This is a genomic window from Micromonospora sp. AP08, assembly GCF_008085935.1.
In the GTDB taxonomy this organism is placed as follows: domain Bacteria; phylum Actinomycetota; class Actinomycetes; order Mycobacteriales; family Micromonosporaceae; genus Micromonospora; species Micromonospora chersina.
The window spans coordinates 111062-167380 of sequence record NZ_VSEZ01000012.1 but is presented as its reverse complement, the minus strand read 5'-3'; the positions used below and the strand labels follow the sequence as shown (position 1 = coordinate 167380).

Here is a 56319-nt window from a genome sequence, read left to right as displayed (position 1 = left end):
AAGCCGGCGCCGGTGGCGTCCATGGCGGAGAGGATGAAGTTCGTGGTGCCGTTGACGATGCCGGTGACCCGGTTGATCCGGTCCCCGTGCAGCGACTCGCGCAGCGGGCGCAGCAGCGGGATGGCACCGGCGACGCTGGCCTCGTAGTAGAGGTCCGCCCCGCCCTCGGCGGCCGCGTCGTGCAGCGTCGCGCCGTCCTCGGCGAGCAGCGCCTTGTTGGCGGTGACCACGCTCTTGCCGGCGCGCAGGGCCTCGACCAGCCAGGTCCGGGCCGGCTCGATCCCGCCGACGACCTCCACCACGACGTCCACGTCGTCCCGCTTGATCAGGCCGAGCGGGTCGGTGGTGAACAGGGCGGGGTCGACCGGCAGGTCGCCGCGGTCGCGGCCGAGCCGGCGGACGGCGATGCCGGCGATCTCCAGCGGGGCGCCGATCCGGGCGGCGAGGTCGGCCGACTGCTCGTGCAGCAGGCGCACCACGTCGCTGCCGACCGTGCCGCAGCCGAGCAGCGCCAAGCGAACGGGTGAGGTCATCCGACATCCAATGCGAGCAGGTCGTCTTCGGTCTCCCGGCGGACGATCAGCCGCGCCCGACCGTCGCGGACGGCGACGACCGGGGGCCGCGGGACATGGTTGTAGTTGCTGGCCATGCTCCGGCAGTAGGCCCCGGTGCCGGGCACCGCGACAAGATCTCCGGGCTGCACGTCGGCGGGCAGGAATTCATCCTTCACCACGATGTCCCCGGACTCACAGTGCTTTCCCACCACGCGGGCGAGCATCGGCTCGGCGCCGGAGACCCGGTTGGCCACCGTCGCCGAGTAGGACGCGTCGTAGAGCGCGGTGCGGATGTTGTCGCTCATCCCGCCGTCCACGCTCACGTAGGTGCGGATGCCGTCCACGTCCTTGACCGTGCCCACCTCGTAGAGCGTGAACACGGCGGGACCGACGATGGCGCGGCCCGGCTCGATGGACAGGTGCGGCACGGCCAGGTTCTCCGCGGCGCACTCCCCGTCGACGATCTTGCGCAGCCGCTTGGCCAGCTCGTGCGGCGCGGCCGGGTCGTCCTGGGTGGTGTACGCGATGCCGAAGCCGCCGCCCAGGTCCAGCTCGGGCAGCTCGACGCCGCGCGCGTCGCGGATCTGCGCCTGGAGGGCCAGCACCCGGCGGGCGGAGACCTCGAAGCCGCTGGCGTCGAAGATCTGCGAGCCGATGTGCGAGTGCAGCCCGCGCAGCTCCAGCACGTCCTCGTCGAGGATCTTGAAGGCGGCCGCGGCGGCCGCCCCGCCGGCCAGGGAGAAGCCGAACTTCTGGTCCTCGTGCGCGGTGGCGATGAACTCGTGGGTGTGCGCCTCCACGCCGACGGTCACCCGGACCAGCACCTTGGGGCGTACGCCGCGCTCGCGGGCCAGCGCCGTGAGCCGGTCGATCTCGGCGAACGAGTCGACGATGATCCGGCCCACCCCGGCGTCCACGGCCCGGGTCAGCTCGGCCACGGACTTGTTGTTGCCGTGGAAGCCGATCCGCGCGGGCTCCATCCCGGCCGACAGCGCAGTGGCGAGCTCGCCCCCGGTGCAGACGTCGAGGAACAGGCCCTCCTCGGCGATCATCCGGACCACCGCCCGGCAGAGGAACGCCTTGCCCGCGTAGTAGACGTCGGCGTCGGGGAAGGCGTCGCGGAACTCGCGGGCGCGGGCGCGCAGGTCGTCCTCGTCCAGCACGTACACCGGGGTGCCGAACTCGGCGGCCAGGTCGCGGACGTCCAGGCCCGCGACCTGCAGCGCGCCGCCCGCGCCGCGCGCGACGTTGCGCGGCCACAGCTGCGGGACCAGGTCGTTGACGTCGACCGGGGTGCGCAGCCAGGCCGGCCCCCGGTTGCCGATGTCGCCGTGCAGGGCACCGGCCTCGTGCGCGCGCATTACATCCGCTCCGGGGCCGAGACGCCGAGCAGGCGCAGGCCGTTGGCGATGACCACCCGGGTGGCGTCGTTCAGCCAGAGCCGGGCCCGGTGCAGGTCGGTGACCTCCTCGTCGCCGCGCGGCAGGACCCGGCAGTTGTCGTAGAACCGGTGGTAGGACTGCGCCACCCGCTGCTCCAGGTAGCGGGCCACCCGGTGCGGCTCGCGCAGCTCGGCGGCGGTGGCGACCACGGCGGGGAACTCGGCGAGCGCCTTGATCAGCTCGTTCTCCTTCTCGTGGGCGAGCAGCTCGGGACGGAAGGCGGTGGCGTCGCCCCGGCTCAGCCCCACCTCGGCGGCGTTGCGGCTCACGCTGGCGGTCCGCGCACCGACGTACTGCACGTAGTAGACCGGGTTGTCGTTCTTCGCCCGGGTCCACAGCTCCACGTCGATGTCGATCGGCGAGTCGCTGGAGTAGCGGGCCAGCGCGTAGCGGGCGGCGTCCACGCCGATCGCGTCGACCAGGTCCTCCAGGGTGACCACGGTGCCGGCCCGCTTGCTCATCCGCACCGGGGCGCCGTCGCGGAGGAGGTTGACCAGCTGACCGATGAGGATCTCCAGGTTGCGGTCCGGGTCGTCGCCGAAGCACGCGGCCATGGCCTTCATCCGGCCGATGTAGCCGTGGTGGTCGGCGCCCAGCATGATCACCACGCGCTCGAAGCCGCGCTCGCGCTTGTCCAGGTAGTAGGCGCAGTCGGCGGCGAAGTAGGTCCACTCGCCGTTGGACTTGCGCAGCACCCGGTCCTTGTCGTCGCCGAAGTCGGTGGTGCGCAGCCAGGTGGCGCCCTCGGATTCGTAGACGTGTCCCTGCTCCCGCAGCCGGTCGAGCGCCTTGTCCAGCTCACCCCGGTCGTGCAGGTCCTTCTCGTTGAAGTAGGTGTCGAACTCCACGCCGAAGTCGCGCAGCGACGACTTGATCTCGGCGAACATCAGCTGCACGCCCTCGACCCGGAACACCTCCTGGGCCGCGGCCTCGTCGAGGTCGAGCACCTCGGGCCGGCGCTTGACCACCTCGGCCGCGATCTCCGCGATGTACGCGCCGCCGTAGCCGTCCTCCGGCGCCGGCTGGCCCTGGGCGGCGGCGAGCAGCGAGCGGGCGAACCGGTCGATCTGGGAGCCGGCGTCGTTGAAGTAGTACTCGGTGCCGACGTCGGCCCCGGTGGCGCGGAGCAGCCGGCTGAGCGCGTCACCGACGGCCGCCCACCGGACCCCGCCGATGTGCACCGGGCCGGTCGGGTTCGCCGAGACGAACTCCAGGTTGATCCGCTGGCCGGCGAGGGCGTCGCTGCGGCCGTACTCCGGGCCGGCCTCCACGATGACCCTGGCGAGCTGGCCGGCGGCGGCCGCGTCGAGCCGGATGTTGAGGAAGCCCGGGCCGGCGATCTCCACCGACTTGACCCCTGGCGCCCGGCCCAGCTGGTCGGCCAGGGCGGCGGCCAGCTCCCGCGGGGGCACCCCGACCTTCTTGCTGAGCTGCAGCGCCAGCGTCGAGGCGTAGTCGCCGTGCTCGGGGTTGCGGGGTCGCTCGACGGTGGTCTGCGCGGGCAGCGCGGAGCGATCCAGGCCCCGGTCTTCGAAGACGGCGTGGGCTGCGGCGAGGACGACCTCGGCGAGTTCTGCGGGAGTCACCGAACCATGTTATCGGGGGTAGACTCGGTCCCCGCGGCGGCGACCCAGCATGTGAAGCGGCCCCGCGGCTCCCCTGACCGACCGACCTGACGAGGCACGATGAGCATCAGCACCCCGGGCGGCCCGGAGCGCCGTCCGACCGTGGTCAGCACCGGCAAGAAGCCGGCCGCCGGCCGGCCCGCCGCTGCCGACAAGCCCGCCGGCGGCAAGGCCGGGGCCGGCAAGGGCACCGCCCGGCAGACCGGCGGCAAGGGCCGCAAGCCGGTCGCCCCGGTGAAGGTGAGCCAGGGTCGCGCGTGGGGTCCGATCGCCCTCTTCGTCGCGGTCGGCGTGCTGGCCGTCGGCATCATCGGTGTCGGGGCGTGGGCGGTTTACCAGGGCTCGCAGCCGTGGCAGAAGCGGGCCGACGCCATCAACGGCATCGTCGACTTCCGCAAGAAGGACAAGAACCTGGTCAAGGGCGGCAACCACCAGCCGGGCACGATCAAGTACGACGTGTCCCCGCCGGTCGCCGGCCCGCACAATCAGGCCTGGCAGAACTGCATGGGCGACGTCTACGACGCTCCGATCGCCAACGAGCACGCGGTGCACAGCCTGGAGCACGGCACCGTCTGGATCACCTACCGCCCGGACCTGCCCGCCGACCAGGTGGAGAAGCTCAAGGCCAAGGTGCAGGGCAAGGAGAAGCTCATGCTCAGCCCGTACGAGGGGCTGGACAAGCCGATCTCCCTCCAGGCGTGGGGCTTCCAGCTCAAGGTCGACAACGCCGACGACGGCCGGATCGACGAGTTCATCAAGACCCTGCGGGTGAACGCCTCCATCGAGGGCCCGACCGCCCTCTGCGACCAGGGCGTCACCGCCACCGGCACCACCCCGCGGGACAACCTCCAGAACAACATGCCCGAGCAGCCCACCCAGTGAGGACGCCGCGATGACCGCCGCCGTGACGACGGACACCGAGCACGACGAGGCCCCGGACACCGGTGACGGTGGCCGGGGGGCCGCGCGGCGCTTCGGCGCCCTGGCGCTGGCCGTCGCCGTCGTGGTCGGTCTCCTCCTCGGCTATGCGGGCGGCCTGCTCACCCCGACGCTCACCCGCCCGGGTGACAACTCGGCCGAGGCCGGCTTCGCCCGGGACATGACCAGCCACCACGCCCAGGCGGTGGCCATGGGGCTGTTGGCGTTCCGGCAGGGCCAGGACCCGGAGGTACGCCAGATCGGCGGCGACATCGCCACGGGGCAGCAGGGCGAGATCGGCACCATGCAGACCTGGCTGCGCTCCTGGAAGCTGGACCCGACCGGCGACCAGCCGCCGATGGCCTGGATGTCGGACGGGGCGGCGGTGAAGAACGGGCTGATGCCGGGCATGGCCACGCCGGAGGAGATGGCGAAGCTGAAGGCCGCCACCGGCCGCGAGTTCGACGTGATGTTCCTCCAGATGATGATCCGGCATCACGTCGGCGGGGTGCACATGATCGACGGGATCCTCGACCAGGGGCACGACGACGACGTGCTGGCGGTCGCCCAGGTCATGAAGAACACCCAGCAGAAGGACCTGACCAACCTCACGGCGGCGCTCAAGCGCCTGGGCGGCACCCTGTAACACCTGCTCGCCCGGAAGGGCCCGCGCCGTGCGCGACGCGGGCCCTTCCGCGTACCCGGATCCGGCTCGCGCCCGTTATGCCGCTTTATAACGGTTTGGGTTGTACAACCCATTGCGCTGCTTGGAGACTTTTCTCCCCACATATCGTGACCAGTTGCGATTCGGGCTCGTTGCGCAGGACGTGGGGGTTGCACTCAGAGACGCAGGGCGGTCGGTGACCAGCTGGTGCCGACGCCACACCATCGGCGGTGACGGGGCGGTGGCAGCCGTCCGTCGCGGACTGCGGCAGGGCGAGCCGGGAACGCTCAGCCGCGAACAGGAACTCGAACTGATCGACGTGCTGCGGGGCGTCCACCCCGACGAGTTCGGCCTGGACGAGGAGCTCTGGACGCGACAGAGCCTGACCACCCTCATCGAGCGCCAGTTCGAGCTGACCATGGACGCCGGCACGGTCGGGGCGTACCTGCGGGCCTGGGGGTTGGGTCCGCGGGAGCCCCGCGAGCGGGCCTGCGGGCTCTGCGTCGGCGCGGTCGAGCGATGGGTACGCAGCGAGTACCCGTCGATCACCCGGGCCGCCCAGGAGCACGCCGCGGACGTCTACTGGATCGGCCGGGTACGCCTGCGCGGCACCATGCCGGCGGCCGACGTGATCTCGGCGGTCTCGTCCCGGGGCCGGGTGCGCTTCATGATCACGACCCCCACGGTCGACCCGCCGCTCCCCCGCGACTTCGTGCTGCGGCTCAGCGGCGCCGAGGAGCGCACGGTGCACCTCATCGTCGACGGGTCCTGGCCGCGCAACGAGTGGCCCCGCCGACTGCCGCGCCGCATCGTCCTCCACCCGCTGCCCAGCTGCGGTCGACCCCTGGCCGCCGCCTGATCCGCGGACGATCGGCGCGCGGGGTGCCGATTCGGTGATCCGGGAAGGCGTTTGCTACTCTTCTCGGGTCGCTGAGCCCCCGTAGCTCAGGGGATAGAGCACCGCCCTCCGGAGGCGGGGGCGCAGGTTCGAATCCTGCCGGGGGCACAGACAGGAGGAAGCCCGGGCCAGTGGCCCGGGCTTTTTCGTGTGTCAGCCGGCCTCGCGGCGGGCCTTCGCGCGGCGCTTGCCCTCGTGCATGGCCTGCACCCGGGCCACCGGAATGGTCCGCCCCTCGGCCACCAGTTCCTCCGGCAGCCGCTGCGGCGCGGGCAGCGCCTCCGCCCACGGGTCCCGGTCGCCGAGCAGCGCCGGCACCGTCTTCACGGTGAAGTCGGCCGGGGTCGCCGCCTCGACGTCGGCCCAGCCGACCGGGTACGACACCGGCGTGCCGGGCCGGATCCGCGGGCTGTACGCGGCCACCACGGTCGCCCCGTACGCCCGGGTGGAGTCGACGAAGACCCGGCCGCCCCGGTCCTCCACGATGAAGGCCGTGGTGGCCAGCGCCGGGTCGAGCCGCTCGGCGCGGGCGGCCAGGGCCCGGGTCGCCGCGGCGGCCTCCTCGGCGGTGGTCGCCGGGTCGACCGGAACGATGACGTGCAGCCCCTTCGCCCCGCTGGTCTTCACCGCACCGGCCAGCCCGGCGTCGGTGAGCGCCTGCCGGACCAGCAGCGCGGTGCGAACCGCCATGCCGAACGAGTCGCCGACCGGCGGGTCCAGGTCGAGGACCAGGTGGGTGGGGTGCTCCGGGTCCCCGGCGTGGCCCAGCGTCGGGTGGTATTCCACCGCCCGCTGGTTGGCGAACCAGAGCAGCGTGCGCCGGTCGTCGCAGAGGGCGTACGAGATGCTGCGGTGCGAGGCCTCCGCCCAGACCGAGGTGCGGCGCACCCAGTCCGGCGTGTACTTCGGAAGGTTCTTCTGCATGAACGGGTCCTGGCCGGGCCGCACCCGGACCACCGACAGCGGCCGGTCCCGCAGCCCGGGCAGGATCCGCTGGTGGACCGCGTCGAGGTAGTCGACAAGGTCGCGTTTGGTGGCCCCGGCCCCGTCGAACAGCGGCTGGTCCAGGTTGGTCAGCGACACCCCGTCCCGGGTCTCGTCAGCGGCGCCCATCCGCCCATCCTGCCGTCCCGGCGGGCATCCGGCGACCCGACCCGGCGGCGCGGGTCAGGATCCGAACGGGTCGCCGCCGGCGCGGACGGTGGCGAGCAGCTCGGCGGCGCGGGCGCGGGCGGCCGCGTAGACGCCCGAGCCGTAGCTGATCCGGGCCACGCCGAGGGCGGCCAGCTCGGCCGGGGCCGGGGCGCCGGGCCGGGCCAGCACATTGACCGGAGCGTCCACCTCGGTGACGAACTCGCGGATCTGCGCCGGGTCGGCCAGCAGGATCGGGTAGATGCCGTCCGCACCGGCCGCCCGGTAGCGGTGGGCCCGGCGCACCGCCTCGGCGAGCCGCTCCTCGACCGGCCGGTACGCCCGCAGGTGCACGTCGACCCGGGCGTTGAGCACCAGGTCCACGCCGGCCGCGCGGGCCGCCGCCCGGATGCCGGCGAGCAGGTCGGCCTGCTCCTCGACGTCGTACAGCCTCGCGCTCCGCGGGTCGGAGTCCTCGATGTTGCACCCCACCGCCCCGGCCTCCAGCAGCCGCTCGACCAGCTCGGCCGGGCGCAGCCCGTACCCCCGTTCCAGGTCGGCGGTGACCGGGAGCGGCACGGCCGCGGCGATCCGGCCGACCGCCGCGAACATCTCGGCCGCCGGCGTGGCCTCGCCGTCGGCGTGGCCGAGCGCCTCGGCGACCGCGGCGCTGCTGGTGGCGACGGCCGGGAAGCCCGCCGCGACCACCGCCCGGGCGGATCCCGGGTCCCAGGCGTTCGGCAGGATCAGCGGGTCCCCGGGGCGGTGCAGCGCGCGCAGCGCGGCGGCCCGCCGGCTCAGCTCGGTCATGCGGCCAGTCTCGCCGCGCCGGCGGCCCGTCCGTAAGATCCAATTCCGTGCCGACGGACTGGGCCGATTTCGGCGTCGACCTGCACCTGGAGCTGGACGCCACCGGCGGCCGGCGGGCCGGGCTGGAGCGGGCGCTGCGGGACGCCATCCGCGCCGGGCGGCTCCCGCCGGCCACCCGGCTGCCGGCCACCCGCGCCCTCGCCGCCGAGCTGGGCCTGTCCCGGGGCACCGTGAGCGCCGCCTACGACCAGCTGGTCGCCGAGGGCTGGCTGGTCGCCCGGATCGGCGCGGGCACGGAGGTCAGCGGGCTGCGCCGGGCCGCACCGCCGCCGGCCGCGCCGCCGCCCGGGCCGCCGACCTTCCGGTACGACCTGCGCCCGGGCAGCCCCGACGTCGGGCTCTTCCCGGTCACCGCCTGGCTGCGGGCCACCCGGCGGGCGCTGGCCGTGGCCCCCGCCGAGGCGTACGGCTACGGCGACCCGCGCGGCCGCCCCGAGCTGCGCCGGGCGCTCGCCGGCTACCTGGGCCGGGCCCGGGGCGTGCTGGCGGACCCGGAACGGATCGTCGTCACCACCGGATACGTCCAGGCCCTGGTGCTGCTCACCGGCGTGCTCCGGGACGCCGGCACCCCGACGGTGGCCATGGAGGACCCCGGGCTGGCCTTCCACCGGGAGGTGGTCCGCCGGCACGGCGGCACCGTGCTGCCGCTGCCGGTCGACGGGCTCGGCGCGCGCACCGACCTGCTCGGCGCCGGGCCGCTGGCCCGGGTGGGGGCGGCCGTGGTGACCCCGGCGCACCAGTTCCCCAGCGGGGTGACCCTGCACCCCGCCCGCCGGCACGCGCTGGCGGAATGGGCCCGGGCCACCGGCGGTCTCGTGGTCGAGGACGACTACGACGGCGAGTTCCGCTACGACCGGCAGCCCGTCGGCGCGGTCCAGGGCACCGCCCCGGAGCAGGTCGCGTACGTGGGCACGGCGGCGAAGACGCTGGGGCCGGCGCTCCGCCTGGCCTGGCTGGTGCTGCCGGCCCGGCTGGTGGAGCCGGTGGTGGAGGCCAAGCGCCACCTCGACCTGCACACCGAGACGATCGGCCAGCTCGCCCTCGCCGAGCTGATCGACGGGCACGGCTACGACCGGCAGATCCGCACCGTCCGGCGCCGCTACCGGCAGCGGCGGGACCTGCTGCTGGACCGGCTGCGAGACCGGTCCCCCGTGGCCGGGGTGGCGGCCGGCCTGCACGCCACCGTCCATCTGCGACCCGGCGGCCCGACCGAGGCCGAGGTGCTGGCCGCGGCCGCCGCGCGCGGACTCGCCGTGGGCGGGCTGGCCCCGCACCGGCACCACCCGGCGGGCGGGCCTCCCGGCCTCGTGGTCGGTTACGCCCACCCGCCGGCGCACGCCTACCCGGCCGCCGTGGACCTGCTGGCCCGGGTGCTGCACGCCCTGGGCGCCTGACCGGGTGCGGGGGCGGCCTCCTCCCTGCTGGGCCGCGGGCTGGCTCCTCGCCGACTACGAACGTGATGACGTCAGCGACTCACCGACCCCGCCAACGCCCGTCCCGACCCCGGCCCGGCTCGTCCCGGCCCGGCTCGTCCCAGGGGCCCGGCCCCGGCCGATTCATTTACGACATCAAGTTCGTAGCGCGCGAAGGTCACCTGCCCCAACCGCGCGCCGACGCCGCAGAGGCCAACCCCGCGCCGGGAGTCAGCGCACGGGGCAGGCGTCCGGGACCGCGGGGGTGGGGAGCGACGCGGGGCGGCGGACGCGGCCGGTGAGGAGGGCCACCAGCAGGGCGGCGGCCACCAGCCCGGCGGCGACCGCGAAGGCGGACCGGTAACCGTGGGCGAGTGCGGCGACCTGGTCGGTGCCGGCGGCGCGCAGCGCGTCGGTGCGGCTCGCCGCCAGGGTGGCCAGCACGGCCAGCCCGAGCGCCCCACCGACCTGCTGGGTGGTGTTGGCCAGCCCGGAGGCGAGTCCGGCGTCGGCGGGCTCCGCGCCGGCCATGGCCAGGGTGGTGACCGCCGGGAGGGTGAGCCCGCCCGCGACGCCGAAGACCAGCAGCGCCGGCAGCACGTCGGCGGCGTACCGGGCGTCCACCGGGAGGCGGGCCAGCAGCAGGAATCCGGCCACGGCGAGCGCCAGCCCGCCGACCAGCACGGCGCGCGCCCCGAACCGGGCCACCAGCCGCCCGGCCAGCCCCAGCGAGACGGCCGCGATCGCCAGCGGGGTGGGCAGGAACGCGAAGCCGGTGGCGGCCGGGTCCAGCCCGAGAACGAGTTGCAGGTACAGGGCGAGCAGGAACTGGAAGCCGAAGTAGGCGGCCACCATGAGGAACTGGGTGGCGTTGGCGGCGACCAGACCGGGCGCGCGCAGGACCCGCGGCGGCAGCAGCGGGGTGGCGGCGCGCCGCTGCCGGGCGGCGAAACCGGCGAGCAGCGCCGCGGCGAGCGCGCCCGCGCCGAGGGTGCGCGGCGAGGTCCAGCCGTGCTCGCCGGCGCCCACGATGGCCAGCACGGCGGCCATCAGCCCGGCCGTGGCCAGCACCGCGCCCAGCAGGTCCAGCCCGGCCCGGAGCCCGGCGCCCCGGTCCGGCGCGATGAGGCGTACGGCGCCGGCCACGATGGCCGCCCCGATCGGCAGGTTGATGAGGAAGATCGACCGCCAGCCGGCGAGGTCGGTGAGGACTCCCCCGACCAGCAGCCCGAGCGAGGCGCCGGCCGCGCCGGTGAAGCTGAACACGGCGATGGCGCGGGCCCGCTCGGCCGGCTCGGGGAAGATCCGGACGATCATGCCGAGGCTCACCGCGGTGGTGAGCGCGCCTCCGACGCCCTGCGCGAACCGGGCGGCGACCAGGGTTCCCGGCCCGGCGGCCACCGCGCAGAGCAGCGAGGCGAGGGTGAACAGGGCGACCCCGGCCAGGAAGACCTGCCGCCGGCCGAGCAGGTCGCCGAGCCGCCCGGCCAGCAGGAGCAGCCCGCCGAAGGCGACCAGGTAGGCGTTCACCACCCAGGCCAGTCCGGCGGCCGGAAAGCCGAGGTCGGCCTGGACGGCGGGCAGCGCCACGGCGACGATGCTGCCGTCCAGGATGATCATCAGGCTGCCGGCGCAGAGCACGAGCAGCGCGGGCCAGCGGTTGGTCCCCGTCATCGGAATGCCTCCTTGGTGCACCGTTTGTTACTGAGGCCATCGTCTGTGACCATGAGGCGGAGCGGAAGGAGGCACTTTGATGTCCCAGGGGAACAGGTGTGTGTCCATCCAGGCCGACCAGGCGCGGGCCTGCACGGTGCGGGAGGCGCTGGACCGGGTCGGCGGGAAGTGGAGCATCGGCATCCTGATCGCCGCGTCCCAGGGCCCGATCCGCTTCACCGAACTGGAGCGCCAGGTGGAGGGGATCAGCCGCCGGATGCTCACGCTGACCCTGCGCAACCTGGAGCGGGACGGCCTGCTGCACCGGCAGGTCCACCCCACCGTGCCACCCCGGGTCGAGTACACGGCCACCCCGATGGCCCAGGAGCTCTACGAGTCGCTGGTGGCGCTCACCCGCTGGGCGGAACGGCACCGCGAGGGGATCAGCGCGGCGCGGGCCGCGTACGACCGGGAGCACGGGGCACCGGTCGGCTGACGCGGCTGTGGCGAAGGCCACGCAATCCGTCTGACCGATCGGTCAGGCGCTGACCGATCGGTCAGGCATGCTGGAGGGCATGGCCCGAGCGATACCCGAGACCCACGGCGAGATCCTCGCGGCGGCGGCCCGACGGTTCGCCGTCACCGGGTACAAGGGCACCTCGCTCCAGGACATCGCCCGTGCCGTGGGCTGCTCGAAGGCGACCGTGCTCTACCACTTCGCCAACAAGGAAGCTCTCCTCTCCGAGCTGATGGCGCCCGCCATCGCGGTGCTGGAGGCGCTCGACGCCCGGATCGCCGGCGCCACCGGCGCGGCCGCGCAGGAGATCGCCGGCGAGGGCTTCGTCGACCTGGCGGTGCGTTTCCGCCGGGAGATCGCGCTGCTCCGGGGCGAGTTCCCCGACCTGCTCCAGCAGCCCGCGTTCGCGCACATCCAGGAGATCTCCGAACGGCTCATCGCGGCGTTCGCCGGTCATTCCGACCGGCCCTCCGCGCGGATCGCCGCGCTCGTGGTGCTCGCCGGCATCGCCGAGACGTGCGGCGAGTTCATCGACATCCCCGACGACGAACTGCGGCCCGCCCTGCTGGCCGTGGTCCGGCGGGCCCTCGAACCCGTCACCTGATCCCGCTCCGACCCCGAGGACAAGGAAACCTGATGGCGACCCTGCTGTACCGGCTCGGCCGGGCATCGTTGCGCCGACGGCGGCTCGTGGCCGTCGTGTGGCTCGTCGTACTCGTCGGCCTCGGCCTCGCCGCGGCCACCCTGAAGGGCCCGACGGCGAGCAACTTCACGATGCCGGGCACCGAGTCCCAGAAGGCGCTCGACCTGCTCGCCGACCGGTTCCCGGCGGCCAGCGGCGCCACCGGCACCATCGCCGTGAAGGCGCCCCAGGCCGGCCAGCTCACCACGCCCGAGGGGCAGGCGATCGTCAAGCAGGTCACCCAGGAGGCGGCCAAGCTGCCCGGGGTGGTCGGCGCGGTCGACCCGTACCAGGCGCAGGCGCTCACCCCGGACGGCCGGTACGCGCTCATCCAGGTGCAGTTCCAGGGCCGGGCGGACGACGTGACCGACGAGCAGCGCGACGCGTACGAGAAGGTCGGCGCGCAGGCCGAGGCGCAGGGCTGGCAGATCGCCCCCGGCGGTGAGGTGCTCAACGCCGAGCCGGAGGTCGGCTCCACCGAGGCGCTCGGTGTCCTGGTCGCGGCGATCGTCCTGATCATCACCTTCGGCTCGCTGGTGGCGGCCGGCATGACCATGCTGAACGCCCTGATCGGTGTCGGCGTCGGCATGGCCGGCCTGTACGCGCTCAGCGGCGCGGTCGAACTGACCAGCACGGCGCCCATCCTGGCCCTGATGCTCGGCCTCGCGGTCGGCATCGACTACTCGCTCTTCATCACCTCCCGGCACCGGCAGAACCTGCTCGATGGCCTCTCCCCCGAGGAGGCGGTCGGCCGCGCGGTCGGCACCGCCGGCTCCGCCGTGGTCTTCGCCGGCGCCACCGTGGTGGTCGCGCTCGCGGGCCTGGCCGTGGTGGGCATCCCCTTCCTCACCGTGATGGGCCTGGCCGCCGCCGGCACCGTCACCGTGGCCGTGCTGGTCGCCATCACCCTGGCCCCGGCGCTGCTCGGGTTCGCCGGCCGGAAGGTGCTTCCGCGCAAGCTGCGCGACCGCAGGGCGGTCGAGGACCCGGGCACCGGCTCGGAGGACCGCTCCGGCTTCGGTTTCCGCTGGGCGCACTGGGTGACCCGATTCCGCATCCCGGTGATCCTGGTCGGCCTGCTCGGCCTCGGCCTGCTCGCGATCCCGGCCCAGCACATGCGGCTCGCGCTGCCGGACGCCGCCACCGCCGCCGAGGGGACCCCGGCCCGGGTCAGCAACGACCTGATCCGGGAGGGCTTCGGGCCCGGCTTCACCGGCCGGCTCGCGGTCGTGGTCACCGCCGACTCGCCGCAGGCCACCCAGGCCGCCGTGCCGCAGGTCGCCTCGCTGATCCAGAAGACCGAGGGGGTCGTCGCGGTGGCCCCGCCGCAGCTCGACCCGTCCGGCCGCACCGCGCTGCTCGGCGTCATCCCGGAGCAGGGGCCGACCGACGAGAAGACCGAGGAGCTGGTGCACGACATCCGCCGGCAGGTCGGCGGCATCCAGAACGCCGAGGTGATGCTCACCGGCGTCACCGCGATCGGCATCGACGTGTCCGAGAAGCTCTCCGACGCGCTCCCGGTCTACCTGCTGCTGGTGGTGGGCCTGTCGGTGCTGCTGCTGATGCTGGTGTTCCGGTCGATCCTGGTGCCGGTGAAGGCGGCGCTGGGCTTCCTGCTCACCGTGGCGGCCACCTTCGGCATCACGGTCGCCGTCTTCCAGCAGGGCCACCTCGCCGACCTGGTCGGGTTGGACACCCCCGGGCCGCTGGTCAGCTTCCTGCCGATCCTGCTCATCGGCATCCTGTTCGGCCTGGCCATGGACTACGAGGTCTTCCTGGTCTCCCGGATGCGCGAGGACTTCGTGCACGGCGACACGGCCCGGCAGGCGACGATCAACGGCATGGGCCACGGCGCCCGGGTGGTCACCGCCGCCGCGCTGATCATGATCTCGGTGTTCGGTGGCTTCGTCTTCCTGGACGACCCGGTCATCAAGTCGATGGGCTTCGCGCTCGCGATCGGCGTCGCCATCGACGCGTTCGTGGTCCGGATGACCATCGTCCCGGCGGTGATGTCGCTGCTGAACAACGCCGCCTGGTGGCTCCCGCGCTGGCTCGGCAGGGTCCTGCCCAACGTGGACGTCGAGGGCGAGGGCCTGCGCGCCCACCTCGCCGAGCGCGAGCCCGCCCAGGTGTGACCCGGGGGCCTGCCCGGCCGGTCAGACGCCGGCCGGGTAGGTCTCCATCTCGCCCGGTGTGGGCAGCGCCGGCAGCGGGTGCAGCGCGGTCGCCTCGTCGCACCAGACGAACGCGTCGTAGCGCTCGCCCAACCGGGTCGGCACGTAGTTGCCCCAGGACTCGAAGCTCGGGTCGTAGACCACCCCGATGGCCCGGTGGTCGGTCGCCTCGGTCACCCACTCCGGCTGGTCCTCGCCGCCGAAGACCAGCACCGCCCGTTCCGGCATCAGCTCGTGCAGCCGCCGCTCGACGGAGCCATCCCGGGCCGGCGGCACCACCATGGCCTCGGCCGGCGAACCCCAGCGCGGCGCGGCGACCACCGTGCCCCGATAGCTGCCGAAGCCGACCAGCACCACGGCGTCCCGGCCGTGCCGTTCCCGGCCGAGCTGGCCGATGTTCACCAGCCCGTCGGCCGCCATGTCGGTGGCCCGGGCGTCGCCCACGTGGGTGTTGTGCGCCCAGACGATGCCGCGCGCCCCGGGCCCGTAGCGGTCGAGCAGCCGGTCCAGCGTGTCGGCCATGTGGATGTCGCGGATGTTCCAGGACTCCGGGCCGCCGCCCACCATGGCCCGGTAGTAGCGCTCCGCGCCGGCCACCACCTCCGCGTTCTGCCAGGCCGAGAAGCGGTCCGAGCCGTCCGCGGCGGCCTGTTCCCGGGTACGCGCCAGCAGCCGGACCACCTCCTCCTCGCACCGGGCCGAGACGAAGCGGCTGGCCGTCCCGTAGTCCTCGACCCGCTTGCCGTACGGCTCGAAGCAGCGGTACGCCTCCTGCGCCGCCTCCAGCGAGGCCGGGTCCTCCTCGCCGAGATAGTCGAAGATGGCCTGCATCGACTCCCAGAGGCTGTAGACGTCCAGCCCGTGGAAGCCGGCCCGCTCCCCCTCGGGGCGTTCCAGGTTCCACGCCCGCAGCCAGCGGCAGAACCGGGCCACCTCGGCGTTGGCCCACATCCAGGTCGGCCAGCGCTCGAAGCGTTCCAGCGCGGTCTGCGGATCGGCCAGCCCGCCCGGCGCGCCCACCACCGAGCAGTTCACCCGGTCGCAGTCCGGCCAGTCCCCCTCCACCGCGACGAAGTCGAAGCCCTGTTCGGCGATGAGCCGCCGGGTCAGTTGCTCGCGCAGCCGGTAGTAGTCGTAGCTGCCGTGCGTCGCCTCGCCGATCATGACGATCCGCGCGTCCCGGACGCGTTCCAGCAGCGGGTCGAAGTCGCTCGGCGCGCCGAGCCGCTGTACCAGCATGCCAGCGGCTACCCGGGACCCGTCCGGGCAAACGGCCACGCCGGCGGGCATGGCGCCCGGCACAGCGGGTAGCCCGCCGGCATGACCGTCACCGGGGTGAAGTTGCAGGAGTTCCTGGCCGGGCTCGACTACCCGGTCTCCCGTGCGGACCTGGTCCGCTGGGGCCAGGAGAACGGCGTCAGCACCGAGATGCTCCAGATGCTCAAGGCGCTGCCGGCGGAGGAGTTCAACACCCCCGCCGAGCTGGGCGAGGCGCTCAACACCCTGGTCTGACCGCTTAGAGGTCGACGGTGCGCCGCTGGCTGCGGGCGGTCTCGGCGGCGTCCAGCACCGCCACCACCTCCCGGCCGAACCGCACGTCGCAGCGGTGGTCGCGGGTGCCCGCCTCGACCTCCTCCAGCAGCTGGTCGATGGCCGTGCCGAACGCCTGGAGCACGCTGCCGTCGCCGGGCGGGACGGTCTCGGTGCCGTTCTCGCCGAAGAAGACGAAGTCCCGCGTGACCGCCTCGGGCGGCGCGTCGAGGGTGAGCGAGAGCGTGCTGGTGGCGCCGCCGTCGTGGGTGAGCAGCAGGTGCACCAGGCCGCTCGGGCCGTCCATGGCGGCGACCCGGGTGACCCGGCCGAGCACCGGCAGGATCAGCGACAGCGCGTGCGGGCCGATGTCCCAGAGGGCGCCCCGGTCGCGCCGCCACTGCGAGCTCCCGTACGGGTTCCCGGGCTGGTAGATGGAGGCGAACATGGTCGCCCGGGCGTGCTGCCAGCCGCCGGCCGCCGCCGTCGAGGCGAGGAAACCGGTGACGTTCGGGTGGAACCGCTGGGTGAAGAAGACCACCGAGGCCACACCGGACGCCTGCGCGGCGGCGACCACCCGGTCGGCGTCCGCGAGGCTCAGCGCCAGCGGCTTGTCCAGCAGCAGGTGCCGCCCGGCGGTGGCGGCCCGGACGGCGATCTCGGCCTGCACGTCCGGCGGCAGCGCCACGGCGATCGCGTCGCAGGCCGCCAAGAGCTCGTCGGCGTCCTCGAAGACGGGTACGCCGTGCCGGGTGGCCAGCGTGGCCGCCTTCGCCGGGTCGCGCCCCCAGACGCCGGCCAGCTCGGCCCGCGGGTGCGCGTCGATGGCGGCGGCGTGCGTCTCCGCCGCCCAGTGACCCGTGCCGAACAAGCCGAACCGCACCACGGACCCCCTGCTGTCGTCCTCCGCCACGGCGTACGCCGGTGGCCGTGATCCACGCTAGTCGTCCGGCCCGGCCGGCGCGCCGCGACCCCGCGGGAGAGCCGGGCGGGGGTGGCTACTACGGCGGTTAGTAGGCTGTGCCGGTGAACTCGACTGCGCCGGGACGGCGTCGATGACCACCGCCGCGGCGGCCGGCTCGCCGGTGGACGGCATCCTCGCGACGGCCTCGATCGTGCTGTCGCTGCTGATCGCGGTCTGGGCCCTGGTGGCGGCGGTACGCCACCGGGCGCCGGACCGGCTCCAGTTCGTCGGCCTGGCCGTGCTGGAGGTGGCCCTGCTGGCGCTCACCGTGGTGGCGCTCGTCGCGCTCGGCGGCGGCGACCGGCCGGGCGAGCCGGGGGCGTTCTTCGGTTATCTGGTGACGCTGGTCTGCCTGCCGCCGCTGGCCTGGGTGCTGGCCCGGATGGAGCCGACCCGGTGGGGCTCGGCGATCGTCTGCGCGGTCTGCCTGGTCACCCCCGTGGTGGTGGTCCGCTTGCAGCAGACCTGGGAGGTCGTCGGTGGCTGAGCAGCGGGCGACGAACCGGGGTCCGGGCCGGCTGTTGATCGCGGTCTACATCCTCTTCGCCATCGCGGCGACCTCGCGGGCCGGGCTCCAGATCGCCACGAAGTTCGACGAGGCGCCGGTGGCGTACCTGCTCTCCGCGCTGGCCGCGCTGATCTACATCGTGGCGGCGGTCGGGCTGGCCCGCGCCGGGCACACCGGCCGCCGGGTCGCGCTGGCGTGCTGCTCGGTGGAGCTGGTCGGGGTGGTCGGCGTCGGCATCCTGAGCCTGGCCGACAAGGAGCTGTTCCCGGACGAGACGGTCTGGTCGGGCTTCGGCAGCGGCTACGGCTACATCCCGCTGGTGCTGCCGGTGCTCGGCCTGTTCTGGCTCTGGCGCACCCGGCACGACCCCGCCTGACGGGGCCGTGCCGGGCGCACGGGTCCGGGTCAGTCCTTGGGGCCGCCGGCGACGTAGATGACCTGGCCGGAGACGAAGGACGCACCCTCGCTGGCCAGGAACGAGATGGTGTGCGCGACGTCCTCCGGCCGGCCGGTGCGGCGCACCGGGATCTCCGCGGCGGCGTGCTGCTGGAGCGCCTCGAAGTCGACCTTCATGCGGGCCGCCGTGGCGGCGGTCATGTCGGTGACGATGAAGCCCGGCGCGACCGCGTTGACGGTCACCCCGAACGGGCCCAGCTCGATGGCGAGGGTCTTCGTGAAGCCCTGCATTCCGGCCTTGGCGGCCGAGTAGTTCGCCTGGCCCCGGTTGCCCAGCGCGGAGGTGCTGGAGAGGTTGACGATCCGGCCCCACTTCCGCTCGACCATGTGCTTCTGGGCGGCCTGGCTGAACAGGAACGCGCCGCGCAGGTGCACCCCCATGACCGTGTCCCAGTCGGCGTCGGTCATCTTGAACAGCAGGTTGTCGCGGAGCACGCCGGCGTTGTTGACCAGCACGGTCGGCGCGCCCAGCTCGGCGGCGACCCGCTCCACGGCGGCCTCCACCTGCGTCCGGTCGGACACGTCGGCGCCGACGCCGAGCGCCCGACCGCCGGCGGCGGCGATGGCGTCCACGGTTTCCTTGGTCGCCGACTCCTCGATGTCGACCACGGCGACGGCCATGCCGTCGGCGGCCAGCCGTCGGGCGGTGGCCGCGCCGATGCCGCGCGCGGCTCCGGTCACGATGGCGACGCGGGGCTCCTCCGACATGATTACCTCCCGGTAACTTGGGCTCGATCGAAGGAGCTTAACGCCGGGTCGGCCGTCAGAGCCGGGTGCCCCGGCAGATCCGGATCCACCGGTAGCCGTAGCCGCTCAGCTTCAACCGGTCGAGCTTGCCGACGTCCTCGTAGTTGCGGTCGGTGAGGACGTCGATCGGCAGGTCGGCCTCCGGGGCGAGGATGCTCAGGTCGACCTCGACGTCCTCGGTGCCGAGGTTGTGCAGGAAGACCATCGTCCCGGTCGGACCGTCGGCCCGATGCGCGAGCACGCCGGGGGGCATCGGCACGTCGATGTGGCTGGTGCTCCCCGAGCCGATCTCCGGCGCCTCCCGCAGGGTGCGGATCATCCGCTCGAACCAGCCCAGCAGCGACCTCGGGTCCTTGCGCTGGGCGGTCACGTTGACCTTCTGGTAGCCGTACTCACCCTTGTCGATCACCGGGCGGACCAGCTTCTCCGGGTCGGCGGAGGAGAACCCGCCGTTCTCCTTGTACGACCACTGCATCGGGGTGCGGATCGCCTCCCGGCCGGGCAGCGACAGGTCCTCGCCCATCCCGATCTCCTCGCCGTAGCGCAGCACCGGCGTGCCGCGCAGCGAGAACTGGAGCGCGTACGCCAACTCGATGCGGCGGCGGTCGTTGCCGAGCATCGAGGCCAGCCGGCGGCGGATGCCCCGGCCGTAGAGGCGCATGTCCTCGTCCGGGCCGAACTGCTCGTACACCTGGTTGCGCTGTTCGGCGGTGAGCCGGGACAGGTCGATCTCGTCGTGGTTGCGCAGGAAGGTGGCCCACTGCCCGCCCTCGGGCAGGGCCGGGGTGTCGCGCAGCGCCTCGATGACCGGCTCCGGGTCCTGCCGGGCCAGGGCCAGCATGAGCCGGCCGTTCATCATGAAGTCGAAGAGCATGTGGATGCGGTTGGCCGAGCCGCCGCTGTCACCGAAGTAGACCGGCAGCTGGTCGGGCTCGACGTTGGCCTCGGCCAGCAGGACCGCGTCGCCCCGCCGCCACTGCACGTGCTGGCGCAGCTCGGTGAGGAACTCCAGGTCCTTCGGCGAGTCCGGGTTGCCCGGCTCGGTCAGCTCGATGATGAACGGCACGGCGTCCATCCGGAACCCGGAGACGCCGAGCTGGAGCCAGAACGACATGATCTTCTTGATCTCGGCGCGGACCTCCGGGTTGGCCGCGTTGAGATCCGGCTGGAACTTGTAGAAGCGGTGGTAGTACCAGGCCTTCGCGGTCCGGTCGTAGCTCCACGTCTCGTTCTGCTCGCCGGGGAAGACCATGCCCTGGTGCCGGTCCGGCGGCGCCTCGTCGCTCCACACGTACCAGTTGCGGTACGGCGAGTCGGGCGAGGAGCGGGCGGACTGGAACCAGGGATGCTCGTCCGAGGTGTGGTTGACCACCAGGTCGATGATCACGTGGATGCCCTTGTTCTTCGCCTGGTGCAGCAGTTCGGCGAAGTCGCCGAGGGTGCCCAGCCGCGGGCTGACGTTGTAGAAGTCGGTGACGTCGTAGCCGTCGTCCCGGTTGGGCGACGGGTGGATCGGGTGCAGCCAGAGGCAGGTCACCCCGAGCCGGGCGAGATAGTCGAGCCGGCCGATCAGCCCGCGGAAGTCACCCACCCCGTCGCCGTCGGAGTCGGCGAACGTGTCGACGTCGAGGCAGTAGACAACCGCCTCCTGATACCACCTGTCACCCATGCCGGATTTACTTCTCCGGTTGCCGACCGCGGCAAACCCCGCCGGCGGCCGTGGGTCCGGTCACCGGCAGGTGTGACGGGCGCTGGCCGGGGTACCGCTTACGGATCCCCGGCACCACGTGGAAGGACCCCCATGGCACTCGCCCAGAACGTCGACCCGAACCAGTTCACCGGGCTGACCGGCTGGGTGGCGAGCGTCATCGACTCGTTCGGCGCGGTCGGGGTGGCCCTGCTGGTCGCCCTGGAGAGCATCATCCCGCCGATCCCCAGCGAGGTCGTGCTGGCCATGGCGGGTTACCTGGCGGCCGAGGGCCGGTTCAACGTGGTGCTCATCGTGCTGGCCGCGACGGCCGGTTCGCTGCTCGGCGCGCTGGTGCTCTACTGGCTCGGCGCGGCGCTCGGCGAGGAACGGCTGAAGTGCTGGCTGGACCACATCCCGCTGGTGGACCGGGACGACCTGGAGAAGGCCGACCGCTGGTTCGAGCGGCACGGCCGGTGGGCGGTGCTGATCGGCCGGGTCGTGCCGGTGGTGCGCAGCCTGGTCTCCGTGCCGGCCGGCGCCAACCGCATGCCGCTGGGCGAGTTCATCCTGCTCACCACGCTGGGCAGCGGGGTGTGGAACGCGCTGATCGTCGGGGCCGGTTTCGCCCTCGGCTCGCGCTGGGAACGGGTCAACCAGTACAGCGACTGGTTCAACTACGCGATCTTCGCGGTCTTCGCCGTGATGATCGTCAGCTGGGTGGTCAAGAAGGTGCGCCGGCGGCGCGCCCGGCAGTCGGTGACCGCCGGGCGCTGACCGCGGCGCGGGATCAGAATCCCGCGGTGATGGTGGTGAACTCCCAGGTGTTCTGCGAGATGCCGGAGCAGTTGGAGACCACCCCGCCGCCCGGGCAGGGCCGGTCCCGGTTGACCGACCAGAAGGTGAACCGGGCGAGCCCGCGGGCCTTGGCCCAGTCCCGGATCTGCGTCCAGGTGGCCGGGGAGGTCAGCTCCTGCTGGTCCGAGAGGCCGTTCATGCCGGAGATGCCCATGTGGGCGTAGGCGGTGGCGTCGGACCAGCCGAACGCGTTCTTCAGCGCGTTCTTCAGCCCCTCGGCCGCGTTGACCGTGCTCTGGTACATGTTCGCGCCGCCGCCGAAGTCGAACGGCATGATGGTGAAGACGTCGATGTTGGCGCCCTTGGCGGCGGCCTGGTTGATCAGGCGGGTGCCGTAGTAGTTCGGCCCGGTGGTCGAGGTGCCGAAGGTGACGATCGTCCTGATCCCCGGGTTGTTCTGCTTGACGATCTTCAAGGCGTCCAGGATCCGGTCCTGCACCACCTCGTTCTCGAACTCGTCGCTGTTCTCGATGTCGATGTCGATCGCCTTGAGCCCGTAGGCGTTGATGACCTGCTGGTAGGCGCCGGCCAGCGCGCTGGCCGAGGAGCAGTTGGGGCCGAGCTTGTTGCCGCTCCAGCCGCCGAAGGACGGGATGATGTCGCCGCCGGCCGCCTTGATCGCGGCGATGGTGCTGGCGTGCGTGCCGCCGGTGAGCGGGCCGCCGCCGTCCCAGGCCGGGGTGCAGCCGCCGCCGGAGAGCACGAACGCGATGGTGAACCACTTGATCCCGGTCGCGCCCATCACCGTCGACGGCGCGGGCGGGTCGCCCCAGCCCGGGTAGAGGTAGGGCGCCGCGGCCATCGCGCCGCCGCCCCCGCCGGTGCAGCCGGTCGTGGTGGCGGACACCGCCCCGGACTTCGCGGACTCCCCGCTGGCGTTGTACGCGGCCACCGTGTAGCTGTGCCCGGTGCAGGCGCCCAGCCCGGAGACGGTGGCCGAGGTGCCCGTGACGGTGGCCTTCACGGTGCCGCCCTCGTAGACCCGGTAGCCGGTGACCGTGCCGGAGACGGCGTTCCAGGCCAGGGAGACCGAGGTGTTGGTGGTGCCGGTGACGCGGAGGCCGCCGGGCGTGGCCGGCGCGCCGGGGTTGCCGCCGCCTCCGCCCGTGCAGGAGCCGCCGTTGACCGTGCAGTTGGTCGGGTTGCCGGTGCCGTTGACGTTGAACCCGAAGGTGGTGCTGGCGCCCGGGGCGAGGGTGCCGTTCCAGGACTGGTTCACCGCGGTGACGTGCTGGCCGGAGGTGGTCAGCCGGGCGTCCCAGAACGAGCCGAGGGTGCTGCCGGCGGGCAGGTCGAACTGGACGTTCCACGAGGAGATGCTGGCCGAGGTGTTGTTGGTGACGGTGAACTTGCCCTCGTACCCGGTGTCCCAGGTCGTGGTGCGCACGAAGGCGGCGGTGGCGGCGGAGGCGGGTGGCGCGGCCAGCAGGGTGCCGGCGACCAGGGCGGCGGCGAGCGCGGCGGCGAACGTCGCCATGCGGGTGGAGCGGAGTCTCACGGCGTCCTCCAGGGACCGTTGTGGTGGAGGGTGGGCATTTACGACCGTCGACGTGCGCTCATTATTAAGACTGTTAACTGTTTCTGTCCAGAGGCAACCGGGGGTCCCCCGCGGGGACCCCCGGTGCGGCCGGCTCAGCGCCGGAAGGTGAACCAGTTGACGTTGACGAAGTCGGCCGGCTGACCGCTGGTGAAGGTCAGGTAGACGGTGTGCCGGCCGGTGACCGCGGCGACGTTGCCCGGCACCGAGCGCCAGCTCTGCCAGCCGCCGGTGTTGGCGACCGCGAAGCTGCCGATCGGCGGGTTCGTGGGGCTGTCCACCCGCACCTCGACCAGCCCGCTCACCCCGGCCGGCGCGCCCGAGGCGACCCGGGCCACGAAGTCCCTCGGCGGGGTGGCGCCGAACTCCACGTTGTCGTAGCGGGCCCAGTCGCCGTTGGCCAGCCAGCCGATGTCCTGACCACCCTCACTGCACGCCTCCACCTGCACCCCGTTCTGCCCGGTGAACGCCTCGGCCTGGATGGTCGAGTACGCGTCCACCGACCCGCCCGGCGGCGGCGTGGTCGGGGTGGGCGACGGCCCGCCGCCACCGCGGGTGTAGGCGGCCACGTAGTCGACGAGCATGGGCCGGCCGGAGACGGTCGACGCGGTGGGCGTGGCGGAGCCGGCCACCCCGTTCGGGAAGCCGCCGCCCATCGCCACGTTGAGCAGCATGAAGTAGCCGTTGTGGTTGGTCATCTGACCCCAGTACGGCTCGCCCACCTGGCTCTGGCTGACGGTGTGGAAGAGCTGGCCGTCGACGTACCAGCGCAGCTGCTGGGGACTGATCGAGGCGTCCCACTCGAAGCGGTAGGTGTGGAACGCCGACTGGCAGGTGCTGCCCGGGCAGGCCCGGGAGTTGCCGATGCCGTTGAACTCGTTGCACGGCCCGCCCGGGGCGACGTCGCAGTGCAGCACGCCCCAGACCGAGTTGATCCCGTTGACGTTCTCCATCACGTCGAACTCGCCGATGCCCGGCCAGTTCTGGTAGTTGCCCCGGTACGGCGAGCCCAGCGCCCAGAAGGCCGGCCAGTAGCCGGCGGCCTGGGCGCCGGTCACGTTCGGCATCTGGATCCGCCCCTCCAGGGCCAGGACGCCGCCGGCGGGCGGCTTGAAGTTGGCGCGGACCGTCTCGATCCGGGCCGAGGTCCACCGGCCGGAGCCGTCCTTGAGCGGCGTGATCCGCAGGTTGCCGGCGCCGTCCTGGGACAGGTTGGCGGTGCTGGAGGTGTAGGTCTGGATCTCGCCGGTGCCCCAGTTGGCCGGGCCGCCCGGGTAGCTCGTGCCGGTGTCGATGATCCAGTTGGCCGAGGAGGGCAGGGCGCCGGCCGCACCCGTGAAGTCGTCGCTCCACACCAGACTCCAGCCACTGGGCGGCGGCGGCACGGCGGCGTGGGCGGTCATCGTGACGGTGGCGAGGGCGGTGGTGGTGGCGAGCACGGCGGCCGCCAGGGGGAGCCGCCGGCGCGACCGGCGCACGGCGGAGGGGGCGGCCGTGGCCGCCGGGACAGGGTTCATCGGGGTGCCTCTCTGCGGGGACGGGCAGGAGAGAGCGCTCTCTGAGGCGTTTTCTACGCGCCCGCCCCCGCACTTGTCAACGTGCGTCGATGCCTTCCGGCTGGGGCCGGCGCAGCACGGCCTGCTCCAGCGCGGTCCACGCCGTCGTGGTGACCAGATAGAGCACCGCCGCGAGCGGCACCACCAACCCCACCAGCACCGTGGTGAAGGGCAGCAGCGGCACCAGCCAACCCAGCACCGCGGCGCCCGGGCCCTCGGTCGGCGCGCCCGCGATGGTGCCCGTGGCCGCGGCCGCCCGGCGCGCCCGCCGCGCGGACCACCAGGCCAGCACGAGCAGCGCCGCCAGCAGCACCCCGAAGACCGCCACCACCGGGCCGGTGAGGCCGTCGCCGAGATGCCACCCCAGGGGCACGCCGGCGAGCTTCTCGTCCAGCAGGTGCGGCGACGGCTCCAGGTCGCCGCGCGGCGTCAGACGCGCCGAGCTGGAGTTGTCGAGCCCGTCACCGGTGGCGAAGAGGCGGTACATGACCAGGAAGAACGGCGCCTGCAACAGCGCCGGCAGGCAGCCCGCGACCGGGCTGGCCCCGGCCCGCCGGTAGAGCGCGAACAACTCGCTCTGCATCCGGGCGGGATCGTCGGCGTACCGCCGCTGGAGGTCGCGGACCTCGGGGGCGAGCGCCGCACGGCGCCGCTCCCCGCGGACCTGGGCCAGGCTGAGCGGCGAGATCAGCAGCCGGACCCCGACGGTGAACAGGACGATCGCGGCGGCCGTCGCGGCGCCGCCGGTGAGCGGGGCGAGCGTGTCGGCGAGCCAGGTGACGACGGTGGCGGCGGCGGACGCCGCGGCGTGCAGTGGTGCGAAGGCGAGCATGGGGAAACCCCTCGGTCCGATTCCGGATGCCCCGACGGGACGACGCGTCCCGGCGGGACGGATGACGACGGAACCGGCCGCGGCGGCGGCGCGCCGGAGGACCCGACGCGGGGCGGCTACGCGGCCGAGGGGCACAGCCCGGGCGCACGGGGACGCGGCCGCCCCGGAGCGTCCGGGTCGACCTGGCGGGGCACCCGGCGGTGCCGGGCCCGGGCCCGCAGGGCGACGGCGCGCGGTCCCCCGCGCGGCGCGGGCAGCGCCCGCACCCGCAGCGCGAGCAGCGTGGCGAGCAGCAGCGCGGCGGCCACCGCCGCGCCGGCGAGCAGGCCGGCCGGGCGGTCCGCGAGCAGGGCGAGGGCGTACGCCCACGTCCCGGTCAACAGCATCCCTGCCACACGACCACCCTAGAACCCGTTGTCACGCCCCGGACCCGATCGCGGCGCGTACCGGGCGACACGCCGTCCGGAGCGTTTCCCCGCGCCGACACGGTGGGTAACAGGGCGTCGACCGGGCGGCACGGTGCCGCGGCCGGTACGGAGCGGATGGTGGTGTCGATGAGCGGGTCAGTGGCGGAGCGGGAACGGAGCGCCGCACCCGACGGGACGGACCTGCTCACGGTCGGCGTGGAGGAGGAGTTCCTGCTCGTCGACCCGCACACCGGGGCCGCCGTGCCCGCCGTCGACCTCGTCATGGAGCAGGTGCCGGCCGAGTTGCGGGGCCAGGTGGAACGGGAGTTCCAGACCAGCCAGATCGAGATCGGCAGCCCGCCCGGGCTGGAGCTCTCGTCGATCCGGCACTCGCTGGCGATGCTCCGCGGCGAACTGGCCGCCGCCGCCGAGCGGGCCGGCGTCCGGCTGCTGGCCATCGGCACCGGGCCGGTGGACGGACCGGTGCCGCCCGTGGTGGACAAGCCCCGCTTCGACCGGATGGTCGAGCGGTTCCGGCTGCTGGTGCCCGGGCCCGGCAACAACGGCATGCACGTGCACGTCGGCATCCCGGACGCCGAGATCGGGGTGCAGGTGCTCAACCACGTCCGGCCCTGGCTGCCCATCCTGCACGCGGTCACCGCCAACTCCCCGTTCGCGAAGGGCGAGGACACCGGCTACGCGAGCTGGCGCTCGGTCGAGTGGGAGCACTGGCCATCCGTGGCGCCCACCCCGTGGCTGGAGTCGCACGAGCACTACGAACGGCTGATCCGGCAGCTCATCGCGAGCGGCGTGATGCTCGACGAGGGGATGCTCTACTGGTACGCCCGGCTCTCCGCCAAGTACCCGACCGTGGAGATCCGGATCGGTGACGTCTGCCCGTCGGTGGACGACGCGGTGCTGGTCGCCGCCCTGGTCCGGGCCCTGGTGGCGACCGCCATGACGGAGATCGCCGAGGGACGGCCCGCCGTCAACACCGACCACCACCTGCTGGTCGCCGCGCACTGGCGGGCGGCCCACGACGGGCTGGAGGGCGAGGGCGTCGACTTCACCGACGGCGAGCTGCGCCCGGCCTGGGAACTGCTGGACGGGCTGGTCGAGCGGGTCCGCCCGGAACTCGCGCGGCACGGCGACCTCGACCAGGTGACCGACCTACTGGGCGGGCTTCGCCGGCACGGCAGCGGCGCGGCCCGGCAGCGGGTGGTGTTCGCGCGTACCGGCAAGCTGGTGGACGTGGTCGCGGACGTGGCGCGGCAGACCCGGGGCTGAGCGCCCCCGCCGGCCGGGCGGCCGTGACAGGATGGCGTCGTGACGGAGCGGATGGTCGTCGTCGGCGGGGACGCCGCCGGGATGTCGGCGGCGTCCCAGGCCCGCCGCCTCCGCGACCGGAGCGACCTGGAGATCGTCGCCTTCGAGCGGGGCCACTTCACCTCCTACTCGGCCTGCGGCATCCCGTTCTGGGTCAGCGGGCTCGTGCCGGGGCGCGACCAGCTCATCGCCCGGGATCCCGCCACCTTCCGCGACGACTTCGACATCGAGGTCCGCCTGCGGCACGAGGTCACCGCCATCGACCTCGACCGCCGCGAGGTGGTCGCCCGGGACCTGGAGGGCGGCGGCGAGGTCCGCGAACGCTTCGACACGCTGATGTACGCCACCGGCGCGCGCCCGATCCAGCCCGACTGGGCGCGCGGCGGGGTGGCCGGGGTGTTCGGCATGCAGACCCTCGACGACGGCACCGCGCTGCTCGACTGGCTGGAACGCGAGCCGAAGCCCCGCCGCGCGGTGGTGGTCGGCGGCGGCTACATCGGCGTGGAGATGGCCGAGGCGCTGCTGCACCACGGGCTCTCGGTCGACCTGGTCGAGCAGGCCGACCAGCCGATGGCGACGGTGGACCCGGACATGGGCGAGCTGGTGGCCGAGGCGATGCGCGGCACCGGCATCGGCATCCGCACCGGCCTCACCGTCACCGGCCTCGAGGAGCGGGACGGCCGGATCGCCGCCGTGGTCACCAACGAGGGGCCGATGCCGGCCGACGTCGTGGTGCTGGGCCTGGGCGTACGCCCGAACACCGCCCTGGGTGAGGCGGCCGGCCTGCCGGTCGGCCCGTCCGGGGCGATCCGCGTCGACCGGCGGATGCGGGTGCCCGGGGTGCCCGGCGTCTGGGCTGCCGGCGACTGCGTGGAGTCGCTGCACCGGGTCAGCGGCATGCCGGTGCACATCCCCCTGGGCACCTACGCCAACAAGCAGGGCCGGGTCGCCGGCATCAACATCGGCGGCGGGTACGCGACCTTCCCCGGCGTGATCGGCACGGCGGTGACCAAGGTCTGCGACCTGGAGGTGGGGCGCACCGGCCTGCGCGAACGGGACGCCACCGCGGCCGGCTTCGAGTTCATCACCGTGCTGGCCGAGTCGACCAACCGGGCCGGCTACTACCCGGGCGCCCGGCCGATGACCGTGAAGCTGATCGCCGAGCGGCCCAGCGGCCGGCTGCTGGGCGCGCAGATCGTCGGCTGGTCCGAGGCGGCCAAGCGGATCGACACGCTGGCCGTGGCGCTGTGGAACAACATGACGGTGGACGAGATGACCGCGCTCGACCTGGGCTACGCGCCGCCGTACGCGCCGGTCTGGGACCCGGTGCTGATCGCCGCCCGCAAGGCCCTCGACGCCCTGGTCCACGCCGGCCGCTGACCGGACGCCCCGAGCTTGTCGGGGGGCGCGGTTACCTTGTGCGCGCTGTCGCGTTGCCGGGTCCGGCACTTCCCCTCGGAGGCATCCCATGTCACAGGAGACGACCTACTTGGAACTGTCCGAAGTGGACGGTGGAGCGCACAAGTTCTACGAGGTCGTGGTCGACGGCACCACGATGAGCGTGCGCTACGGCCGGATCGGCGACCAGGGCCAGGTGAAGTGCAGCAGCTTCCCGGACAACGCCCGCGCCCGGGCCGCCGCCGCCAAGAAGATCGGCGAGAAGGTCCGCAAGGGATACGCCCCCGCGGTCCCCGGCGTACGCCAGAAGCGGGCGGTCTCCCGCCGGCAGATCGTCAGCACCCGCTCCACCGCCCGCACCGCCCCGGTCCTCTGGCGCTACGCCTCGGGCGCGCCGGCGTTCGGCATCTTCATCGACGGGCAGACCTGCATGGTGGGCAACGAGCACGGCGTGATCACCACGCTCGACCACGACGCCCGGGTGCTCCACCAGGTCCGGCTCCCCGACGGGGTGAAGTGCATCGTCGCCGACGACGCCTGGATCTACGCGGGCTGCGACGACGGAAACGTCTACGACCTTTCCGGCAAGGTGCCCCGGGTGGCGTACGCGATCGCCCCCGACATCGACATCTACTGGCTGGACATCCACGACGGCGTGCTGGGCGTCTCCGACCGCGAGGGCGGCATCGCCGCCGTCGACCACGAGGACGAGTTCCTGTGGCGCCGGCCGGGCCGGGGCCGCTCGGCCTGGATGGTGCGCTGCGACACCGGCGCCCTCTACCACGGCCACTCTCAGGGGGTCACCGGCTACGACTGGCGGACCGGGCGGGAGCTGTGGCACACCCGCACCGGCGCGGTGCTGTTCGGCTGGCAGGAGCGCGACACCGTGTTCGCCGGCACGGGCACCCGCGAGGTGGTGCGGCTGCGCAAGGACGGACGGGCCGAGCGCACCTACCGGTGCGACGCCCCGGTCTTCTCCTGCGCCACGGCCGAGGGCGGCCGGTACGTCTTCGCCGGCGACAGCGCCTCCTCGATCTACTGCTTCGACGAGGCCGGCAACCGGCTGTGGAAGCTCGGCACCGGCTGCGGCTCGGCGTACTCGATGCAGTACCACGAGGAGCGGCTCTACGTGGTGACCACCGGCGGCTACCTGGCCTGCGTCGACGCCAGCGAGCCGGCGATCCGGGCGGCCGAGGCGGGCAGCGTGCCGGAGGTGGTCGACGTGAAGGCCCCGGCCCGGCTGCCCGAGCCGGCCGCCTGGACCAGCGTGGAGGTGACCACCGACGACCGGTCCGGTGTGGTGGTGCAGTGCGTCGACCAGGGCGGCCGGCTGCGCGTCCACGTGCTCTCCGACGGCTACCGCCGGGACTGGTCGGTGCAGTTCCCCAAGGGCATCCGCGAGCCGGGGGCCCGCTACCTGGTGACCGAGGTCCGGGAGGCCGGGCGGGGCGGCTTCTACCGGGCGTACGGGGACATCCGCCGGCTGCGCTGAGCGTTATCGCGTTGTCGGCGCCCGCGCCTCCCCCGGAGGATGGCCGGATGGAGATCCCCGAGGGGCTGCGCTGGACCGAACGGTATCCGGCCGGCCGGGCCTGGCTCGCCACCCTGCCGGACCGGCTGGCCGAGTGCGTCGAGCGCTGGGAGCTGCGGGTCGGCCCGCCCTTCGCGTACGCGTTCGCGTCGCTGGCCATGCCCGCGGAGCTGCCGGACGGCACCCCGGCGGTGCTGAAGCTGCAGTACCCGGACGACGACAGCGTGCACGAGGCGACCGCGCTGGCGCACTGGGCCGGCCGGGGCGCGATCCGGCTGCTGGCCCACGACGCCGAGCGTCGCGCCCTGCTGGTCGAGCGTTGCGTCCCCGGCACCCCGCTGCACGGGCTGCCGCCCGAGGCGGCGCTCGACGTGGCGGTCGGGCTGTTGCCCCGGGTCTGGGTGCCGGCCGGCCCGCCGTTCACCCCGCTCGCCGAGGAGGCGGCCGGCTGGGCCGAGCGGCTGCCGGCGAAGTGGGAGCGACTGAACCGGCCGTTCGAGCGGCGGCTGCTGGACTCGGCGCTCGGGCTGCTCGCCGACCTGGTGCCCAGCCAGGGCGAGCAGGTGCTGGTCAACCAGGACCTGCACGCCGGCAACGTGCTGGCCGCCACCCGCGAGCCGTGGCTGGTCATCGACCCGAAGCCGCTGGTGGGCGAGCGGGAGTTCGGGGCGGTGCCGCTGGTGCGCGGCCCCGAGCTGGGCGACTCCCCCGCCGCGCTCCGGCTCCGGCTGGACCGGCTCAGCGCCGAGCTGGGCCTGGACCGGGAGCGGGTGCGCGGCTGGGCAGTCGTGCACACGCTGGCCTGGAGCATCGGCGAGGACGAGGTCTTCCCGCACCAGGTCGAGACGGTCCGCCGGCTGCTCGGGATGCGCTGACCGGCCCGGTCAGCGGGACTGGCAGGTGGCGCACCAGTAGAGGTTGCGGCCGGCCAGCTCGCCGCGGCTGACCTCGGTGCCGCAGACGTGGCAGGGCGCGCCGGGGCGGCGGTAGACGTAGACCTCGCCGCCGTGCCGGTCGACCCGCGGCGCCCGCCCCATGGCCTCCGGCAGGTGGTCGTCCCGCACGGTGTCGATCCGACCCCGCTCGACGGCGACGGTCATCAGCGCCACCAGGTCGGCCCAGAGTTCCGCCCAGCCGGCCGGGGTGAGTTCCCGGCCGGGCAGCAGCGGCGGCAGCCCGGCCCGGAACAGCGCCTCCACCACGAAGATCAGGCCGGTGCCGGCCACCACGGACTGGTCCAGCAGCAGCGCGGCCAGCGGGGTGGCGCTGCGCCGGATGCGGGCGTACCCCCGGTCGGGGTCGGCGTCGGCGCGCAGCGGGTCGGGGCCGAGCCGGTCGCGCAGCGCGGCCACCTCGGGCGGGGTGAGCAGCTCGCACGCGGTCGGCCCGCGCAGGTCCAGCCAGTGCCGGTCAGTGTTCAGCCGCAGCCGGATCTGCCCGACCGGGGGCGGCGGCTCGCCCGGGCCGTCGGTGACCTTGCCGTAGAGCCCGAGGTGGACGTGCAGGGTGAGCTCACCGGCGTAGTGGTGCAGCAGGTGCTTGCCGTACGCCTCGGTGCCGTCCAGGACGGTGCCGGTGAGCCGGGCCGCGCCCTCGGCGAAGCGGCCCTGCGGGCTGGCGGCGTGCACCTTGTCGCCGCCGAACAGCTCGGCGTGCCGGGCCGCCAGGCGGTGGATGGTGTGTCCCTCTGGCACGACGGCAACGGTAGCCCGCCGGCCGGGACAGCGCCGACCAGGAGCGGGGCGGGCGTCGACGGGTGTCGACCTGTCCGGGACGGGGTACCTCCCCACTGTCATGCGCGGTCTCCGCGCCGGAGTTCAGGAGGTGTCGAAGTGAAGATTCTGTCCCGCCGGAACGGCCCGGCGCGAACCGAAGACGTGAACGGCGACGGGGTGGTCGACGAGCGCGACCGCGTCGGCGACCGGGTGGACGGCCGGCCGGTGGTCACCGACCGCGACGAGGAGCGGACCACGTACCGGAGTGCCGCCACGGCGACCGACGACGAGCGCGTCACCGACGCGCAGCGGCGCGCGGCGGACCGGGCGGCGGCGGCGCGGGCGGCCGGCACCGGCTCGACCGGCCCGGACGGCCGGCGCATCCGCACGACCGTCGACCCGGACCTGGAGCGCACCGTCGACCTGGACCACGACGGCCGGCCCGACCGGCCCGTCGACCGGGACCCGGCCGTGGAGCGGGTCGAGCCGGTCACCACGAGGCGGCCCCGAGCCAGCCTGCTCGCCACCCTCGGCCTGATCGTCTCGGTGGTCGGCGCGCTCTTCGTGCTCTCCGGCACTCTCGCGGGCTACGGCATCGGCCTCGGCGCGGTGGGCGCGGTGCTGGCCGTGCTCGGCCTCATCGCCACCCGCCGCCGGCACGTGGCCGGCAAGACCGACGCGCTGATCGGCGTGTTCGTCGGCCTCGCCGCCGTGGTGCTCGGCATCGTGGCCCTGACCGGCCAGTTCGACTGGCCGACCACCGACGGCGAGTGGGTGGGCCGGTTCCGGGAGTGGCTCGACTCACAGTTTGCGGATCTCTTCTGACGGGCAGTTTCCCGGTCGCCGGCGCAGCGCCGGCACGCCCGATCAGCTCTGGTGGTTCACCAGCCGGGCACACCTCTTTCGGGGGCGGCGATTCGCCGCCCCCGAAGTGTGTCCGGCGTCAGTTGGCCGCGACCCGCCCCCGACGCAACGATCGGTCGCAAGAGTCGAACCAGACGCAACGATCCGTCGCCGCACGCAACTTCTCGCGGTGGATGTCGTCGGCCCGGGCCGCATACCGTTGGACCACGGCGCCAGCCCGTGGGCCACGGTGGCCGGGCGCGCCCGACCTCTGGGAGCACGACATGACGATGGACGCCACCCGCCAGCGCTTTCTGATGTGCCGGCCGACGTACTTCGCCGTCGACTACGCGATCAACCCGTGGATGGATCCCACCGCCCCGGTCGACGCCGACCTGGCGATCCGGCAGTGGGAGCAGCTGCGCCAGACCTACCTCGACCTGGGCCACGAGGTCGAACTGATCGACCCGGTCGCCGGCCTGCCGGACATGGTCTTCGCGGCCAACGGCGGCACGGTGATCGACGGCAAGGCCATGGCGGTGCAGTTCCGCGACCCGCAGCGCGCCGACGAGGCGCCCGCCTACCGCGCCTGGTTCGAGGCCGCCGGCTTCGAGATGTACGACCCGAAGCACGTCAACGAGGGTGAGGGCGACGTCCTGCTGGTCGGCGACCACCTGCTCGCCGGCACCGGGTTCCGCACCGCGCACGCCTCGCACGCGCAGCTCCAGGAGGTCTTCGGCTACCCGGTGATCACCATGCAGCTGGTGGACGCGCGCTTCTACCACCTGGACACCGCGCTCACCGTCCTCGACGAGCGGACCGTGGCGTACCTGCCGGAGGCGTTCTCCCCGGGTAGCCGCGCGGTGCTGCGCCGGCTCTTCCCGGACGCGGTCCACGCCACCATGGCCGACGCCGAGGTGCTGGGGCTGAACGCGGTCAGCGACGGGCGCCACGTGGTGCTGCCCGCGCAGGCCACCGACCTGGCCGCGAAGCTGCGCGACCGGGGCTACGAGACCATCGGTGTCGACCTGTCCGAGCTGCGCAAGGCCGGCGGCGGACCGAAGTGCTGCACGTTGCGACTCCGTCAGGGAAAGGCAATCAAGTGATCATCGACGACATGCTGCGGACGCCCTCCGCGGTACGGGACGCGGAGCGTCACACGGCGCACAACTACCACCCGCTGCCCGTGGTGATCTCGTCGGCCGAGGGTTCCTGGCTGACCGACGTGGACGGCCGGCGCTACCTGGACTGCCTGGCCGGCTACTCGGCGCTGAACTTCGGTCACCGGCACCCGAAGCTGATCGAGGCCGCGCACGCGCAGCTCGACCGGCTCACCCTGACCAGCCGCGCGTTCATCCACGACCAGTTCGCCGACTTCTGCCGCGAGCTGGCCGCGCTGTGCGGCAAGGACCTGGTGCTGCCCATGAACACCGGCGCCGAGGCGGTGGAGACCGGCATCAAGGTCGCCCGCAAGTGGGGCTACCAGGTGAAGGGCGTCACCCCGGGCCAGGCCAACATCGTGGTCGCCGAGGGGAACTTCCACGGCCGGACCACCACCATCGTCAGCTTCTCCACCGACGAGGACGCGCGCGCCGACTTCGGGCCGTACACGCCGGGCTTCACCGTGGTTCCCTACGGCGACCTGGCCGCGCTGACCGCCGCGATCGACGAGAACACCGTGGCCGTGCTGCTGGAGCCGATCCAGGGCGAGCAGGGCGTCGTGGTGCCGCCGGAGGGCTACCTGCCGGGCGTCCGCCAGGTCTGCACCGACCGGAACGTGCTCTTCATCGCCGACGAGATCCAGTCGGGCCTGGGCCGCACCGGCGCCACCTTCGCCTGCGAGCACGAGGGCGTCGTCCCGGACATGTACCTGCTGGGCAAGGCGCTCGGCGGCGGCATCGTGCCGGTCTCGGCGGTCGCCGCGAACGCCGACGTGCTCGGGGTGCTCAAGCCGGGCCAGCACGGCTCGACCTTCGGCGGCAACCCGTTGGCCTGCGCGGTCGCCACCGAGGTGGTCCGGCTGCTGGCCACCGGCGAGTTCCAGCGCCGCTCGGCCGAGCTGGGCGAGCGTCTGCACGCCGGCCTGCGCGGGCTGGTGGGCAAGGGCCTGGTCGCGGTGCGGGGTCGGGGCCTGTGGGCCGGGCTGGACATCGACCCGGCGCTGATGACCGGCCGGGAGGCCTGCGAGCGGCTCATGGAGCGGGGCGTCCTGGCCAAGGACACCCACGGCTCGACCATCCGGCTCGCCCCGCCGCTGGTGATCACCGAGGAGGAGATCGACCACGCGGTGGCGCAGCTCGCCGCCGTGCTGGCCGGCTGATCCGCGTACCTGAGGAAAGGGCGCCGGGACCACGACGGTCCCGGCGCCCTTTCCGCGTCGGGTCAGGGGCGCGGCAGCCGCATGGCCATGGTCGGCGCCTCGGCCATCACCGAGGTCGGGCTGAACTTCGCGTCGCTGGTGACCTCGTCGGCACGGCCGATCTGCACGCCCGGGTAGAGCTCGACGAGGTCGCCCTCACCCACCACCCGGGACTGCTGCGGGGCCAGCGGGATCCGGTCCGGCTCGGCCATCGAGCCGCCCGGCCGCACGCCGGAGCCGTTGGTGCTGGTGTCCGTCACGATCACCTCGCCGACCCGCAGCTCGAACCGGACGTGGTTGCGGCTGATCCAGCGCCGCGCCTCGTCGTTGAGCCACTGGCCGAGCACGATGCCGCCGGTGGCGTCCGGCGCCCGGCCGACCAGCACCGGCTGGGTCTCGGTGAGCACGAACCGCCGCCGGACCAGCCCGCCGATCCGCACCGCCAGCACGGCGGTACGCGGCCGCGGCCCGGCGTCGCCGAGCCGGGCGCCGTGCCGGGGGCAGCTGGGCACGCCGTTGCGCAGCGTGGGTGGCGGCTGCCCGGCCGGGGCGCGGTCCACCCGGGCCAGGTCGGCGAAGGCGCCCCCGCCCCCACCGCCGCCGAACAGCGCGCAGCCCGGCTCGGGGCAGCGCCACTGCCGGGCCAGCAGTTTCGCGCCGGCCGGCGAGCGGCTGCCGGAGGCCGGGGTCTGCCCGCCGCCGACGTGCGCGATGAACACCGGGCCGCCGGCGCCGGGCACCGGGGCGAGCACCCGGCCGGCCTGGCCGAGCCACGGCCAGCGGCCGCCCAGCCCGTCGAACCGGACCCGGCTGAGCACCGGCAGGCCGAGCAGGTCGGCCACCTCCAGCATCCGGTCCCCGGGCTGGTCGAGCACCTCGACCAACCCGTCGTCGGCCCAGCGCCGGACCACCATCCGCTCGTTGGAGGTCAGGTCCGCGTCGGAGAGCAGGGCCCGGTGCACGATCGCGTAGACCGGGACGCTGTCCTCCTCCAACTGCCGGGACAGCGCGTCGATCACCATGCCGAGCCGCAGCAGGCTGGCCGGCCGCCCGCCGTCCAGGTCCTGCCAGCGGATCACCTCGGCCAGGTCGACCACCGCCCGGGCCAGCGAGGGATCGGTGCACACCCGACCCTCGATGGCGTCGAGCACCTTGCTGATCTCGAATCTCATGCCGCGCTCCGGACGGTGTCGTCGGTCCGCCGGGTCGGGGTCGGCTGCCCCGCCTCGGCTCGCACCGCCGTCGCGGTGAGCAGGTCTGCCATGTGACGACCCTACCGGCAGGGCCGACCGGCGCAGCTCGACGCACGCCGGACATCGACCTCCGCCGCTCGCCGGGGGCAGCTGGGCTGACCGCCGGCCCGACCGGTTCAGCGCGCCCGCAGCGGGCGGCCCACCTCGTGCAGGTGCGCGAGCGCCTGCCGGTACGACTCGAACAGGCCGGTCTCCACGTACGCGATGCCCTGCTCGGCGCAGTAGGCGCGGACGATCGGCCGGGCCCGCCGCAGGTTGGCCCGGGGCATGTTCGGGAAGAGGTGGTGCTCGATCTGATAGTTGAGCGCACCCAGCGCCACGTCGACGAACCGCCCGCCCCGCACGTTGCGCGAGGTGAGCACCTGCTTGCGCAGGAAGTCGAGGTCGTCATCGGTGGTGGGCATCGGCATCCCCTTGTGGTTCGGGGCGAAGGCACAACCCATGTAGAGGCCCCACAGCCCCTGGTGGACGGCCGCGAAGAGCAGCGCTCGGCCGGGCGACATCACGGCGAACAGCAGGCCGAGGTAGCCGACCGCGTGCGCCGCGAGCAGCAGCCCCTCCACGGCGCGGTGCCGGACCGGGGTGCGCCACCGGCCGTCCGGCTCCCTCCCGACCAGCGCCCGCACGCTGGCCACGTGCAGCGCCAGCCCCTCCAGCAGCAGCAGCGGGAAGAACAGCCACGCCTGCCGCCGGGCCATCCACCGGCTCAGGCCCCGGGTCGCCGTCGCCTGCTCGTACGTCCAGACCAGCGCGCCCGCCCCCACGTCGGGGTCCTCGTCGGCGTGGTTGGGGTTGGCGTGGTGCCGGTTGTGCTTGTCCACCCACCAGCCGTAGCTCAGCCCGACCGCGAGGTTCCCGGCGACCAGGCCGGCGACCTCGCTCGGGCCGCGCCGGCGGAACATCTGCCGGTGGCCGGCGTCGTGCCCGAGGAACGCCACCTGGGTGGTGGCCACCGCCATGAGCGCCGCCAGCGGCAGCTGCCACCAGGAGTCGCCCACCGCCACCACCACGGCCCAGCCGGCCAGGAACGCGCCCAGGGTGATCCCGATCCGGGCCGCGTACCGGCCGGGTCGCCGGTCGAACAGGCCCGCGGCGGCGACCCGGCGGGACAGCCGCGCGTAGTCGCTGCCCCGCCGTGCCGCCGGCGCCGTCAACGTCGATGAGGTCATCCGATCCCCGCTTATCGGTCGGTGTGCCACGCCGGCGGCGCGACTCTGCGTAACCGATTCTGCGCGGATCGATCGCTCTGGGTAATCCTGGCAACCCCCCAGCTCGGGGTGGTGCTAGCCCTACCTCATCCCGCCCACGGCGGCCCGGACCCGGGCCAGGTCCCGCCGGCGCCGCTCGTAGGTGGCGGCGAGGGCGATCAGCGCCAGGCCGCCCAGGCCCAGGAAGATCCAGCGGGGCAGCAGGTCCCAGCCCCGGGCCAGCTCGTGCAGGGCCAGCGGGACCAGCGTTGCCGCACCCAGCAGGACCGGCGCCTGCCAGCGCCGGGCCGCACCACCGAGCACCGCGCCGAGCGCCACGAGGCCGAGGGCGAGCCGGCGGGCCGGCTGCGGCTCCGGCGCGGCCAGCACCGACACGAGGCTGGGCAGGAGCGCGGCGCCGAGCCCGGGGCCGAGCGCCAGCCAGCTGTTCAGCCCGGGCCGGGACCGCAGCGCCAGCAGGCCCGCGCCGAGGGCGAGCGCCGCCGCCGGCAGGGTGTACGCCTCCAGCACCGTCACCCCGCCCGCGGCCAGCAGCAGCCAGCCGCCGAGCAGTTCGCTGCCGCCCGCGACCGCGGCGAAGCCCCACCGCCGGGCCGGCGTCTCGCCCCGGCGCAGCACCCGGACCGCCACGGCCAGGCCCCACAGCACGCAGACCGCCGCCGCGTGCCGCAGCGCGCCAGCGGTGAGCAGCAGCGCCAGCAGTGCCACGGCCTGTGCCGCCGCCTCCAGCGCCACCGCCCCGACCGGGCCGCCCGCGCGAGCCGGACCGCCTTCCTGTGCCGCACCCACCGACTCCGCGGGCCGGGGCGCCTCCGCCCCACCCATCGCGCCGGGCGGGCGCGGCGCGCGGGCGGTTCGGGCGCGCAGGGTCGGCGTAGCGTGCAGGGTCACCGCCGCGACGGCCAGCACCGCGAACCCGGCGGTACGCAGCGGCAGACCGCCGGCCAGCGCCGCGGTGACCGCGAAACCGGTGGCCGCCGCGACGGCGCCCAGCCAGCCGGCGAGCCGGACCTCGGCCGGCCGTCCGGCCGCCCCCGCCACGGCGGCCGCGACGACCAGCACGCCCAGCCCGGCCAGGGTCCCGGCCCGGGTGGCGAGGAGGCCACCGAGCCCGGGAGCGGTGAGGACGACCCCCAGCGGCAGCAGGACCAGCGGCGCCACCGGGCGCGGCCCGGCCAGCGCGGCCAGCAGCAGCGCGGCCACCCCGGTCCCGAAGACCAGGGCGGGCACCACCGGCCAGGGCGCGCCGGCCGCCGCCAGCAGCACCGGCAGGGCCACCGCGCCGAACGGCAGCGCGGCCAGCACGGGCAGCCACCAGCCCGGCGCGTCCGTCGCGGCGCGGCGATCCGGCGTCACGACCCGGGCGTACGCCGCCGCGACCGCCCCGAGCAGCACCAGCACCAGCCCGGCGCGGGCCGCCACCGGCACGGGCTCGAAGGCAGGCACCCCGGACCAGGGCCGGACGGGCAGGTCCAGCAGCACCGCGAGGGCCGTCGGGGCGGCGGCGAGCAGCGCCAGGCCGGCCAGCGCGGCGCCGACCGCCCGCGGGGCGGGACCGGGCCCGGCGCCGCCCCCGGCGGCCAGCGCCAGCAGCGCGCCGACGGCGGCGTAGAGCGCCACGGGCTCCCCACCCGGCACGACGAGCGGCCCGAGACCGACCGCCGCGAGCGCCACGGCGAGGCCGGCCGAGGCGTACCCGTGCAGGTCGGGCCAGTGGCGACGGACGGCGAGGACGGCGACCACCGGCACCGCGACGGCGGCCGTCCCGGCGCGGAGCTGCCACCAGGACGGCGCGTCGAAGCCGAGCAGCGCGACGGCCACCCCGGCCGGCACGGCGAGCAGCGCCACGGCCAGCGCCACCCCGGCGATGACCGGCTGCGCGCCCCGGCCCCGGCGGCCCCGCGCCGCCACGACGGTGCCGAGCACGGCCAGGACGGCGAGCACCAGGCCCGCGCCGGCGGGCGCGGCGCAGCCGACCAGCAGGGCGTGTCCGAGCAGGACGGCGGCGGTGAGCGCGGTGACCACCACGGTCGGGTTCCGCCGGCGCGGCCGGGCGACCACCACCAGCAGCAGCGCGGTGGCCGCCGCCAGGTCGGCGACCAGCACCAGCGGCCACGGGGTGGCCGTCACGGCCGGCGCGGCCAGCACGGCCAGGGCGCCACCGACCACCCCCACCAGTGGCCGGGCGACCCGGGGCGCCAGCAGGGCGACGGCCCCGGCGGTGAGCAGCACGGCCACCGGGAGCTGCCATCCCCAGGACGGCGCCTCGGCGGTCCGCCCGCCCTGCCAGGCCGGGAAGGCGGTCGCCGCGGTGGCCGCGGCGACCAGCCCGGTGAGGACGGTGGCGACCTGGCCCAGGCCGGCGGCCACCAGGAAGGCGCCGAGCCGGGGGCCGGTCCGCAGCCCCGGCGGCAGTGCCCGGACCGCGCCGGCCAGCGCGACCACCATGATGCCCGCGGCCAGCAGCAGCAATCCGGGGCGCAGGGCGGCGACCGGCCGGATCAGCGCGGTGGCCAGCACCGGCACCAGCAGCCCGGCGCTGACCAGCCGGTGGGTCCGGCCGCCCGCCGCCAGCGCGCCGGCGAACAGGGCGAGCGCCACCACCAGCAGCGGGCCGCCGGCCAGCAGCGGGGTGCCGGCCGCCCGCCCGAGGACCAGCGGCACGAGCGCGCAGCCGGCCGCCAGGGCCAGCGCGACGCCGTGCCCCACCCAGGCGAGCACCCAGCCGGCGAGCACCGCCGACGGCGTGTCCCGGGCCGGCGCGATCGCGGCGGGCCAGCCGGGCGGCGGCGCGCCCACCTGGCCGGCCGACCCGGGTGCAACGGTGCCGGTCCGGGCGACCCGGCCACGGAGGGTGACCACCACCACGAGGTCGCCCAGCGCCAGCGCGGTCAGGACCAGCGCCCAGCCGGCCGCGGACGGCTCGGCGGCCACCGCGGCCAGGGGCAGCACCGGCTGGGCGGTCAGCAGCGCCGCGAACCAGGGCACGGTCAGGCGGCTCAGCCGCGCGTACCCGGCCGCGACCGCCGCGCCGATCCCCCCGACCAGCGCGGCGTACCGGCTGCCCGGCCAGCCGGCCACCCCGAACAGGTCCACCGACCAGGCGGCGTACCCGTCGAGGAGCACCAGGAGCAGGCCCACGGCGGCGAACGTCTCGGCCGTGCCGCGCAGCCCGCGCGGCCGGGCCACCAGGGGCGCGGCCAGGGCGAGGGCGGTGAAGGCCAGCAGGATCAGCGCCCGCCCGGCGACCCCGAACGCGGCCCAGGCGACCGCCGTGAAGACCACCGCCGCGGTGCCGAGCAGCAGTCCACCGAGGACGAACAGCAGGCTCTGCACCGCGCGGGTGGAGGTCTCCGCGCCGCCGGGGCGTACCGGGACGGGGGCCGGCTGCGGGCGCGCCGGCACCGGCGGCGCGGGCGCGACCGGGCGCGGCGCCGGGATCTCCAGGCGGATCCGGGCGGCCAGCTCGGCCCGTCGCTGCCGGGCCGTGGACAGCCGGCCGGCCAGCTCCTGGTACGCGACCCGGGCCGCCTCGACCCGCGGCGTCAGCCCGGCGATCTCCCGGTCCAGCGTGACCACCTCGGCGGCCGGCGGGTACGGCGGGCGGCCGCAGCCGGGACAGCCGGAGGCGAGGTCGGCGGGGGCGCCGCAGCCGGGGCAGGGATAGCCGGTGTTCTCCACCCCGCCAGCATCGTGACCGGCGGGGCGGACGGACAGAGTAGGCGTACCTAGGGGCGGGTGTGGTCGTGCACCCAGGCCGCGTAGTCGGGGTTGCCGCTCTCCACCCGGGTGACCAGGATCTCCGGCACCTCGTACGGGTGGTTGGCGCGGACCTGGTCCACGAGCGCGTCCACCCGGTCCGGCGCCGTCTTGAACTGAACCGACCACTCGGCCGTGGTCTGGATCGCCGACTGCCACCAGTAGGTGCTGTCCACCTGCCCGCCGACCTGGGCGCACGCCGCCAGCCGGCCGGCGACGGCCGCGGCCGCCAGCACGTCCGCGACCGATCGGGCATCCACCACTGTCGTCACCACGCAGATCTGCTCCACCAGCGCACCCTACGTGGCGTTCCGGCCGGTCCGCTGCACGCGCACCGAACCGGCCGCTACTCGGCGGCGCCGCCGTCCCGGTTGGCGGCGATCCACCGATCGATCCGGGCCCACCAGTCGAACAGCCAGTCGATGCGCTCCTGCTTCCCGACCGGCACCTCCTCGGGCGGCACCGACCAGAACCGCATGACGATCCGCTTGTCCATCGGCAGCTCGCGCCACACGTCGGCGACGGTGAGCATCTGGTCGAGCCCGGTGTGCGCCACGAAGACCACGCCGGCGTCCGGGGCGGCGTCGAGGGCGGCGAGCAGCCCACCGGGCTGCGGGGCGAGCACGTGCTGCATCCGCTCGGCGCGCAGCGCCATCCGCTCCAGGCCGAGGGCGCGCAGCCGGGCGATGGCCCGCAGCCGGCGCTTCGGGGTGAAGTTGCCGCCCTCCGGGAAGATCACGAACGCGTCGTCGTCGTCCAGGCCGGTGGCGAGGTGGCCGATCTGCCGGATCGCCGACTCGCGGCCGTCCGGCCCGGGCGCGATGAACCGGTTGGGCAGCCGGTTGAGCAGGATGTCGATGGCCGGGTCCCACTGCAGGGTCTCCTTCAGCACGATCCGCGGCTCCCGGTGGAACCAGTTCACCAGCGCGTGGATCAGGATGAACGAGTCGCCCGGCCCGGCGTGCCGGCAGAGCACCAGTTCGGGGCGGCCGGGCAGGGCGGTGTCCGGGTCGGTGCCGACTACGTCGATGCTCAGCCGCAGCGTCCAGCGGGCCTGCCAGAACAGCACCCGCAGGAAGTGGCCGGCGAGCACGTAGTGCGCCCGCTGGAAGGCCGGCGACCGCTTGCGCGCGCCGAAGCCCGAGGCGAGCCAGAGCACGAAGAGCGCGAGCAGCGCGGCCGCGTCCCAGACCAGGTAGACCGTGCCGATCCAGAGCAGCCGCAGCGGGCGCAGCCGCCCCGGCACCAGCGGCGACGCGGCCAGGGCCAGCAGCGCCCAGGCCGGCAGGGTGGTCACCACGGCGACGGCGAGCAGCACCACGCCGGGCGCGAGCAGCATCCGGCGTACCCACCGCGGCGGCAGCGGCATCAGCGCTCCAGGGCGGTGTCCAGGTAGCGGCGGGAGGCGGTGTACGCCCGGCTGATCCGCCGCCCCACCGCCGCGATGTCCCGGTACGCCCACGGGCTGTCCTCGCGCGGCTCCAGGCCACCGGTCGGCAGCACGTGCACCTCCACCCCCTCCGGCAGCGCCGCCATCTCCCGGGCGAACCGGTGCCGGCGGGCGATCTCGAACGCCACCTGGGCGATCTCCCAGGGCCGGCGGGGTGGGCTCAGCTCGCGCTCGATCCGGCCCACCTGGAGCACGAAGATCTGCGTGGCCCCGGCCACGACGGCCTCGCCGACCGGGATCGAGTTGACCACCCCGCCGTCGATGTAGTGCTGGCCGTCGATCTGGGTCGGGGGCAGCAGCCCGGGCACCGAGGCGGAGGCGAGCACCGCCGGCACCACCGGTCCGCTGTGGAACCAGTGCTCGGCGGCGCGCTCGATGTTGGCCGCGCAGCAGCGGAACGGCACGGCCAGGTCGGCGAAGGTGGTGTCCTCGCCGAGTTCGCTCTCCAGCAGCCGGCGCAGGGGCCGGGGCGAGTGCAGGTGGGTGCGCGCGGCGAAGCGCCGCAGCTGCCGGGCGACCGAGTCGCCGTACACCTCGCTGGCCTCGGGCGAGGCCCAGAGCCGGACCAGCCGGTCGGTGACGGCCTCGCTCGGGTCGGCGGCGACCAGGGCGCCGTTGACCGCGCCGATCGAGGTGCCGAGCACCATGTCGGGCCGGATCCCGACCCGGAACAGGGCACGGAGCATGCCCACCTCGACCGCGCCGAGCACTCCCCCGCCGCCGAGCACGAACGCCACCGGACCGCCTGCCATGCCGTTCATCCTGGCACGCGCCGCGCAACCGGCCCGCCGCCGCCGGTCGGGCCGGTCGCCGCCGTCACCGGGCGCGACCGGGACGGCGCGGGCCGCGACGGAGGAACGGACAGCCGTTGACAGGCCGGACACATTCCCGCAACCTGATACCGCTCCCAAGCCCAGGCAGGTGCGATGTGAAGGCGACGCTGCACGCCGGCCGGTTGCTGGCTCGCAGGTACCGGCTCATCGACCAGATCGGGGCCGGCGGCATGTCGGTGATCTGGCGGGCCCGCGACGAGGTGCTCGACCGGGTGGTGGCAGTGAAGGTGCTGGCCCCCTCGCTCGCCGCCGACGCCCGGTTCCGCGACATGGTGCGCGAGGAGGCCCGCTCCGCCGCCCAGCTCGTCCACCCGCACGTCACCGCCGTGCACGACTACGGCGAGACGGTGGCGCCGGACGGCTCGATCACCTCGTTCGTGGTGATGGAGCTGCTCAGCGGCGAGGAGCTGGAACACCGGCTCACCGAGGGGCCGCTGCCCTGGCCGGCGGCCGTGGAGACGGGCGCGCAGGTCGCCGAGGCGGTGGCCGCCGCGCACCGGCTGGGCATCGTGCACCGCGACATCACCCCGTCGAACGTGATGATGACCCGGGTCGGCGCCAAGGTGCTCGACTTCGGCATCGCCACCCGGGTCGGCGCGCCCGACGAGGACGAGGACGGCGGCACCTTCGGCACCCCGGCGTACGTGGCGCCGGAGCGGCTGGACGGGGCGCCGGCCCAGCCGGCCACCGACGTCTACTCGCTGGGCGTGCTGCTCTACGAGACGCTGACCGGGCAGCCGCCGTACCCGGCGGACACCTGGGAGCAGCTCAGCACGGCGTTGGCGGAGGACGGCGCGCCCACCCTGGACGGCGTACCCGGGCTGCCCGCGCCGGTCGCGGAGATCTGCCTGCGCTGCCTGGCCCGCGACCCGCGGCGACGGCCCACCGCGCACCAGGTGGCGGCCGTGCTCCGCGACCAGCTGCTGCCGGCTGACCCGCAGGCCGCCACCATGCTGGCCCCGACCGTGACCCTGCCGGCGCTGCCCGGCCCGGAGCGACCGCCGGCCGGGCCCGCGGCCCCCGTGGCCGTCCCGGCCGGGGCGTCCCGCCGCCGCCGGGCGCTGCCCCTGGTGGCGGTCGGCGTCGTCGTGGTGGCGGGCGCCGCCCTGCTGGTGCCCGCCCTGGTGCCGGACGAGCAGGCGCCGCCGCGGGTGTCGCCGACCGCCGGGCCGGCGGTGGTCCCGTCCACCGCGCCACCCCGCCAGGACACCCCGGCCACCACCACGCCGCCCGGCCCGACCCGCCGGCCGGCCGCGACCGGCGCCGCGCCGACACCGGCCGGCGGCAGCCTGGACGAGGCGGCCCACCGGGTCGAAGGGCTCATCGAGGCCGGACTGGCCGCCGGGCAGATCCGCGACGACGTCGGCGTGGACCTGCGCAACCTGCTGCGCAACGCCACCGCCGCGACCGGTGACCGCGCGCTGACCGCCGCCGTGGACCGGCTCCGCGGGAAGATCGCCGACCGCCGGCGCGAGGGCAGCATCAGCCCGGAGTACGCCCGCCAGCTCGACGCCGCCGCCGCGGAACTGGCGACGGGGCGCACCTGAGGGTCAACGGGCGACGACGGGCGTGGCCTCGCGCCGCCCGGCGAACCGGGCCCGGCCGGCCAGGAAGCTCCGATAGACCGCCTCGTATCCGGCGGCCATCCGCTCCACCGAGAAGTGCTCCGCCACGTGGGCGACGCTGTCGGCCGGGTCGAGGCGAGCCGCCGCGCGCAGCGCCGCCGGCAGCTCCTCCGCGCGGTCGCAGACCAGCCCGGTGACCCCGTCCCGGACCAGCTCCGGCACGGCGCCCCGGCGCAGCGCCACCACGGGCGTGCCGGTGGCCATGGCCTCCACCATCGCCATGCCGAACGGCTCGGCCCACTGGATCGGCATGATGAGGCAGCGGGCGTCGACCAGCAGCCGCAGGGTGGCGGCCCGGTCGGCGTTGAACACCAGGGTGACGTCGTCGTCCAGCAGCGGCTCGACCACCTGCTCGAAGTAGCGGCGCTCCGCCGGCTCGTTGCACTTGCCGGCCAGGGTGAGCGGCAGGCCGGCCGCCCGGCAGGCGCGGATCGCCACGTCCGGTCCCTTGTCGGGGCTGAACCGGGCGAGCCAGAGCACCGGCCCGGGTCCCGGCGCCCGCTTGTGCGGGAAGTCGCGCAGCGGCATGGCGTTGTGCACGGTGCCCACCCAGGGCAGGTCCGGGTTGGACGCGCGCTGGGCGTGCGAGATCGCCACGAGGCCCACCCCGTGGTCGGCGTTGCTCAGCACGGTGCCGTACTCCCCCACGGGGTTGCCGTGCACGGTGGCCACGGTGGGCACCCGGCGCTGGCCGGCGACCATGGGGCCGATGGTGGTGTGGTCGTGCACCAGGTCGAAGTCGGCCGGGTCCACCAGCCGGTTGACGTGGGCCAGGTGGGCCAGCTCGGGCAGGGACTCGCCCAGCCGCTCGTACTGGAGGTCGGCGCAGGTGGAGACGAAGTCGGCGGCGGTGCCGTTCTCCCGGCCGGCGCCGAACAGGGTCACCGCGTGACCGCGGTCGACCAGCCCGTCCACCAGCCCGGCCACCACCTGCTCCACGCCGCCGTAGCCGGGCGGTGGGACGGACAGCCAGGGCGGCACCACCATCGCGATCCGCAGGGGCCCGGCCCGTGAGCGGTCCGACGGCGGCTGGTTCACGGCCACGAGTCCTCCCCGATGGTTCCCCGGCGTAACCGGTCGGCGGCGGTTTCCCGACGCGTCCGGCGGTTTCCCTACGCGTCCGGCGGTAAACGGCGGCTCAGCCGGCCACCACGATCCGGTCGTGCACCTCCCGTACGCCCGGTGTGGCCCAGGCCGCCCGTTCCGCCTCCTCCCGCTGCCACCACGAGCGGACCACCCCGTCCAGCAGCACGGTGTCCCCGCTGACCTGTACCTCGATGCGTTCGGTTCCGGTCCGCCGGAACAGCACGCGTTGCAGGTCGCGGCGGTTCTGCTCGTCGCTGGGCGGGGTGGGCGGGTGCACCTCGACCAGGTTCGTCACCCCGCGTACGCCGCGCAGCCGGCGCAGCTCCCGCTCGGCGGTGCGGCGCTGGAAGCCGTACTCCACCTCGCCGCGGAGCATGATCCAGCCGTCGGCGACGGTGACGTCGAGCCGCTCGGCGGGGACGAAGCTGTCCCACTCCAGTGCGCGGCTGGCCGCGATCGCGATGTCGGCGTCCGTGCGCGCCTCGGTGGCCGGCAGCTCGACCTCCAGGTCGCTGGCGACGGCGCGGACCCCCCGGACCCGGTGCGCGCAGCGCTCGGCGGCCCAGCGCCGGGCGTAGCTGTCGACCTGGCCGGTGAGCGAGACCACGCCGTCGGCGACGGTCACCCCGATCTCGGTCGGCCGGGTCTGCGCGTCCCAGTCCAGTTCGGCGAGCACGTCCCGCTGGATGTCCTGGTCGGTACGGACGGCGGAGGTGGTCGTCATGCACCGAGGGTCCCGCCGGACGGGGTGAGACCGGCTCACCCGGACCGGGTGAGGACGCGAAAAAGGGCGGCGGGTGACGGAACCAACCCCCTTGGCTCCGTCACCCGCCGCCCGTGGAGGAGGGCAGGTCTGGTGTTATGACGTCTCGGCGAGCGTCACGGTTGTCGCCCGGGTCGACCCGTTCCGCTTGAACTGGACCTCGACCCGGTCCCCGACCTTGCCGGCCTGCACGGCGCCGACCAGGTCGTTGGAGTCGTTGATCACCTTGTCGCCGAACTTGGTGATGACGTCGCCCCGCTGGAGCCCGGCCTTCTCGGCGGCGCTGCCCGCGACCACGTCGGAGACCAGCGCCCCGCCGTCCTCCGCGCCGGCCACGCTGACCCCGAGGGACGGGTGGCTGATCTTCTCGCCGCGCTGGAGCTTCTCGGCGACGTCCTTGGCCTTGTTGCTCGGGATGGCGAAGCCGACGCCGATGTTGCCGTTGCTGCCCTGCCCGGCGGTGGCGATGGCCGTGTTGATGCCGATCACCTCGCCCCGGGTGTTGACCAGCGCGCCGCCGGAGTTGCCCGGGTTGATGGGGGCGTCGGTCTGGAGCAGGCCGGAGATCGAGCTGGCGCCCTGCTGCGGGTTCTGCTGCTGACCACCCTCGCCGGCCTGGATGGTGCGGTCGCGGGCGCTCAGGATGCCGGCGGTGACCGAGCCCTGGAGGCCGAGCGGGCTGCCCAGGGCGAGCACCTGGTCGCCGACCTGCATGGCGTCGCTGTCACCGAACTTGGCCGCCTTGAGGTTGCTCACCCCGCTGGCCTTGACGACGCCCAGGTCGGTCTTCGGGTCGGTGCCGACGATCTTCGCCTGGGCGGTCTTGCCGTCGGCGAAGACGACCTTCACGGTGTCGCCGCTCGCGGAGGCGACCACGTGGTTGTTGGTCAGCACGTACCCGTCGGCGCTGAGGATCACCCCGGAGCCCTCACCGCTGTCCGTCATGATCGTGACGATGCTGTCCTGGACGGCGGCCGCGATCTTCGGCAGGTCGGCGCTGTTCAACACGGGCGCGGCCGAGTAGGTGCGGGTGACGGTCCGGTCGCCGTCGAGGGCGAGGGCGAGCGCGCCGCCGGCCACGCCGGAGCCGAGCATCAGGGCCAGCGCCAGCGCGCCCGCGCCGATGAACTTCCCGGCCCGGCTGGGCCGCGCCGGCTGGTGCGGGCCCCACGGCGGGACCGGCTGTCCGGCCTGGTGGACCTGGTGCGGCTGGTGCTGCGGGTACGGCTGCTGCGCCTGGTACGGCGGGACCGGTCCGCCGGCCTGCGACGGGTAGCCGCCGCCCTGCTGCGCCCAGGGGCTCTGCTGCGGTGCCCCGTACCAGTGATGCGGCTGCTGCGGCTGCCCGGAGACCGGGTACGGCGCTGCCGCCGGCGGCGCGTACGGGCTGGCGGGCGCGGCCTGCGCGGCGGAAGCCGGGGCGGCGGTTCCGGCGGCCGGGGAGTCGGCCGGAACCGGCGCCACGGCCGGCGTGACGGTGGTGTCCGACTGCCCGCTCTCGGCGCGGGGCAGCTCGGCGGTCGGGTGCGACGGCTCGGCGTCGGCGGGGGCCGGCGACCGCTGCGGATCGGTCTCGTGGTCGGTCATGACTCCACCTTCTCCCCTGGCACTGCGACCTGCCTGGAACCGGCCTGAATGTTTTCTGAAAGTCACTCGCCGGGCTCGGGCGCCTCGGGCAGGAGCGGCAGCCGCACCCGGAAGGTGGCCCCGCCGCCCGGCGTCTCGGCCACCTCGACGGTGCCGTGGTGCGCCGCCACCAGCGCGGCGACGATGGCCAGCCCCAGCCCGGTGCTGGTCGGCCCGCCCGCCCGACGGGTACGCGCCGCGTCCACCCGGTAGAACCGCTCGAACACCCGCTCGGCCTGCTCCGGGGTGAGGCCGGGCCCGGTGTCCGCCACCTCCACCACGGCCAGGTTCCCCGGCTCCGCCCGCAGCCGCAGGGTCACCGCGGCGTCCGGCGGGGTGTGGGTGAGCGCGTTGGTCATCAGATTGCCGATCACCTGGCGCAGCCGGGCGTCGTCGCCGAGCACCACCAGCGGACCGGCGCCGGGCTCGATCTCCAGCGTGATGGCGCGGTCCGGCTCCACGGCCCGGGCCGCCTGGACCGCGTCCGAGGCGAGCACCGGCAGCTCGACCGGGGCCAGCGCGATGGGCCGCTCCCGGTCCATCCGCGCCAGCAGCAGCAGGTCCTCGACCAGCAGCCCCATCCGGGACGCCTCGTCCTCGATCCGGCGCAGCAGCCCGGCGGTCTGTTCCGGCTGCCGGGCGGCGCCCTGCCGGTAGAGCTCGGCGAAGCCCCGGATGGTGGTCAGCGGCGTGCGCAGCTCGTGCGAGGCGTCGGCGATGAACTGCCGCATCCGCTCCTCGGAGCGGCGGGCCCGCGCCTCGGACGCCTGGGCCGAGGCGGCGGCGTCCCGGGCGCCCACCTCGGCGCTGCGCGCCGCCGCCTCGGAGGCGGCCCGCGCGGTGAACGCCGCCTCGATCTGGGCGAGCATGGCGTTGAGGGCCCGGGAGAGCCGGCCCAGCTCGGAGGTCGGGCAGGCGCGCCCCTCCTCCGGGTCGGGCACCCGCCGGGTCAGGTCGCCGCCGGCGATGGCCGCCGCGGTCCGCTCGATCTCCACGAGGGGCTTGAGACTGGTACGCACGATGCCCGCCCCGACCGAAGCCAGGACGATCAGCACCGCCCCACCGACCAGCAGGTCGATCCAGGCGAGCTGTTTGACGGCCTGATCGACGTCGACCAGCTGTTCGCCGATGGCGGCCCACTGCCCGTTGGGCAGCTGGATGTAGAGCATCCGCCAGCGGACCGGGGTGTCCCGCGCCCGGACGGTGAAGGGGTCGCCCTCCAGCTTCTGGAAACCCGCGGCGTCGGACGGCCAGGTCGGCAGGTCCCGTTCCTGAAAACGGTTGTTGTCGTAGACGGGCGCCTGGGCCTGGCCACTGTTCGAGTCGGTCAGCACCACCAGGTAGTCGCTGGGCAGCGTGAGCCGGCCGCTGGGTGGCAGCGACTGGAATCTGTCAGCCGAGTCACGCAGCTCCTGATCGATCTGGTCGACCAGGTAGTTGTGCAGGAAGTAGGCGGTGGACACGCTGATCACGACCAGCGCGCCGGCCACCAGCGCGAGCACCGAGGCGACCAGCTTCACCCGCAGCGGGACGCTGCGCAGCCAGCCCTTCGCGTCGTGGACGGCGTTCACGCCGCCGGCTTGCGCAGCACGTACCCGACCCCGCGCAGGGTGTGGATGAGCCGGGGCTGGGTGTTGTCGACCTTGCGCCGTAGGTAGGAGATGTAGGACTCGACGATGTTGTCGTCGCCGCGGAAGTCGTAGTTCCAGACGTGGTCGAGGATCTGCGCCTTGGAGAGCACCCGGTTGGCGTTGAGCATCAGGTAGCGCAGCAGCTTGAACTCGGTCGGCGAGAGCTGCACCCGCTGGCCGGCGCGGTGCACCTCGTGGGTCTCCTCGTCCAGTTCCAGGTCGGCGAAGGTGAGCCGGGAGGGGGCGTGCTCGCCGGTGGCGGTACGCCGCAGCACGGCCCGGATCCGGGCGGTCAGCTCCTCCAGGCTGAACGGCTTGGTGACGTAGTCGTCCCCGCCCAGGGTGAGCCCGCGGATCTTGTCGTCGGTGGCGTCCCGGGCGGTCAGGAACACCACCGGGGTGCGCGTGCCGCCCTCGCGTAGCATCCGGATGACCTCGAAGCCGTCGAGGTCGGGCAGCATCACGTCGAGCACGACCAGGTCGGGCCGGTGGTCCTTGGCGGCGTTGAGCGCCGCGCTGCCGCTGGTCGCGGTGGCGACGTCGAAGCCGGCGAAGCGCAGGCTCGCGGAGAGCAGTTCGAGGATGTTGGGATCGTCCTCGACGACGAGCAGTCGGGCCTCGGTCTGGGTAGCCACCATGGCACCCATCATCCGCGCTTTCGCTGCGGCCGCGCTGGGTGGACCCTGGAAACAACCTGTGAGCCGCCGGCCGCCTAGCGGAGCAGCCGGCGCAGCCCGTCCAGCGCCCCGTCGAGCAGGCGGATGGCCGTACGGAGCTGGGTGTCGGTGAGCCGCCCGGCCCGCACCAGCGCGCCGACCTCGACGGTGAACGCGGCCAGCCGCTGGTCGAACTCGGCGAGCAGGGGCGACTCCGCGGTCGGGCGGGGGCCGCCGTTGCCCGGCGGTCGGGTGGTCGGCGGCGGAGGCGCCCAGCGGGCCTGTCGGGTCTGCCGGGCCGCCTCGCGCAGCTCCCGCTTCAGGTCACGCACCGAGCCGCGTACCTCGGTGCGGATCTCGCCGGCCAGCGCCGACAGGTCCTCGACGGAGGCGGTGATGTCCGATTCCAGGGTGGCCAGCTCGTCGGCGCGCTGCCGCAGCTCGGCGCGGCCCGCGTCGGTGATCTCGTAGACCTTGCGGCCGCCGGCGGCGGTGTGGCTGACCAGCCCCTCCACCTCCAGCCGTTGCAGGCGGGGGTAGATGGTGCCGGCGCTGGGCGCGTAGAGGCCGAGGAAGCGGTCCTCCAGCAGGCGGATCAGCTCGTAGCCGTGCTTCGGCCCGTCGTCGAGCAGCTTGAGCAGGTAGAGCCGGAGCCGCCCGTGACTGAACACGGCGGTCACCGCAGCTCCTCCACGTCGTCGGCGTCCTCGACGGGACGGGCGAGCAACGCGATGCTGCCGGAGGTCGCGGACGCCCAGAGCTTACCCGCGCCCCCGCCGAGCACCCCGTGGCTGTCCTTCACCGCGCCGAACCCGTGCTGGCCAGCGCTGACCTGCGGGAAGCCGCTGGTGATCCGGCCGGAGGTGGTGTGCAGGTGGACGGTGAGGTCGCTGTCCTCGCGGACCCGGACGGTGATGCTGCCGGAGATGGCGCTGAGCCGGATCTCGCTGCCGCGCGGGTTGTCCAGGTCGCAGGTGATCGACCCGGAGACCGCGTGGGCGCGCACCCGCTCGGGCGCGCTGTCAGCGAGGATCAGCTCGCCGGAGACGGTCTCCAGGTTGAGGTCGCCGCCGACGCCGAGCGCCTCGACCGGACCCGAGGTGACCTTCGCCGAGGTGCGGCCGCGCAGCCCCATGAGGGTGACCTGGCCGGAGGTGACGTCGACCCGGGTGTCCCGGCGCAGGCCGGAGGCGACCAGCGAGCCGTCCACCAGTTGCAGGTCGGCGAGCGCGTGGGCGGGCACGGCGATGGAGACCTCCGCCCGGAACCGGCGGCCGAGCTGGCCGAGCCACCAGAGCACGCCGGGCCAGCGGGGCGGCCGCTCGTGGGCGACGACGAGCCGGCCGTCGCGCAGCTCGACGATGACGGGCTGGCTGCTGACCCGGGTGACGTCCACCCGGGCCGGCCCGTCGGAGGCGACCACGTTGAGCCGGCCGCTGACGAGCCGGACGTCCAGCCGGGTGACCGGCTCGTCCAGGGTGATGCGTTGCGGACTGTCGACCGTCCAGCGGGTCATGGCGCCCTCCCCTCGGTGACACGCCGGTCGACGGCGCGTCGAGTGATGGGAGGAGCATAACGCGATACATCGCGACTGAACAAGACTGTCGCGACTGTGTCGCGTTCCCGTCAGGCCACCAGGTCCAGCCCCACCTCCGCCCCCACCGGCAGCGGCGCCACCGGCCGGACGATCCGCACGCCGGTCGTCGCCCGGCGCCGGACCGGCACGCGGACCGGGGCCGGCTGGATCGCCGACTCGGCCGCCCGCGCCAGCGCCCGCCGGTCCGCCCCGCCGGCCGGGTGCAGCGCGGCGGCCACCGTCACCGCCACGGTCAGGTCCCGGGCGGCCAGCACCCGGCGGGCCGACTCCCAGAGCGTCTCCTCGCCCAGGAACGCGGGCAGGGTGCTCGGGTCGCCCGCGTACCGGTAGCCGAGCCCGAACGGGACGACGGGCGCCCCGGCCTCCACCGCGGCATGGAAGACGGCCGGCCGGAAACCCCGGCCGGGCCGGCAGCCGGCCGCCGCGCCGCACCAGGTCGTGCCCTCCGGGAACACCGCCACGGAGTGCCCGGCGCGCAGCGCACCGGCCACCCGGCCGACGGTGGACGGCAGGTCGCGCGGCCGCGACCGGTCCACGAAGACCGTGCCGGCCGCGGCGGCCAGCACGCCCACCACCGGCCAGTCGCGGACCTCCCGCTTGGCCAGCATCCGGGCCGGGGCGACCGCGAGCACCGCGAGGATGTCCAGCCAGGAGACGTGGTTGGCGACCAGCAGCGCCCGCCCGCGCGGCAGCCGGCCGCGGACCACCAGCCGCACGCCGAGAGCGCGCAGCGTCCACCGGGCCCAGCCGCGCAGCGCGGGCCGCCGGCCGCTCGGCGGAAGCAGCGGCAGCAGCACGGCCAGGCCGACCCCGGCCAGCAGCATTCCGAGTACGCCGAGCAGCCGCCCCGCCCGGCGCGGCAGCGACACGTCCGGCGCGGTGGCCGCCGGCAGGCAGCCCGGCCCGCAGCCCGACGCGGGCCGCCACAGCCCGTCGCCGGTCACGCCGCCGCCTCACCCAGGAAGTGCCGCAGGTAGCGCGGGTTCATCCGGTCCAGCGAGAACAGCACGTAGAAGTCGGCGCAGTCGAAGTCCGGGTCGTACGCCGGCTCCCCGCAGACCCAGGCGCCGAGCCGCAGGTAGCCGCGGAGCAGCGGCGGGACCAGCGCGCGGCGCTCGGCGGGCGACAGGCCAGGGCCGGCGGCGGCCGGCGCCTCGGCGAACCAGGGGCGGCGGGGGGTCACCCGCAGCGGCGGCGGGGCCAGGTGGCGGGCGGTGACCTGGGACCAGACCTCGGCGGCGGCGGTCCCGCCGTCGGCCACCGGCACCGAGGCGCAGCCGCCCAGCCACCGGGAGCCGCGCAGGTGCAGGTAGCGGGTGATCCCGGCCCACATCAGGTTGATCACGGCGCCCGAGCGGTGGTCCGGGTGCACGCAGGACCGGCCCGCCTCGACCAGATCGTCGCGGAGCGGGGCCAGCGGGGTCAGGTCGAACTCGCCGTCGGCGTACCGGCGGTCGGTGCGTCCGGGCGGCAGCAGCCGGTAGGTGCCGACCACCTCGTCGGTGCCCTCGCGCAGCACGACCAGGTGGTCGCAGTGGTCGTCGAACTCGTCGGTGTCGAGCCCGGCGGCCCCTGGGTGCAGGGTGGCGCCGAGTTCGCTGGCGAACACCTCGTGACGCAGGCGTTGCGCGGCCGCGACCAGGGTCGGGTCGTCGGCGATCAGCAGGGTGTATCCGCTGGTCGTGAGGGGTGCGCCAGCGGCGTGCAGAACGGCCATGGGTATCTGTGTAAGGTGCCCGGGTTGCCGGCCCCGGGGATGAGGGGTGTCGATCCGGTGAACGGCGGCCGGCGCGCCGGCACGACCCCTCACCTGCGGCGGGCCGGAGCCCGCGTGCGAGGCTGCCCGGGCGGACGCCGGCGACGAGGCCGGCGGTCGGAGCCCCCGGAGGTGCCACATGATCATCGAGTCCCGTTTCCACGGCCCGGACGGCTCGGGCAACGGCGGCTGGAGCGCCGGGATCTTCGCCGCCGCGGTGGACGACCGGGGCCCGGTGGAGGTCACCCTGCGGAAGCCGCCCCCGCTGGAGACCCCGCTGACCGCCGTCGACGGCGAGATCCGCGACCCGGACGGAGAGGTGATCGCCCAGGTACGCCGGGTCGAGCCGGTCGACGCCGTGGTGCCGCCGGTGGACCGGCCGACGGCCGAGGCCGCCGCCAAGGCGTACCCGGGTCTGGTGGACCACCCCTTCCCCGGCTGCTACGTCTGCGGGCCGGCGAACCCGGCGGGGCTGCGGATCTTCCCGGGCCGGCTGGCCGACGGGCGGACCGCCGCGCCGTTCCGCGCCCCGGCCGAGGTGGTGCCGGCGACCGTCTGGGCGGCGCTGGACTGCCCCGGCGGCTGGGCGGTGATCGCGCCCGGTCGCCCGTACGTGCTGGGGCGGATCGCCGCGCAGGTCACGGCGCTGCCGCGCCCCGGCGACGAGTGCGTGGTGACCGGCGCCATGGTCGGCGGCTCGGGACGCAAGGCCGAGGTGCACTCCAGCCTCTACGGGCCGGACGGGGCGCTGCTCGGGCAGGCCCGGGCCACCTGGATCGCGTTGCCGCCGGCCTGACCTCTCCTCCCTGGGGATGATCCGCTCCTGCCCCCGGGGGAGGAGGGCGTACGCATCCCGCCTGATTGACCCCCTTGCACCGGGTTGGAAGGCTGTGCTCGGCGCCCCGCAACGGCGTCCCCACCGGCGTGCCCCGAAGCCCGCCGTGGCAGGAGAGGAGAACGATGTCCGACGGGCAGTGGAGCCCCAACGCCGGGACCGGCCAGATCGTGGTGTCCGGACTGACGAAGGAATACAAGAACGTCCGGGCGGTGGACAATCTGTCCTTCACCGTCCAGCCGGGCCGGGTCACCGGATTCCTCGGCCCGAACGGCGCCGGTAAGACGACCACCCTGCGCATGCTGCTCAACCTGGTCACCCCGACGGCCGGCGAGGCCACCATCGGCGGCCACCGGTACGCCGACCTGGCCGACCCGCTGCGCACGGTGGGCGCGGTGCTGGAGGCGTCCAGTGCGCACAAGGGCCGCACCGGGATCAACCACCTGCGAGTGATCTGCGCGGCGGCGGGCCTGCCCCGCCAGCGGGCCGACGAGGCGCTCGCCCTGGTCGGGCTCACCCCGGCCGCGAAGCGCAAGTTCAAGGGTTACTCGCTGGGCATGAAGCAGCGGCTCGGGATCGCCGCCGCCATGCTGGGCGACCCCCGGGTGCTGATCCTCGACGAGCCGGCCAACGGCCTGGACCCGGAGGGGATCCGCTGGATGCGCGGCTTCCTCAAGGGGCTGGCCGCCGAGGGGCGCACGGTGCTGGTCTCCAGCCACCTGCTCTCCGAGATGCAGTTGCTCGCCGACGATGTTGTGATCATCGCGGCCGGCAAGCTGGTCCGGCAGGGGCCGGTCGAGCAGGTGATGGCCTCGATGACGCACGGCTCCCGGATCCGGGTGCGCACGCCGCAGGCCGACGAGCTGACCGCGGCGCTGCGCGAGCAGTCGGCCACGGTCGACGCCGACGGGCACGGCGCGCTGCTGGTGACCGGGGTGGACGCGCCGACGGTCGGCCGGGTGGCGCTCGCCGCCAAGGTGGAGCTGCACGAGCTGACCAGCGAACGCCCCGACCTGGAAGGTGTCTTCCTGGAGCTGACGGCCGGAAAGGCGGAGATCCGATGAACCTGGTCCGATCCGAGCTGCTCAAGATCCGTACCACCAACACCTGGTGGGTCTTCGCGCTCATCACCGTGCCGCTGTGGGGCCTCGCGCTGCTCTTCAACTGGTTGCAGACGGAGGCCCTGACCAGCGGCAACATGGGCGAGGTGCCGGCCGACCAGGCGGACCAGGTGCAGGCCGTCTCCAGCGCCGACAGCCTGGCCGCCAACCTCTACACCAACGGCCAGTTCTTCGGGCTGCTCATCGTGATGCTGCTCGGCATCGTGGTGGTGACCAGCGAGTTCTTCCACCAGACGGTGACCACCACCTTCCTGACTGCGCCGCACCGCACCGCCGTGATGGTGGCCAAGCTGGTCGCCGCCGGCACGCTGGCACTGCTCTTCTGG

Annotated in this window: 52 protein-coding genes and 1 tRNA gene (2 of these 53 only partly in view); 23 read left to right on the top strand and 30 right to left on the bottom strand. The window is 74.5% G+C overall.

What is annotated here, in order from left to right; all coding sequences use genetic code 11:
* The 3 genes in view from FXF50_RS20930 to argS are tightly spaced (each overlapping or abutting the next) and all read right to left on the bottom strand, a layout consistent with a single transcriptional unit that may run on beyond the window.
* Positions 1 to 533: the 5' portion of a homoserine dehydrogenase gene (locus FXF50_RS20930; protein WP_148430387.1), read on the bottom strand. It extends 778 nt beyond the left edge of the window; 533 of the gene's 1311 nt are visible here — the first part of the coding sequence; the start codon lies at positions 531 to 533; the stop codon falls past the left edge of the window.
* Complete coding sequence (lysA, locus tag FXF50_RS20925) at positions 530 to 1915, bottom strand: diaminopimelate decarboxylase (protein WP_148430385.1); 1386 nt, start codon at positions 1913 to 1915, stop codon at positions 530 to 532. The genes FXF50_RS20930 and lysA overlap by 4 nt, the downstream gene beginning before the upstream one ends.
* The gene (argS, locus tag FXF50_RS20920) at positions 1915 to 3582 is read right to left on the bottom strand and encodes an arginine--tRNA ligase (RefSeq protein ID WP_148430383.1); all 1668 of its coding nucleotides are present in this window, start codon (positions 3580 to 3582) and stop codon (positions 1915 to 1917) included. Before argS ends, lysA begins: the two co-directional genes overlap by 1 nt.
* 99 nt (positions 3583 to 3681) lie before the next feature.
* On the opposite strand from argS, the gene FXF50_RS20910 reads away from it, so the two are divergent.
* The 4 genes from FXF50_RS20910 (at position 3682) to FXF50_RS20895 (ending at position 6209) form a co-directional block, all read left to right on the top strand.
* Positions 3682 to 4503: a DUF3105 domain-containing protein gene (locus FXF50_RS20910; RefSeq protein ID WP_148430381.1), complete on the top strand. Its 822-nt coding sequence runs from the start codon at positions 3682 to 3684 to the stop codon at positions 4501 to 4503.
* Between the two features lie 10 nt (positions 4504 to 4513).
* Entirely contained in the window at positions 4514 to 5185 is a 672-nt protein-coding gene (locus FXF50_RS20905; RefSeq protein ID WP_148430379.1) for a DUF305 domain-containing protein, read from the top strand.
* Positions 5186 to 5366: 181 nt separating this feature from the next.
* Positions 5367 to 6062, top strand: coding sequence for a winged helix-turn-helix domain-containing protein (locus FXF50_RS20900; protein WP_091318678.1), 696 nt, complete (start codon positions 5367 to 5369; stop codon positions 6060 to 6062).
* Between the two features lie 75 nt (positions 6063 to 6137).
* Positions 6138 to 6209: transfer RNA gene (locus FXF50_RS20895), tRNA-Arg, on the top strand.
* Positions 6210 to 6254: 45 nt separating this feature from the next.
* Here the strand turns inward: FXF50_RS20895 and FXF50_RS20890 are convergent.
* Together FXF50_RS20890 and FXF50_RS20885 are read right to left on the bottom strand one after the other, a co-directional pair.
* Positions 6255 to 7214 (bottom strand): DNA polymerase domain-containing protein, encoded by a 960-nt coding sequence (locus FXF50_RS20890; protein ID WP_148430376.1) that lies wholly within the window; start codon positions 7212 to 7214, stop codon positions 6255 to 6257.
* 54 nt (positions 7215 to 7268) lie between these two features.
* Positions 7269 to 8042, bottom strand: a complete 774-nt coding sequence (locus tag FXF50_RS20885; protein WP_148430374.1) for an isocitrate lyase/phosphoenolpyruvate mutase family protein — start codon at positions 8040 to 8042, stop codon at positions 7269 to 7271.
* 47 nt (positions 8043 to 8089) lie between these two features.
* Here FXF50_RS20885 and FXF50_RS20880 point away from each other — a divergent pair, with 47 nt between their 5' ends.
* Positions 8090 to 9496 (top strand): PLP-dependent aminotransferase family protein, encoded by a 1407-nt coding sequence (locus tag FXF50_RS20880; protein ID WP_148430372.1) that lies wholly within the window; start codon positions 8090 to 8092, stop codon positions 9494 to 9496.
* A gap of 249 nt (positions 9497 to 9745) precedes the next feature.
* Here the strand turns inward: FXF50_RS20880 and FXF50_RS20875 are convergent, their stop codons facing one another.
* Positions 9746 to 11188, bottom strand: coding sequence for an MFS transporter (locus tag FXF50_RS20875; RefSeq protein WP_148430370.1), 1443 nt, complete (start codon positions 11186 to 11188; stop codon positions 9746 to 9748).
* Positions 11189 to 11267: 79 nt separating this feature from the next.
* Here FXF50_RS20875 and FXF50_RS20870 point away from each other — a divergent pair, with 79 nt between their 5' ends.
* The 3 genes from FXF50_RS20870 (at position 11268) to FXF50_RS20860 (ending at position 14501) form a co-directional block, all read left to right on the top strand.
* The gene (locus tag FXF50_RS20870) at positions 11268 to 11663 is read left to right on the top strand and encodes a helix-turn-helix domain-containing protein (RefSeq protein WP_091318658.1); all 396 of its coding nucleotides are present in this window, start codon (positions 11268 to 11270) and stop codon (positions 11661 to 11663) included.
* A gap of 79 nt (positions 11664 to 11742) precedes the next feature.
* Positions 11743 to 12288 (top strand): TetR/AcrR family transcriptional regulator, encoded by a 546-nt coding sequence (locus tag FXF50_RS20865; RefSeq protein WP_148430368.1) that lies wholly within the window; start codon positions 11743 to 11745, stop codon positions 12286 to 12288.
* Positions 12289 to 12320: 32 nt separating this feature from the next.
* Positions 12321 to 14501 carry an MMPL family transporter gene (locus FXF50_RS20860; protein WP_148430366.1) on the top strand — a complete coding sequence of 727 codons (2181 nt, stop codon included), beginning with the start codon at positions 12321 to 12323 and terminating at the stop codon, positions 14499 to 14501.
* 21 nt (positions 14502 to 14522) lie between these two features.
* On the opposite strand, the gene FXF50_RS20855 is transcribed toward FXF50_RS20860, so the two are convergent.
* Positions 14523 to 15779 carry an erythromycin esterase family protein gene (locus tag FXF50_RS20855; RefSeq protein ID WP_148430364.1) on the bottom strand — a complete coding sequence of 419 codons (1257 nt, stop codon included), beginning with the start codon at positions 15777 to 15779 and terminating at the stop codon, positions 14523 to 14525.
* Between the two features lie 81 nt (positions 15780 to 15860).
* Between FXF50_RS20855 and FXF50_RS20850 the strand changes: the two genes are divergently transcribed.
* Entirely contained in the window at positions 15861 to 16052 is a 192-nt protein-coding gene (locus tag FXF50_RS20850; protein ID WP_148430362.1) for a DUF2795 domain-containing protein, read from the top strand.
* A 4-nt stretch (positions 16053 to 16056) separates the two neighbouring features.
* Here the strand turns inward: FXF50_RS20850 and FXF50_RS20845 are convergent, their stop codons facing one another.
* Complete coding sequence (locus FXF50_RS20845) at positions 16057 to 16953, bottom strand: Gfo/Idh/MocA family protein (RefSeq protein ID WP_148430360.1); 897 nt, start codon at positions 16951 to 16953, stop codon at positions 16057 to 16059.
* A 172-nt stretch (positions 16954 to 17125) separates the two neighbouring features.
* Here FXF50_RS20845 and FXF50_RS20840 point away from each other — a divergent pair, with 172 nt between their 5' ends.
* Together FXF50_RS20840 and FXF50_RS20835 are read left to right on the top strand one after the other, a co-directional pair.
* A complete protein-coding gene (locus FXF50_RS20840; protein ID WP_091318644.1) occupies positions 17126 to 17521 on the top strand; it encodes a hypothetical protein in 396 nt (131 codons plus the stop codon).
* The gene (locus tag FXF50_RS20835; RefSeq protein ID WP_148430358.1) at positions 17514 to 17918 is read left to right on the top strand and encodes a hypothetical protein; all 405 of its coding nucleotides are present in this window, start codon (positions 17514 to 17516) and stop codon (positions 17916 to 17918) included. The genes FXF50_RS20840 and FXF50_RS20835 overlap by 8 nt, the downstream gene beginning before the upstream one ends.
* A 29-nt stretch (positions 17919 to 17947) precedes the next feature.
* Here FXF50_RS20835 and fabG read toward each other — a convergent pair whose 3' ends face one another.
* Positions 17948 to 18706, bottom strand: coding sequence for a 3-oxoacyl-ACP reductase FabG (gene fabG / locus FXF50_RS20830; protein ID WP_148430355.1), 759 nt, complete (start codon positions 18704 to 18706; stop codon positions 17948 to 17950).
* Positions 18707 to 18761: 55 nt separating this feature from the next.
* On the bottom strand, positions 18762 to 20414 hold the full coding sequence (locus FXF50_RS20825) for an alpha-amylase family protein (protein WP_148430353.1): 1653 nt from the start codon (positions 20412 to 20414) through the stop codon (positions 18762 to 18764).
* Positions 20415 to 20546: 132 nt separating this feature from the next.
* Between FXF50_RS20825 and FXF50_RS20820 the strand changes: the two genes are divergently transcribed.
* Positions 20547 to 21209, top strand: a complete 663-nt coding sequence (locus FXF50_RS20820) for a DedA family protein (protein WP_148430351.1) — start codon at positions 20547 to 20549, stop codon at positions 21207 to 21209.
* 13 nt (positions 21210 to 21222) lie between these two features.
* On the opposite strand, the gene FXF50_RS20815 is transcribed toward FXF50_RS20820, so the two are convergent.
* The 4 genes from FXF50_RS20815 to FXF50_RS20800 all read right to left on the bottom strand — a co-directional run bounded on the left by FXF50_RS20815 (position 21223) and on the right by FXF50_RS20800 (position 25601).
* Entirely contained in the window at positions 21223 to 22788 is a 1566-nt protein-coding gene (locus FXF50_RS20815) for a cellulose binding domain-containing protein (RefSeq protein WP_148430349.1), read from the bottom strand.
* Positions 22789 to 22922: 134 nt separating this feature from the next.
* On the bottom strand, positions 22923 to 24344 hold the full coding sequence (locus FXF50_RS20810) for a carbohydrate-binding protein (protein WP_148430347.1): 1422 nt from the start codon (positions 24342 to 24344) through the stop codon (positions 22923 to 22925).
* 76 nt (positions 24345 to 24420) lie between these two features.
* The gene (locus FXF50_RS20805; protein WP_148430345.1) at positions 24421 to 25215 is read right to left on the bottom strand and encodes a membrane protein insertase YidC; all 795 of its coding nucleotides are present in this window, start codon (positions 25213 to 25215) and stop codon (positions 24421 to 24423) included.
* A 116-nt stretch (positions 25216 to 25331) separates the two neighbouring features.
* Positions 25332 to 25601, bottom strand: a complete 270-nt coding sequence (locus FXF50_RS20800) for a DUF6412 domain-containing protein (RefSeq protein ID WP_148430459.1) — start codon at positions 25599 to 25601, stop codon at positions 25332 to 25334.
* 159 nt (positions 25602 to 25760) lie between these two features.
* On the opposite strand from FXF50_RS20800, the gene FXF50_RS20795 reads away from it, so the two are divergent.
* From FXF50_RS20795 to FXF50_RS20780, 4 genes are all read left to right on the top strand, one after another.
* Positions 25761 to 26909, top strand: coding sequence for a glutamate--cysteine ligase (locus tag FXF50_RS20795; RefSeq protein ID WP_148430343.1), 1149 nt, complete (start codon positions 25761 to 25763; stop codon positions 26907 to 26909).
* A gap of 39 nt (positions 26910 to 26948) precedes the next feature.
* A complete protein-coding gene (locus tag FXF50_RS20790; protein ID WP_148430340.1) occupies positions 26949 to 28328 on the top strand; it encodes an FAD-dependent oxidoreductase in 1380 nt (459 codons plus the stop codon).
* Between the two features lie 88 nt (positions 28329 to 28416).
* On the top strand, positions 28417 to 29838 hold the full coding sequence (locus FXF50_RS20785) for a WGR domain-containing protein (RefSeq protein ID WP_148430338.1): 1422 nt from the start codon (positions 28417 to 28419) through the stop codon (positions 29836 to 29838).
* A gap of 47 nt (positions 29839 to 29885) precedes the next feature.
* Entirely contained in the window at positions 29886 to 30752 is an 867-nt protein-coding gene (locus FXF50_RS20780) for an aminoglycoside phosphotransferase family protein (RefSeq protein ID WP_148430336.1), read from the top strand.
* Positions 30753 to 30761: 9 nt separating this feature from the next.
* Here FXF50_RS20780 and FXF50_RS20775 read toward each other — a convergent pair whose 3' ends face one another.
* Entirely contained in the window at positions 30762 to 31571 is an 810-nt protein-coding gene (locus FXF50_RS20775) for an Fpg/Nei family DNA glycosylase (protein ID WP_148430334.1), read from the bottom strand.
* 138 nt (positions 31572 to 31709) lie between these two features.
* Between FXF50_RS20775 and FXF50_RS20770 the strand changes: the two genes are divergently transcribed.
* The 3 genes from FXF50_RS20770 (at position 31710) to rocD (ending at position 34755) form a co-directional block, all read left to right on the top strand.
* Positions 31710 to 32417 (top strand): DMT family transporter, encoded by a 708-nt coding sequence (locus FXF50_RS20770; protein WP_148430332.1) that lies wholly within the window; start codon positions 31710 to 31712, stop codon positions 32415 to 32417.
* A gap of 308 nt (positions 32418 to 32725) precedes the next feature.
* Positions 32726 to 33541: a dimethylargininase gene (gene ddaH, locus FXF50_RS20765; RefSeq protein ID WP_187399755.1), complete on the top strand. Its 816-nt coding sequence runs from the start codon at positions 32726 to 32728 to the stop codon at positions 33539 to 33541.
* Entirely contained in the window at positions 33541 to 34755 is a 1215-nt protein-coding gene (rocD, locus tag FXF50_RS20760; RefSeq protein ID WP_187399754.1) for an ornithine--oxo-acid transaminase, read from the top strand. The genes ddaH and rocD overlap by 1 nt, the downstream gene beginning before the upstream one ends.
* A gap of 62 nt (positions 34756 to 34817) precedes the next feature.
* On the opposite strand, the gene FXF50_RS20755 is transcribed toward rocD, so the two are convergent.
* The 6 genes from FXF50_RS20755 to FXF50_RS20730 form a co-directional block, all read right to left on the bottom strand.
* Positions 34818 to 35966: an FHA domain-containing protein gene (locus tag FXF50_RS20755; RefSeq protein ID WP_148430330.1), complete on the bottom strand. Its 1149-nt coding sequence runs from the start codon at positions 35964 to 35966 to the stop codon at positions 34818 to 34820.
* Between the two features lie 197 nt (positions 35967 to 36163).
* A complete protein-coding gene (locus tag FXF50_RS20750; protein WP_148430328.1) occupies positions 36164 to 37216 on the bottom strand; it encodes an acyl-CoA desaturase in 1053 nt (350 codons plus the stop codon).
* Positions 37217 to 37336: 120 nt separating this feature from the next.
* A complete protein-coding gene (locus FXF50_RS20745) occupies positions 37337 to 40936 on the bottom strand; it encodes an SCO7613 C-terminal domain-containing membrane protein (RefSeq protein ID WP_148430326.1) in 3600 nt (1199 codons plus the stop codon).
* A gap of 47 nt (positions 40937 to 40983) precedes the next feature.
* Entirely contained in the window at positions 40984 to 41304 is a 321-nt protein-coding gene (gene cutA / locus FXF50_RS20740; RefSeq protein ID WP_148430323.1) for a divalent-cation tolerance protein CutA, read from the bottom strand.
* 56 nt (positions 41305 to 41360) lie between these two features.
* Positions 41361 to 42383 carry a 1-acyl-sn-glycerol-3-phosphate acyltransferase gene (locus tag FXF50_RS20735; protein ID WP_148430321.1) on the bottom strand — a complete coding sequence of 341 codons (1023 nt, stop codon included), beginning with the start codon at positions 42381 to 42383 and terminating at the stop codon, positions 41361 to 41363.
* Positions 42383 to 43216 (bottom strand): patatin-like phospholipase family protein, encoded by an 834-nt coding sequence (locus tag FXF50_RS20730; RefSeq protein ID WP_148430319.1) that lies wholly within the window; start codon positions 43214 to 43216, stop codon positions 42383 to 42385. Before FXF50_RS20730 ends, FXF50_RS20735 begins: the two co-directional genes overlap by 1 nt.
* 176 nt (positions 43217 to 43392) lie before the next feature.
* Here FXF50_RS20730 and FXF50_RS20725 point away from each other — a divergent pair, with 176 nt between their 5' ends.
* Positions 43393 to 44844: a serine/threonine-protein kinase gene (locus FXF50_RS20725; RefSeq protein ID WP_148430317.1), complete on the top strand. Its 1452-nt coding sequence runs from the start codon at positions 43393 to 43395 to the stop codon at positions 44842 to 44844.
* 3 nt (positions 44845 to 44847) lie between these two features.
* Here FXF50_RS20725 and FXF50_RS20720 read toward each other — a convergent pair whose 3' ends face one another.
* From FXF50_RS20720 to FXF50_RS20680, 9 genes are all read right to left on the bottom strand, one after another.
* Complete coding sequence (locus tag FXF50_RS20720; RefSeq protein ID WP_370464133.1) at positions 44848 to 45909, bottom strand: glycosyltransferase family 4 protein; 1062 nt, start codon at positions 45907 to 45909, stop codon at positions 44848 to 44850.
* Between the two features lie 151 nt (positions 45910 to 46060).
* Positions 46061 to 46732: a BON domain-containing protein gene (locus tag FXF50_RS20715; protein ID WP_148430313.1), complete on the bottom strand. Its 672-nt coding sequence runs from the start codon at positions 46730 to 46732 to the stop codon at positions 46061 to 46063.
* A gap of 135 nt (positions 46733 to 46867) precedes the next feature.
* Positions 46868 to 48358, bottom strand: coding sequence for a S1C family serine protease (locus FXF50_RS20710; protein ID WP_148430311.1), 1491 nt, complete (start codon positions 48356 to 48358; stop codon positions 46868 to 46870).
* A gap of 62 nt (positions 48359 to 48420) precedes the next feature.
* Positions 48421 to 49968, bottom strand: a complete 1548-nt coding sequence (locus FXF50_RS20705) for a cell wall metabolism sensor histidine kinase WalK (protein WP_148430309.1) — start codon at positions 49966 to 49968, stop codon at positions 48421 to 48423.
* Entirely contained in the window at positions 49965 to 50666 is a 702-nt protein-coding gene (locus tag FXF50_RS20700) for a response regulator transcription factor (RefSeq protein ID WP_046571468.1), read from the bottom strand. Before FXF50_RS20700 ends, FXF50_RS20705 begins: the two co-directional genes overlap by 4 nt.
* Positions 50667 to 50740: 74 nt before the next feature.
* Complete coding sequence (locus FXF50_RS20695) at positions 50741 to 51364, bottom strand: PadR family transcriptional regulator (RefSeq protein WP_148430307.1); 624 nt, start codon at positions 51362 to 51364, stop codon at positions 50741 to 50743.
* The gene (locus tag FXF50_RS20690) at positions 51361 to 52200 is read right to left on the bottom strand and encodes a DUF4097 family beta strand repeat-containing protein (RefSeq protein WP_148430305.1); all 840 of its coding nucleotides are present in this window, start codon (positions 52198 to 52200) and stop codon (positions 51361 to 51363) included. The genes FXF50_RS20695 and FXF50_RS20690 overlap by 4 nt, the downstream gene beginning before the upstream one ends.
* A gap of 110 nt (positions 52201 to 52310) precedes the next feature.
* Positions 52311 to 53225: a 1-acyl-sn-glycerol-3-phosphate acyltransferase gene (locus FXF50_RS20685; protein ID WP_148430303.1), complete on the bottom strand. Its 915-nt coding sequence runs from the start codon at positions 53223 to 53225 to the stop codon at positions 52311 to 52313.
* The gene (locus FXF50_RS20680) at positions 53222 to 53998 is read right to left on the bottom strand and encodes a GNAT family N-acetyltransferase (protein WP_148430301.1); all 777 of its coding nucleotides are present in this window, start codon (positions 53996 to 53998) and stop codon (positions 53222 to 53224) included. Before FXF50_RS20680 ends, FXF50_RS20685 begins: the two co-directional genes overlap by 4 nt.
* A gap of 178 nt (positions 53999 to 54176) precedes the next feature.
* Here FXF50_RS20680 and FXF50_RS20675 point away from each other — a divergent pair, with 178 nt between their 5' ends.
* The 3 genes from FXF50_RS20675 to FXF50_RS20665 all read left to right on the top strand — a co-directional run.
* Positions 54177 to 54833 carry a hypothetical protein gene (locus FXF50_RS20675; RefSeq protein WP_148430299.1) on the top strand — a complete coding sequence of 219 codons (657 nt, stop codon included), beginning with the start codon at positions 54177 to 54179 and terminating at the stop codon, positions 54831 to 54833.
* Between the two features lie 164 nt (positions 54834 to 54997).
* Positions 54998 to 55936, top strand: coding sequence for an ABC transporter ATP-binding protein (locus tag FXF50_RS20670; RefSeq protein ID WP_148430297.1), 939 nt, complete (start codon positions 54998 to 55000; stop codon positions 55934 to 55936).
* A protein-coding gene (locus FXF50_RS20665; RefSeq protein ID WP_148430295.1) for an ABC transporter permease crosses the window boundary here: on the top strand, positions 55933 to 56319 show its start. It continues 438 nt past the right edge of the window; only the first 387 of its 825 coding nucleotides appear in the window; it begins with the start codon at positions 55933 to 55935; its stop codon lies off the right edge, out of view. Before FXF50_RS20670 ends, FXF50_RS20665 begins: the two co-directional genes overlap by 4 nt.

Coding starts and splice junctions, on each gene's coding strand:
- FXF50_RS20890 (WP_148430376.1), bottom strand. CDS start 7,214: ATGGGCGCCGCTGACGAGACCCGGGACGGGGTGTCGCTGACCAACCTG.
- FXF50_RS20855 (WP_148430364.1), bottom strand. CDS start 15,779: ATGCTGGTACAGCGGCTCGGCGCGCCGAGCGACTTCGACCCGCTGCTG.
- FXF50_RS20905 (WP_148430379.1), top strand. CDS start 4,514: ATGACCGCCGCCGTGACGACGGACACCGAGCACGACGAGGCCCCGGAC.
- FXF50_RS20690 (WP_148430305.1), bottom strand. CDS start 52,200: ATGACCCGCTGGACGGTCGACAGTCCGCAACGCATCACCCTGGACGAG.
- FXF50_RS20735 (WP_148430321.1), bottom strand. CDS start 42,383: ATGCCGCTGCCGCCGCGGTGGGTACGCCGGATGCTGCTCGCGCCCGGC.
- FXF50_RS20680 (WP_148430301.1), bottom strand. CDS start 53,998: ATGGCCGTTCTGCACGCCGCTGGCGCACCCCTCACGACCAGCGGATAC.
- FXF50_RS20885 (WP_148430374.1), bottom strand. CDS start 8,042: ATGACCGAGCTGAGCCGGCGGGCCGCCGCGCTGCGCGCGCTGCACCGC.
- ddaH (WP_187399755.1), top strand. CDS start 32,726: ATGGACGCCACCCGCCAGCGCTTTCTGATGTGCCGGCCGACGTACTTC.
- FXF50_RS20700 (WP_046571468.1), bottom strand. CDS start 50,666: ATGGTGGCTACCCAGACCGAGGCCCGACTGCTCGTCGTCGAGGACGAT.
- FXF50_RS20840 (WP_091318644.1), top strand. CDS start 17,126: ATGACCACCGCCGCGGCGGCCGGCTCGCCGGTGGACGGCATCCTCGCG.
- FXF50_RS20870 (WP_091318658.1), top strand. CDS start 11,268: ATGTCCCAGGGGAACAGGTGTGTGTCCATCCAGGCCGACCAGGCGCGG.
- FXF50_RS20850 (WP_148430362.1), top strand. CDS start 15,861: ATGACCGTCACCGGGGTGAAGTTGCAGGAGTTCCTGGCCGGGCTCGAC.
- FXF50_RS20865 (WP_148430368.1), top strand. CDS start 11,743: ATGGCCCGAGCGATACCCGAGACCCACGGCGAGATCCTCGCGGCGGCG.
- FXF50_RS20810 (WP_148430347.1), bottom strand. CDS start 24,344: ATGAACCCTGTCCCGGCGGCCACGGCCGCCCCCTCCGCCGTGCGCCGG.
- FXF50_RS20670 (WP_148430297.1), top strand. CDS start 54,998: ATGTCCGACGGGCAGTGGAGCCCCAACGCCGGGACCGGCCAGATCGTG.
- FXF50_RS20720 (WP_370464133.1), bottom strand. CDS start 45,909: ATGGTGGTGCCGCCCTGGCTGTCCGTCCCACCGCCCGGCTACGGCGGC.
- FXF50_RS20910 (WP_148430381.1), top strand. CDS start 3,682: ATGAGCATCAGCACCCCGGGCGGCCCGGAGCGCCGTCCGACCGTGGTC.
- fabG (WP_148430355.1), bottom strand. CDS start 18,706: ATGTCGGAGGAGCCCCGCGTCGCCATCGTGACCGGAGCCGCGCGCGGC.
- lysA (WP_148430385.1), bottom strand. CDS start 1,915: ATGCGCGCGCACGAGGCCGGTGCCCTGCACGGCGACATCGGCAACCGG.
- FXF50_RS20875 (WP_148430370.1), bottom strand. CDS start 11,188: ATGACGGGGACCAACCGCTGGCCCGCGCTGCTCGTGCTCTGCGCCGGC.
- FXF50_RS20800 (WP_148430459.1), bottom strand. CDS start 25,601: ATGCTGTTGACCGGGACGTGGGCGTACGCCCTCGCCCTGCTCGCGGAC.
- FXF50_RS20755 (WP_148430330.1), bottom strand. CDS start 35,966: ATGAGATTCGAGATCAGCAAGGTGCTCGACGCCATCGAGGGTCGGGTG.
- FXF50_RS20825 (WP_148430353.1), bottom strand. CDS start 20,414: ATGGGTGACAGGTGGTATCAGGAGGCGGTTGTCTACTGCCTCGACGTC.
- FXF50_RS20710 (WP_148430311.1), bottom strand. CDS start 48,358: ATGACCGACCACGAGACCGATCCGCAGCGGTCGCCGGCCCCCGCCGAC.
- FXF50_RS20715 (WP_148430313.1), bottom strand. CDS start 46,732: ATGACGACCACCTCCGCCGTCCGTACCGACCAGGACATCCAGCGGGAC.
- FXF50_RS20785 (WP_148430338.1), top strand. CDS start 28,417: ATGTCACAGGAGACGACCTACTTGGAACTGTCCGAAGTGGACGGTGGA.
- FXF50_RS20750 (WP_148430328.1), bottom strand. CDS start 37,216: ATGACCTCATCGACGTTGACGGCGCCGGCGGCACGGCGGGGCAGCGAC.
- FXF50_RS20805 (WP_148430345.1), bottom strand. CDS start 25,215: ATGCTCGCCTTCGCACCACTGCACGCCGCGGCGTCCGCCGCCGCCACC.
- FXF50_RS20730 (WP_148430319.1), bottom strand. CDS start 43,216: ATGGCAGGCGGTCCGGTGGCGTTCGTGCTCGGCGGCGGGGGAGTGCTC.
- FXF50_RS20860 (WP_148430366.1), top strand. CDS start 12,321: ATGGCGACCCTGCTGTACCGGCTCGGCCGGGCATCGTTGCGCCGACGG.
- FXF50_RS20820 (WP_148430351.1), top strand. CDS start 20,547: ATGGCACTCGCCCAGAACGTCGACCCGAACCAGTTCACCGGGCTGACC.
- FXF50_RS20675 (WP_148430299.1), top strand. CDS start 54,177: ATGATCATCGAGTCCCGTTTCCACGGCCCGGACGGCTCGGGCAACGGC.
- FXF50_RS20780 (WP_148430336.1), top strand. CDS start 29,886: ATGGAGATCCCCGAGGGGCTGCGCTGGACCGAACGGTATCCGGCCGGC.